General features: G+C 67.5%; 34 protein-coding genes and 1 pseudogene. 10 read left to right on the plus strand and 25 right to left on the minus strand.

Translation table 11 applies throughout. The annotated features are described in order from the left end of the window. A pseudogene (locus ABIB25_RS26790) lies at positions 1 to 221 on the plus strand (hypothetical protein); the annotation flags it as partial. A 320-nt stretch (positions 222 to 541) separates the two neighbouring features. Here the strand turns inward: ABIB25_RS26790 and ABIB25_RS26795 are convergent. Together ABIB25_RS26795 and ABIB25_RS26800 are read right to left on the minus strand one after the other, a co-directional pair. Beyond that, positions 542 to 1,297 (minus strand): isocitrate lyase/PEP mutase family protein, encoded by a 756-nt coding sequence (locus tag ABIB25_RS26795; RefSeq protein ID WP_354531579.1) that lies wholly within the window; start codon positions 1,295 to 1,297, stop codon positions 542 to 544. 321 nt (positions 1,298 to 1,618) lie between these two features. Further along, positions 1,619 to 2,818 (minus strand): acyl-CoA dehydrogenase family protein, encoded by a 1,200-nt coding sequence (locus ABIB25_RS26800; RefSeq protein WP_354531580.1) that lies wholly within the window; start codon positions 2,816 to 2,818, stop codon positions 1,619 to 1,621. A gap of 131 nt (positions 2,819 to 2,949) precedes the next feature. Between ABIB25_RS26800 and ABIB25_RS26805 the strand changes: the two genes are divergently transcribed. Next, positions 2,950 to 3,105 carry a hypothetical protein gene (locus tag ABIB25_RS26805; protein WP_354531581.1) on the plus strand — a complete coding sequence of 52 codons (156 nt, stop codon included), beginning with the start codon at positions 2,950 to 2,952 and terminating at the stop codon, positions 3,103 to 3,105. Positions 3,106 to 3,206: 101 nt separating this feature from the next. On the opposite strand, the gene ABIB25_RS26810 is transcribed toward ABIB25_RS26805, so the two are convergent. From ABIB25_RS26810 to ABIB25_RS26825, 4 genes are all read right to left on the minus strand, one after another. Beyond that, positions 3,207 to 3,497, minus strand: coding sequence for a hypothetical protein (locus tag ABIB25_RS26810; protein ID WP_354531582.1), 291 nt, complete (start codon positions 3,495 to 3,497; stop codon positions 3,207 to 3,209). 304 nt (positions 3,498 to 3,801) lie between these two features. Continuing rightward, the gene (locus ABIB25_RS26815; RefSeq protein ID WP_354531583.1) at positions 3,802 to 4,647 is read right to left on the minus strand and encodes a fumarylacetoacetate hydrolase family protein; all 846 of its coding nucleotides are present in this window, start codon (positions 4,645 to 4,647) and stop codon (positions 3,802 to 3,804) included. A 42-nt stretch (positions 4,648 to 4,689) separates the two neighbouring features. Then, a complete protein-coding gene (locus tag ABIB25_RS26820; RefSeq protein ID WP_354531584.1) occupies positions 4,690 to 5,355 on the minus strand; it encodes a TetR/AcrR family transcriptional regulator in 666 nt (221 codons plus the stop codon). 575 nt (positions 5,356 to 5,930) lie between these two features. Next, positions 5,931 to 8,393 (minus strand): amino acid permease, encoded by a 2,463-nt coding sequence (locus ABIB25_RS26825; RefSeq protein ID WP_502919910.1) that lies wholly within the window; start codon positions 8,391 to 8,393, stop codon positions 5,931 to 5,933. 504 nt (positions 8,394 to 8,897) lie between these two features. On the opposite strand from ABIB25_RS26825, the gene ABIB25_RS26830 reads away from it, so the two are divergent. Then, entirely contained in the window at positions 8,898 to 10,286 is a 1,389-nt protein-coding gene (locus tag ABIB25_RS26830) for a glycosyltransferase 87 family protein (protein WP_354531585.1), read from the plus strand. 11 nt (positions 10,287 to 10,297) lie between these two features. Then, positions 10,298 to 11,722 carry a DUF2079 domain-containing protein gene (locus tag ABIB25_RS26835; protein WP_354531586.1) on the plus strand — a complete coding sequence of 475 codons (1,425 nt, stop codon included), beginning with the start codon at positions 10,298 to 10,300 and terminating at the stop codon, positions 11,720 to 11,722. Between the two features lie 56 nt (positions 11,723 to 11,778). Here ABIB25_RS26835 and ABIB25_RS26840 read toward each other — a convergent pair whose 3' ends face one another. Continuing rightward, positions 11,779 to 12,324 (minus strand): hypothetical protein, encoded by a 546-nt coding sequence (locus ABIB25_RS26840; RefSeq protein WP_354531587.1) that lies wholly within the window; start codon positions 12,322 to 12,324, stop codon positions 11,779 to 11,781. A gap of 248 nt (positions 12,325 to 12,572) precedes the next feature. Between ABIB25_RS26840 and ABIB25_RS26845 the strand changes: the two genes are divergently transcribed. Then, positions 12,573 to 13,139, plus strand: a complete 567-nt coding sequence (locus ABIB25_RS26845; RefSeq protein ID WP_354531588.1) for a Dps family protein — start codon at positions 12,573 to 12,575, stop codon at positions 13,137 to 13,139. A 70-nt stretch (positions 13,140 to 13,209) separates the two neighbouring features. Here the strand turns inward: ABIB25_RS26845 and ABIB25_RS26850 are convergent, their stop codons facing one another. From ABIB25_RS26850 to ABIB25_RS26860, 3 genes are read right to left on the minus strand one after another with little or no spacing between them, the layout of a single operon-like run. Further along, entirely contained in the window at positions 13,210 to 14,253 is a 1,044-nt protein-coding gene (locus ABIB25_RS26850) for a zinc-dependent alcohol dehydrogenase family protein (RefSeq protein ID WP_354531589.1), read from the minus strand. Between the two features lie 50 nt (positions 14,254 to 14,303). After that, positions 14,304 to 17,375, minus strand: a complete 3,072-nt coding sequence (locus ABIB25_RS26855; protein WP_354531590.1) for an acyltransferase family protein — start codon at positions 17,373 to 17,375, stop codon at positions 14,304 to 14,306. A 51-nt stretch (positions 17,376 to 17,426) separates the two neighbouring features. After that, positions 17,427 to 20,447: a right-handed parallel beta-helix repeat-containing protein gene (locus tag ABIB25_RS26860; RefSeq protein ID WP_354531591.1), complete on the minus strand. Its 3,021-nt coding sequence runs from the start codon at positions 20,445 to 20,447 to the stop codon at positions 17,427 to 17,429. A 402-nt stretch (positions 20,448 to 20,849) separates the two neighbouring features. Here ABIB25_RS26860 and ABIB25_RS26865 point away from each other — a divergent pair, with 402 nt between their 5' ends. After that, complete coding sequence (locus ABIB25_RS26865) at positions 20,850 to 21,242, plus strand: acyltransferase (protein WP_354531592.1); 393 nt, start codon at positions 20,850 to 20,852, stop codon at positions 21,240 to 21,242. Between the two features lie 110 nt (positions 21,243 to 21,352). Here ABIB25_RS26865 and ABIB25_RS26870 read toward each other — a convergent pair whose 3' ends face one another. The 10 genes from ABIB25_RS26870 to ABIB25_RS26915 form a co-directional block, all read right to left on the minus strand. Next, entirely contained in the window at positions 21,353 to 22,417 is a 1,065-nt protein-coding gene (locus tag ABIB25_RS26870; RefSeq protein ID WP_354531593.1) for a glycosyltransferase, read from the minus strand. Further along, a complete protein-coding gene (locus tag ABIB25_RS26875) occupies positions 22,414 to 23,739 on the minus strand; it encodes an O-antigen ligase family protein (protein ID WP_354531594.1) in 1,326 nt (441 codons plus the stop codon). Before ABIB25_RS26875 ends, ABIB25_RS26870 begins: the two co-directional genes overlap by 4 nt. Further along, positions 23,736 to 25,232, minus strand: a complete 1,497-nt coding sequence (locus tag ABIB25_RS26880; protein ID WP_354531595.1) for a lipid II flippase MurJ — start codon at positions 25,230 to 25,232, stop codon at positions 23,736 to 23,738. The genes ABIB25_RS26875 and ABIB25_RS26880 overlap by 4 nt, the downstream gene beginning before the upstream one ends. Positions 25,233 to 25,290: 58 nt before the next feature. Next, positions 25,291 to 26,469: a glycosyltransferase family protein gene (locus ABIB25_RS26885; protein WP_354531596.1), complete on the minus strand. Its 1,179-nt coding sequence runs from the start codon at positions 26,467 to 26,469 to the stop codon at positions 25,291 to 25,293. Beyond that, positions 26,466 to 27,758 carry a glycosyltransferase gene (locus tag ABIB25_RS26890; protein WP_354531597.1) on the minus strand — a complete coding sequence of 431 codons (1,293 nt, stop codon included), beginning with the start codon at positions 27,756 to 27,758 and terminating at the stop codon, positions 26,466 to 26,468. The genes ABIB25_RS26885 and ABIB25_RS26890 overlap by 4 nt, the downstream gene beginning before the upstream one ends. Positions 27,759 to 27,806: 48 nt before the next feature. Next, positions 27,807 to 29,387, minus strand: coding sequence for a sugar transferase (locus ABIB25_RS26895; protein WP_354531598.1), 1,581 nt, complete (start codon positions 29,385 to 29,387; stop codon positions 27,807 to 27,809). A gap of 146 nt (positions 29,388 to 29,533) precedes the next feature. After that, on the minus strand, positions 29,534 to 31,039 hold the full coding sequence (locus ABIB25_RS26900; protein ID WP_354531599.1) for a tyrosine-protein kinase domain-containing protein: 1,506 nt from the start codon (positions 31,037 to 31,039) through the stop codon (positions 29,534 to 29,536). Continuing rightward, positions 31,036 to 32,358 (minus strand): UDP-glucose dehydrogenase family protein, encoded by a 1,323-nt coding sequence (locus tag ABIB25_RS26905; protein WP_354531600.1) that lies wholly within the window; start codon positions 32,356 to 32,358, stop codon positions 31,036 to 31,038. Before ABIB25_RS26905 ends, ABIB25_RS26900 begins: the two co-directional genes overlap by 4 nt. Positions 32,359 to 33,102: 744 nt before the next feature. After that, on the minus strand, positions 33,103 to 34,008 hold the full coding sequence (locus tag ABIB25_RS26910; protein WP_354531601.1) for a glycoside hydrolase family protein: 906 nt from the start codon (positions 34,006 to 34,008) through the stop codon (positions 33,103 to 33,105). A gap of 27 nt (positions 34,009 to 34,035) precedes the next feature. Continuing rightward, entirely contained in the window at positions 34,036 to 34,515 is a 480-nt protein-coding gene (locus ABIB25_RS26915; RefSeq protein ID WP_354531602.1) for a DnaJ family domain-containing protein, read from the minus strand. Positions 34,516 to 34,960: 445 nt separating this feature from the next. On the opposite strand from ABIB25_RS26915, the gene ABIB25_RS26920 reads away from it, so the two are divergent. Then, positions 34,961 to 36,109, plus strand: a complete 1,149-nt coding sequence (locus ABIB25_RS26920) for an NAD(P)/FAD-dependent oxidoreductase (protein WP_354531603.1) — start codon at positions 34,961 to 34,963, stop codon at positions 36,107 to 36,109. A gap of 352 nt (positions 36,110 to 36,461) precedes the next feature. Here ABIB25_RS26920 and ABIB25_RS26925 read toward each other — a convergent pair whose 3' ends face one another. Together ABIB25_RS26925 and ABIB25_RS26930 are read right to left on the minus strand one after the other, a co-directional pair. Further along, positions 36,462 to 37,196 (minus strand): vWA domain-containing protein, encoded by a 735-nt coding sequence (locus tag ABIB25_RS26925; RefSeq protein ID WP_354531604.1) that lies wholly within the window; start codon positions 37,194 to 37,196, stop codon positions 36,462 to 36,464. Next, positions 37,193 to 37,534 (minus strand): hypothetical protein, encoded by a 342-nt coding sequence (locus ABIB25_RS26930; RefSeq protein WP_354531605.1) that lies wholly within the window; start codon positions 37,532 to 37,534, stop codon positions 37,193 to 37,195. The genes ABIB25_RS26925 and ABIB25_RS26930 overlap by 4 nt, the downstream gene beginning before the upstream one ends. A 224-nt stretch (positions 37,535 to 37,758) precedes the next feature. On the opposite strand from ABIB25_RS26930, the gene ABIB25_RS26935 reads away from it, so the two are divergent. Next, positions 37,759 to 38,637, plus strand: a complete 879-nt coding sequence (locus ABIB25_RS26935; protein WP_354531606.1) for a hypothetical protein — start codon at positions 37,759 to 37,761, stop codon at positions 38,635 to 38,637. Between the two features lie 161 nt (positions 38,638 to 38,798). After that, on the plus strand, positions 38,799 to 39,455 hold the full coding sequence (locus ABIB25_RS26940) for a ferritin-like domain-containing protein (protein ID WP_354531607.1): 657 nt from the start codon (positions 38,799 to 38,801) through the stop codon (positions 39,453 to 39,455). 20 nt (positions 39,456 to 39,475) lie between these two features. On the opposite strand, the gene ABIB25_RS26945 is transcribed toward ABIB25_RS26940, so the two are convergent. Together ABIB25_RS26945 and ABIB25_RS26950 are read right to left on the minus strand one after the other, a co-directional pair. Beyond that, complete coding sequence (locus ABIB25_RS26945) at positions 39,476 to 40,642, minus strand: hypothetical protein (protein WP_354531608.1); 1,167 nt, start codon at positions 40,640 to 40,642, stop codon at positions 39,476 to 39,478. Between the two features lie 73 nt (positions 40,643 to 40,715). Next, positions 40,716 to 41,375 carry a hypothetical protein gene (locus ABIB25_RS26950; RefSeq protein WP_354531609.1) on the minus strand — a complete coding sequence of 220 codons (660 nt, stop codon included), beginning with the start codon at positions 41,373 to 41,375 and terminating at the stop codon, positions 40,716 to 40,718. A gap of 143 nt (positions 41,376 to 41,518) precedes the next feature. Between ABIB25_RS26950 and ABIB25_RS26955 the strand changes: the two genes are divergently transcribed. Further along, entirely contained in the window at positions 41,519 to 41,893 is a 375-nt protein-coding gene (locus tag ABIB25_RS26955) for a hypothetical protein (protein ID WP_354531610.1), read from the plus strand. Between the two features lie 82 nt (positions 41,894 to 41,975). Here ABIB25_RS26955 and ABIB25_RS26960 read toward each other — a convergent pair whose 3' ends face one another. Continuing rightward, entirely contained in the window at positions 41,976 to 42,392 is a 417-nt protein-coding gene (locus tag ABIB25_RS26960; RefSeq protein ID WP_354531611.1) for a hypothetical protein, read from the minus strand. Positions 42,393 to 42,634: the final 242 nt, after the last annotated feature.

Consider the following 42,634-nt stretch of genomic DNA (forward strand, 5'->3'; position numbering starts at 1 on the left):
ACATCCAACCCTGGGAAGACGGCGGACCCTCCAACTACAGCAACGGGTGCCTGCTGTGCCGACGACACCACACCCTGATCCACCACAGCGACTGGGAAATCCGCCCGGCCCCCGACGGCCAGCCCGAAATCATCCCGCCCGCCACCCACGACCCCACCCGAACACCGTTGCGCAACACCCTCAACCACCAACCACAATTCAGCTGGCCACAACGAGCCTGACCGACCCACCAGCCAGCCAGGGACAGGCGCACAGGACGACGCGACGCCTCCAGCACGGCACCAAACGGTCAGTCCAGCGCTAGCCGATTACTTCAGCGCTACCCGATTAGTTCAGCGCTACCCGATCAGTCCAGGGGCTACCCGTTGCTCGCGGCGAGTACGGCGCTAGGTCTCCGTCGGCTGCAGCCGACCCGAGTGGCCCGACAGATCACCCAGCCGACTGCAGCCAGGCCTAGTTCCCACCGGCCGCAGCGGGCCAGTTCCCAGCCGACTGCAGCCAGGCCCAGTGCCCAGCCCGCTGAGGCCGCAAGGCGAGTGGCTTACTTCCAGCTCTGCAGGATCCGGGTGATCTGCTCGCCGAGGACGTTCTGCAGGCGGGGGCCGAAGCTGATCCGGCCGACGCCGAGCGGGCTGAAGTCGGCAAGGGACTGCTTCTCCGGGAAAGCAATGGCGTTGACGGGCAGCGGTAACTCGGCCGCCAGCCGAGCCCAGGTCGGGCCGTCGTGGCCGCCCACCGGGTACAGCACGTCGGCACCGGCGTCGGCACACAGCTTGAGCCGGGCGATGGCGCGCTCGACCCGATCGGCTTCGTCGCCCACCTGCTTCACGAACAGGTCGGTACGGGCATTGATCACCAGGTGGACGCCGGCGGCCTCGGAGGCCGCGCGCAGCGCGCCGACGAGATCCGCATGCTCCTGCGCCGAACGCAAGCGGCCACCCTCGCTGTGCACGGTGTCCTCGATGTTGAAACCGACGGCGCCGACGGAGATCAGGCCCTCGACCAGACGCTCGGGGGTCTCTCCGTATCCGGATTCAATGTCCACCGATACCGGGATGTCGACCTTGGCGGTGATCTGGGCGACCCTGGTGAGCAGCTCGTCGAAGGTCAGACCCTCGTTGTCCGGCTTACCGATCGAGGTGGCCGCCGGGTGGCTGCCGACCGTCAGTCCGAGGAACCCTGCCTGCTCCGACAGTTCGGCGGACCACGCGTCCCAGACCGTCGGCAACACGGCGGGTTGACCCGGCCGGTGTAGCTCGAGGAACGCAGTAGCCCTGGCGGACAACAACTCTGACATCAACGGTCTCCCTGGAACTCGGTGGTCTCGAACGGCCCGGTCGGGCCGGACGATGTGGCAGCTACCGCAACCGACGCGGCTACGGTGGCCTGCTCTCTGACGGCAACAGCGTGGCCAAGAAACAACATCGCATTCGACTCAGCAACATCCTGGCCGACTCGACCACATCCTGGCCGACTCGACCCACAGTGCAGGCAGCTGGACCACAGTGCGGGCACCTCGCCGGGGTGGTGGAGCACAGCCAGCCACAGCGTGGTCAACTCTATCGCGTACGACCGAAACTCCCACAGCCGGTGAACCTCGGTCGCACGTGCACCGAACTCAGACGAAGGCGCTCTTGCCGGTGATCGACCGCCCGACGATGAGAGCGTTCATCTGGGCGGTGCCCTCGTAGGAGTAGAGCGCCTCCGCATCGGCGAAGAACCGGACGGCGTCACGGTCGAGCAGGATCCCGTTGCCGCCCATCAGCTCTCGCGCCCAGGCGGCCGTCTCCCGGAGCCGAGTGGTGGAGTACCACTTCGCCAGCGCGGCCTGCTCATCACGGAAGATGCCGTCCTGCTGCAGTTGAGCAACCCGGACGGCCATACCGAGGGAGGCGGTGATGTTGCCGAGCATCCGGGCGAGAAGGTCCTGGATCAGCTGGAAGTGGCCTATCGGCTTGCCGAACTGCACCCGCTCCTTCGCATAGGCGACAGCGGCCTCGTAGGCGCCGATCTGGCAGCCGACGGCCGACCAGGTGACGCCGCCGCGGGTGGTCCGCAGTACCCGGCTGGTGTCGCGGAAGGAATTGGCGTTGGCGAGTCGATGGTCGTCGTCGACCCGGCAGTCGGTCAGCAAGATGTCGGCGTTCTGCACCGTACGCAGCGAAAGTTTGCGCTCGATCTTGGTGGCGACGAAACCGGGGGTGTCCTTCTCAACCACAAAACCCTTGACCTGGTTGTCGCCTTCGTCCTTGGCCCAGATGATCGTCAGGTCCGCGAACGTGGCGTTGCCGATCCAGCGCTTCGCACCGTTGAGCACCCAGTGGTCGCCGTCGCGCCGGGCGGTGGTGCGCATCCCGCCGGCCACGTCGGATCCGCCGTCGGGTTCGGTCAGCCCGAAGGCCCCGATCAGCTCCATCCGCTGCATGGCCGGAAGCCAGCGATCCTGCTGCTCCTTCGAGCCGCACTGGAAGATGCTGCCCATCGCCAGTCCGTTGTGCACGCCGTAGAAGGTGGCGATCGACGGATCGACACGGGAGATCTCGAGCCCGAGCCAGCCCGTCAGCAACTGCCCGGCCGGCGGCTTGCCGTCGAGACCGTAGGGCAGCCCGATGATCCCGACCTTCGACATCGGCTCGATGATCTGGAACGGAAACTCGGCCTTCGCCCAGCAGTCCTCGGCCACCGGTGCGACGTGCTCGGCCAGGAAGGCCCGGGTCGCGCGGATCAGGTCCCACTCGCGCGCGTCGAGCATCGATTCGTAGCCGAACAGATCACCCGGCAGCAGCGGAAGTTCAAGAATGTCGTCCTTGGCAGTCATGGCTTATACGGTAGGCGCGGCCGTGGCCGGCCCGCATCCGCCCAGATCAGCGGGCCGAAGAGTAGCAACGGCGGCAGTCCCGCCGGTCGGCTGACGCCGGCTCCGTCCCCGCAATGCAACGGAAGGAAGAGGTGAGACTCGGATCCGACTTCCGCCGCATCTGGATCGGCAGCGCCGCGTCGAACCTCGCCGACGGAGTCATCTTCATCGCCTTGCCACTGCTGGCGTCGACGATCACCCCCGATCCTGCGGCGATCGCGGGGCTTGTGCCTTCGATCCGGCGGTAAGTTTCTCGCTGCTCAACAAGGCTGCTACTGTGACGTGCCTCACAATCAGCAGAAGGGTTCGCGCGGAGTTTCAGCAGCGAATCGTTGGCCGGACTGGAGGACTACAGACCACTGCGGTGGGTTGATCGGCCGCCGAGCAGGGTGGCGGCAGCGGGCAGCGTGCGCAGCAGCATCGCGTCCGCTGTGAACGGGTCCGCGTCCAGCACGACCGGCGCGTCCGACCCCAGGGCCAGCCGAGCCCGCCGGCCCCGCCGGCCCGCGGCCCGCATCCCGCAGCCCGCAGCCCGCAGCCCGCGGCCTGCATCCTGCGGCCCGCATCCCGCGGTAGGCGAAGGCGCGTCCGGTCCGGCCGATCCAGTGCCGCTTGTCCAGATCCCGGTCGTCCATTGCATGCTCGGGCTGGGTGCTCGCAGTTATACCGAGCTCCGCGAAACGGCCGAAATCCGCGAGGTCGAGAAGTTGCGCGCAACGCGAAAGTCGCTCTGTCCGGGCACAATCCGTACCGGAAGCCGAACCCGAGGAGCACCGCGCCGATCGGTGGTGGTGACGATTGCAACCGCTTTCCGACGAGCAGAGCGACCTGCTGCGCGGAACGCGCGCTTCAGAGGTCTAGGCGCAGCTCGGTCGCGGCCCGCAGAGATCATCAGGTCGCGTAGGGGGCCGCCGCTGGACAGGCGAGCCCTGCGCAGCAACAGGTCAGGCCTGGCCGAGCACCTGCCGCTGACGGCCAAGGCGCTCGATCGACAGTTCCATCACGTCGCCGGCCGACAGGAACGGGAACCGCCCAGACAATGCAACCCCTTGTGGTGTACCGGTATTGATCAGATCACCGGGGTCCAGCACCAGATACTGGCTGAGCTGGTAGATGATCTCGGCGACGTCGAAGATCATGTCGGCCGTGCTGGAATCCTGACGCGGTTCGGCGTTCACGAAGCTCTGCATGCGTAGCGCCTGCGGGTCGCCAACCTCGTCGGCGGTCACCAGGTACGGCCCGAGGGGGTTGAAGGTCTCGCAGCTCTTGCCCTTGGACCACTGCCCGCCACTCACCTCCAGCTGGAAGGCCCGCTCCGAGACGTCGTTGGAGAGCACGTATCCGGCGACGCACTCCAGAGCAGCCTCGCGCGACGGAAGGTAGCGGGCGGTGCGACCGATGACAACGCCCAGCTCGACCTCCCAGTCCGTCTTGGCCGAGCCGCGGGGGATGAGCACCTCGTCATCGGGACCGATCACCGTATTGGGCGACTTGTAGAACAGGATCGGGACGGTGGGCGGGGCGGAACCGGATTCGGCGGCGTGCGCCACGTAGTTCATGCCGATGCACAGCACGGCACCCGGCCGGGCGACGGGGGCGCCGATCCGGAGGCCCGCGATGTCGATCGCCGGGAGCAGGCCGGCGGACGAGGCGAGACTGGCCAGCCCACCACCGGCGAAGAAGGAACCGTCGAAATCAGCGGTCAGCCCGGAGGCGTCGAGGGTGTTCCCGTCGACGTCCATCACGACCGGCGTCTCGGATCCGACCGGGCCGACGCGCAGCAGTTTCATGCCGCAAACCGTACCAAGCCCGCACTGCCGGGAACCGGGGTGTCAGTTCCCCCGCGCGAGCAGCCCGGCCAGCGCCTCGACGTACAGCCCCAGGCTGAATCGGAGATCGACGGCGGGATCCGCAGCATCGAGGGCAGGCAGCAGCTCCCCGAGCGCCGGGAAGGATTCCCAGCTGCCGCTCCCTCGTCCGCGGTCCATGGCCGCGATCTTGGTCGGCGAGAGGGCAAGACCCTGCGTGCGCGCCAGCACGAACCCGTAGACCAGGTTGATCAGGGTGTTGTAGACGTGCACTCGCTGTTCGACGGCCAGGCCAGACTCCGACAGGATCGCCAGCACCGATTCGATCAGCGTGAGCGCAGAGAATTCGGATGCCTCGAGCTCGGTCGGATCGAGCTGCTGGGAGGCCAGCACGGAGATCATCGCCGGGTTCTCCACTCCGGCATGGAAGATGCCGTCGAGCAACTTCACCAGCCGGTCGGTCCACGGCAGGTTGGGATCGCTCGGCGGAAGGGTGGCCAGCGAACGGTCGGCCATCAGGATCAGCAACGCCCGCTTGTTGGGCACGTGGTGATAGAGCGACATCGCCTCGACGCCCAGCTCCTGCGCGAGCTTCCGCATGGAGACGCCAGCCAGACCTTCATTGCGAGCCAGCCCGAGCGCAGACTGCACGATCCGATCCCTGGTCAGTGGGACCCGTTCCGCGCTCATGTCAAGCCTCTCCCCTCGCGGCCGATCCGATCTGGCGGTTGGAGCCGCAGGGCGGATCCTCGGTGCGCGGGAATCCGTCGGTGCCTGCTGACACGGTACGACGGTGACCATTGCCTTACATCGCAAGTCATACGGAGTAAGTTGTGGACCTAAAGAGTGACGAGTGAGTTCGCATTCGAGTGCCCGCCACGAATGCGCAGTCGCACCGGGAGTAGGTGAGCGCCCAGCCCCGACGCTACAGCGTAGCTAAGGCCAAGAGTATGCCGTCTCTCGCCAACTGGCAACGGCCCACCAGCGATTACCCGTCTGCCGACCGGATGGGAGATCAGGCTCGGCAAACGGGCAAGGCGACCTCCGATGACGATTCGGGCGCTGAACCGGGTTGGCTACGCGCGGCCGGCCGAGCGCCGAGGGTACTTGCGGCGTGCGCCGGCGGCACTACCTGCTGTCAGGGTCGCGCTTCAACCTGTGGTGCCCCGGCCCACGTCTGCTTTCGCCGCCACGTCCTGCTCTCGCTGCCCCACGTCCTGCTTTCGCCGCCACGTCCTGCTTTCGCCGCCCCACATCGAGACGACTCAGTCGGCCGACAGAAGTTGGTAGTCGGGGTTCGCGATCACATACCCGCCCCCGCGGCGCAGCGACCGGCCCTGGACGCGGAGCAGCCGGCCCGGCGCGATCCCGGCGACGCTCTTGCGGCCGTAGAACTGCACCACCACGATGCCCGTCGAATCGACGATCTCGCAGTTGAACGTCGGGCTACCACCCAACGATCCGACCTGGACCGTGCGCACGCGCCCTTGGACGTCGCAGGCGTCCCCCGAGACCAGATCGCAGATCGGCAGCGCCGTCATCGGGGGTTCGGGTGCGGCGTACTTGAGAATGGCGTTGCGCGTCGAGCCGTTCGGCCGACCGGCGAGCACCTTGTTGCCGTTGCCGTCCGCGGGCACGGAAGGGTGCAGATCGGACGGCGCGCCGGACGCGTGCAGGTCGGTACCCGGTAGATCGCCCGGTACGGCACCCGAGCGGGGCTGCGACAGACCTCGGCGGCGGCGCTCGACGGCCGCGATCTTGGCGCCGGTGTCGAACGGGATGATGGTGGCCGTCGCATTCGGCACCCGGCTGATGATCCGGGCGATCCGGTCAGCGGTCCGGTCGTGGAGCAACCGACCCAGCACCGAGGAGTAGCTCCGGCGCGGCAGCAGCACGGTCACCTCGGTCCGCGGCAGGGCCTCCCGAGCGATGGTCTCCAGCGCCGCCCGACCCAGCCGCCGGTCCGGGCAGTCGACCAACTCCAGCGGGACGATCTCGGCGGTCGCCTCCCACCGTGCCTGCAACCGGGTGGCGTGCTCGGTGTCCAGCACGAAGTGCACCGCCCGCAGGCTGCTCGGCCGCAGGCTCTGTCCGTAGCGCAACGCCTCGATCGAGGCCAGATCCAGCACGTCGACGAAGACGAGCACGGTGTGGTGCGAGAACTTGGTCCCGGCACTGAGCTTGTCCGAGTCCAGGCTCCGCAGGATCTCGGCCTCCGTCCGGTACTCGCGGTTCAGCCTGATCAGCGCGAAAACCATGACGGGAAACAGGATCACCACCACCCAGGCGCCCTCGGTGAACTTCACGATCGCGAAGATCAGCACCACGATCAGCGAGGTCGTCCCGGCCACCAGGTTGACCCCCATCTTGCGGCGCCAACCCCGGCCGCCACCTCGCTTGAAGTGCTTGGCCATGCCGAAGCCGGCCATGGTGAACCCGGTGAAGACGCCGATCGCATAGAGCGGCACCAGGGCATCGAGCTTGCTGTCCGTGACGACGATCAGGACGAGGGCGATCGCTGCCAGCATGATGATCGCGTTGGAGAACACCAGCCGGTGCCCGCGTTTGCGCAGCTGGCGGGGTAGGAACGCATCCTCCGCGACGAAGCTGGCCAGGAACGGGAAGCCATTGAAGCTGGTGTTCGCCCCGGTGTAGAGGATGAGCGCGGTCGCCGCTTGCACAGCGTAGAAGAAGATGTTGCCGAAGACGCCGTACCCGAAGACCTGCCGGGTCTCCTGGCTGATGACCGAAGGGAACCCCTCCTTGTAGGGAGAGGCGTGGGTGAAATGGGCCATCAGGGATACGCCGGAGACCAGGAAGCCAAGGGTGCACGCCATGATCAGCATGGCCTTGCGGGCGTTGACGCCTTCCGGGGACTTGAAAGCGCCAACCCCGTTGCTGATCGCCTCGAGACCGGTCAGCGACGAGCCGCCGTTGGCGAAGGCCTTGAGCACTACGAACAGCGTCGCCCCCATGACGAAACCGTTGGAATGCCCGATGACCACGTCGGGGTTGTGGGTGGGGTCCAGCTGGGGCAGGTTGCCCATCAACTGGCGGATGATCCCGACGACGATCATCGTCCCGGCCACGAACGCGAAGAGATAGGTCGGGATTGCGAACGCCTTGCCGGCTTCCTTGATGCCGCGCAGGTTGCCCCAGCACAGCAGCAGGATCACCCCGACGCTGATCTGCAGGCTGTGCGGGCCGAGCGCCGGGATCGCCGACACCACGGCGACGGTGCCGGCGGCCGTCTGCACGGCGACGGTGACGACGTAGTCGATCATCAGGGCCACTGCGGCGATCTGCGCCACCCGCGGTCCGAAGTTCTCCCGCGCGACGACGTAGGACCCGCCGGCCTTGGTGTAGACGGAGACGACCTGACGGTAGGAGATGGTCAGCAGCACCAGGATCGCGATCACCACCCCGGTGATCGGCAGCACCAGGACGAACGCGCCGAGCGCGGCCGCCGGCAGTAGCGCGATCAGGATCTGCTCGGTGCCGTAGGCGGACGACGAGATGCAGTCCGGGGCCAGCACGCCCAGCGCGAGGAACTTCGAGAGCCGCTCGTGCTTGAGCTGGTTGTTGGTGAGCGGCGGCCAGAGGAGCCGCCGTTTCACCCGGTAGGAGAGTCGTTCGGGCAGGTCGAGGTCCGGACTGGTCCGGTGGATCGACTCCGGGGTGGTTGCGGGCACCACGCCGACGGTTGCCGCGTACGGAAGGTGCGTCAACGGTCACCCCTGGATCTTGACGTTTTCTTGACGGTGTCCGTTCGAGCGAGCCCAGAAGGTGGCCCAAAGTGACAAAGCCACCCATTTACCAACGGAATGGATTCCACGACTGCGCAGACGGTGGACGGTGGAGTGAATGCGATCGTGAAGCTCGTCACGTCAAAACTTCGGCGCCCACAATGACGGCAGCGCCCGGTCTGCAACCCGCACTGCCGGTACCGCCAACTAGTTCGGCGGGCAAAATGAGCAATTCGGACATTCGAATGCTCACGACGCCCCACTTCTCATCTCCCGGAGCGTCTGCAGCGCAATCGATGTGGACGGGCGCCTCCGGAGAACGCGCCCCGCGGATCAGGCCATCCCGGAATGCCGAAGACGGCAATGAGCGACACGAATGTGTGAGGACACTGTGAGGACAATTCTGTTCGGTTCTGTTCAGTGCTCGATCCTCGGATCCACTTCCCACTCCGAATCCCCCCTGCCGGACGACGCTGTACTGGCAGAATGCGAACTGTGATCGAGCTGGCTTCCATACGTTCGCTGCGCGCCTGGGCGAACCTGGATCTGCGCAGGCTGGCCGTTCGTGATCGGTTGGTCGTCATCGGGGCCGGTATCGCCTGTCTGTTCGTCGCCTTCTTCGCGGCCTACTCCGTGTACCGCCAGTTCGGCGCGCCGCGGAACGAGTACGACCTACGGATCTACTACAACGCCCTGACCAGCTGGCGAGGCGGCAGCGGTCTGTACGAGTGGACGCAGTACGACCCGATCAACGGGCTGCTCGGGTTCACCTACCCACCGGCCGCGGCGATCCTGCTGTCCCCGATCACCAGCCTGTCCGTCCAACCGATGATCGGGCTCTGGAGCTTCGCGATCCTGCTGTCCGTCATCGGCTTCGTGCTGCTGGCCCTCCGCGAGAGGGTGCACCTGCGCCAGCCGCAGATGGCGCTCGCCACCGGACTGGCCGTCGCCGCCGCGTTCTGCCTCCAGCCCATCAGCCAGACCGCAGCGTACGGGCAGGTCAACACCTTCCTGGGCCTGCTGGTGATGGTCGACGTCTTCGTGCTGTCCCGTCGGGGCAGCCGCTGGGCGGGGATCGGCATCGGGCTGGCCATGGCGATCAAGCTGACGCCGGCGATCTTCCTGCTCTACCTCGTCCTGTCCGGCCAATGGCGGATGCTGCGCATCGCGATCGCCACCGCGGTCTCGGCCACGCTGGTCGCCGCGGTGCTCGCACCGAGCGCCACCTGGCAGTACTTCACCTCACTGCTGTGGGATTCGAGCCGGATCGGCAAGGTGGACAACACCGCCAACCAGTCGATCAACGGCACGCTCGCCCGGATCACCGCGCCACTTCCCCCGGACAAGCTGGCCTGGATCCTCTGCGCCGTCCTCGTCGTACTGGTTGGCATCCGACGGATCCGCCGGGCCGTCGCCGCCGGCGACACACTGCTGGCCGTCACCGTCACCGGCCTGCTCGGCGTGCTGATCAGCCCGATCAGCTGGGTGCACCACGCGATCTGGATCTTCCCGGCGATGGTGCTGCTGATCGCCCGGCTGGTCACCACCTTCCCCGCGGCTGCGCTCGGGGTGGTCGCCCGTCGGCTCTCGTCGTTCTCCAGACTCTCCGCCGACGACCGGGCCGCCGTCCGGCGCTGGCTCGGGCTCACCACGCTTGCCGTCACGGGGCTGCTGGTCTTCGTGATGAACACCCGCAACCTCTTCGGACTGCCCGACACCGGCTACGGCGATCTCGCCTGGCCGGCGGTGATCGCCGGAAGTGTGCAGACGATCTGGATGCTCACCGCGGTCGCCGTCATGCCCGCTCACGGCGCGCACGTTCGCACCATCGCGCGGGACAGCAGCACAGCGGCTCACAGCACTCCCGGCCGGTAAAGTCCGGGCCGATGCCCGCTACCGACGTCCGCCCGACCACGCGGTCGCGGGTCTGGATCGTCAGCCTGTCGGCGTTGGTCGTCTACCTGCTCGATTCGCTGATCCGGCACGCCCGCTTCCACACCGGGTTCGACCTGACGATCTTCGACCAGGCCATCAACCAGTACGCCCACCTGCGCGCGCCCGACGTGCTGGTGAAGTCGCAGCAGCCGTTCAACATCCTCGGCGACCACTTCCACCCGATCCTGATGCTGCTGGCGCCGCTCTACCGGATCTGGCCGGACGCGCGGATGCTGCTCGTGGCGCAGGCGCTACTGATGGCTCTCGGAGTCCATCTCCTGACCGCACTTGCCGTCCGTCGACTGGGGCGGTTCGGCTACTTCGTCGGCGCTGGCTTCGCATCGAGCTGGGGGATCCTGCAGGCCGTCGACTTCGATTTCCACGAGATCGCTTTTGCAGTGCCACTGCTGGTACTGGCCCTCGAGGCTCTGCTCGACGGCCGGTTCACCCGGGTGCTGATGTTCAGCGGGCTGCTGATGCTGGTCAAGGAGGACTCACCGCTGCTGGTGATCGGACTGGCCCTGGCCCTCGCGGCGCAGCGGAAGTATCGACAGGCGTTGCTGCTGGGCGCTTTCGGCGTGGTGAGCTTCGTCCTGATCGTCTTCGTGGTGATCCCGTACTTCAGCTACTCCCACGCCTACCTGTACTTCGGGTACGCCGGCGGCGGTTCGGGCGGCGTCGGTGGTCTGCTGCGATCCGCGGTGGACTCGGTGTTCTCACTGCGGGCCGTGATCTTCGTCGGAGCGCTGGCGTTGACGGCGGGGCTCGGGCTGCGCTCACCCGTCATGCTGGTCATCCTGCCGACGCTCGGCGCACGGGCGGTGTCCAGCAACTACGCCTACACCGGCTTTCTCTACCACTACAACGCGACGCTGATGGTCATCTGCTTCGTCGCCCTGTGCGACGGTCTTGCCCGCCAGAGGCTGCTCGGCTCGGCCGGTTCCGGGCGTCTGCTACGGGCGCAGTCGTTGCTGCTCGCCGGAGTGGCGGTGGTCGGCCTCGTGCGCGCACCGACGGTGCCGTCCATCGCGGCGGTGTTCGCCAGCTGTGCGCGATGTGTGGCAGCGGATGCGGCGATCGCCCAGATCCCGGACGGTGCGCGGGTCGCGGCCGATGTCTTCCTCATGCCGCACCTCGTCGACCGCACTCAGGTGATGCAGGCCTACCCGGGGTTCGTCGACTCCACCGGGCTACCGCTGCGGGCGGACTGGGTGATCCTGGATCTCGACAGCACGTCCTACGCCCCCGGGCCGCTCGAGAAGCCCGCTGATCAGGCGGGGTGGAGCCGGACGCTGCTCGACTCGCTCGTCACGTCAGGGCACTTCACCGTCGTGGATCGCAACGCGCAGTACGTGGTGCTGCGGACCGTCGGCTGACGGTCCGCAGCACTTGTGACAGTTCAGTTCGAAAGCGTCAGAGCACCTGGACAGCGTCAGCGCATCGGGCGAGCAGCCTTGGAGGCGCTCATGTAGGCGTTGGATGCCGGCATGAACATCAGCACGATCGCGACGATCGCCAGGGCGGTGGCGGCCCAGCCGACGGCCTGGGTGCTACCGACCGCGTAGGTGGTGTCGTTGATGGTCACGGAGCTGGAGGCCGGGCGGGCGACATTCGCGACGGACAGCACCGACAGCACCGTCAGGACGATGCGGGCCCAGTTGCGGCCGGCCCTCATCTTGAATGCGAACAGCAGGTAGAGGCCCACGAAGATGACGACCGCGACGATGGCGAAGATCTTGACCGTCTGGATCAGCGAGGCCGCGGTGACACCGGCCGCGTCCGCCTGGTCGCCGTACGTTGCGATGACCTGGTTCCATGTGTCGCTGGTGACCAGCAGCACCACGCTGATCACGGACACGGCCGCGGAGAGCAGGTAGATCAGGAAGGCGCCCTTGACGGTGCCGGGCGCGACGGGCTGCGGGGCTGCGCCGCCGACGTACGTGTTCATCGGTGCTGCCGGGTACGAGGGAGTTGTCATGGAGGGAAGGCTAGGCAGGGCAGGAACTACGCAAAACAGGAATCTCGAACTTTCACCCTCCAGCTCGGAACTTCTCGAAGGAGTGCCCGGCCACCGGCACGAGGAGTGATGGAAATGTTCCCCCAGACCCTTTGGGGTGCAGGTTTCGCCGGCCCGCCCCTGGGTAACGGAGAGAGGGCCGTGGCACGAAGGCGACATTTCTCACCGGCCGCCTGACCTGGCCCATCCACTCTCAGGAGGAAACACCAATGGCACGCAAGACGGCAACACCTCGTTTCACCGTCCCGACGCTCGACGCCGAGGTCGGCGCCGAGGTTGCGGGCATCCTGCAGCTGCGCCTGCACGCCTTGAACGATCTGGCCCTGACGCTCAAGCACGTGCACTGGAACGTCGTCGGACCGCACTTCATCGGCGTCCACGAGATGATCGACCCCCAGGTCGACGTCGTCCGCGCGTTCGTCGACGAGATCGCCGAGCGTATCGCCACCCTGGGCAGCCCGGTCAAGGGCACCCCGGGGACCCTGGTGGCCGAGCGCACCTGGAGCGACTACTCGATCGGTCGGGCCGACACCATCGCCCACCTCGGTGCCCTTGACATGGTCTACCGAGGCGTCGTGTCCGGACACCGCGAGGCCGCTGACGCGACCGAGGAAAGCGATCCGGTCACCAACGACATGCTGATCGGCCACCTGCACCAGCTCGAGTTGTTCCACTGGTTCATCCGGGCCCACCTGGAGAACTCTTCCGGCGTCCTGGTGACCGCTGGAGACAAGACCGAAAAGGCCGCTGCCGCAGACGGCGCGTCGATCAGCTGATCTGGTCCGCCCCGGCAACGAAGGTCCTGGTCGTTCGACTACGAACGACCAGGACCTTCGTCGTTTGCTGTCAGCCCGTTCCCACCCGGATGACGGTCATTCCCGGCCCGGCCGAGTGGTCCATGGCCGCCAGGACACCGCCGGCGTCGGCCAGGTCCACCACCTGACCGACGAGGAGTTCAGGCTGCAGCCGCCCATCCGCGACTGCTTCGAGAAGTGCCGGATATTCGTGGGCGGGCATTCCGTGTGACCCGTGGATCTCCAGTTCTCGGCTGATCACCAGGTCCATCGGCAGGGCGGTCAGGGCGTCTTCGCCGAGCAGCAGACCGACCTGGACGTGCCGGCCCCGTCGCCGAAGCGACCGGACGGACGCGACGGCCGTCGCCGGTCGGCCGAGGGCGTCGACGCCGACATGGACGCCACCGCCGCAGATCCCGAGGACGGCGGCCGCGGTGTCCTGGGTCGTCGCGGCGTTCACCGTGGCGGTCGCGCCCAGCTCGAGAGCCCTGGCCAGTGCCGACTCCGAGACGTCGACGGCGATCACCCTGGCACCGAGCGCAACGGCGATCATCACCAGCGACAGCCCGACCCCGCCGCAGCCGTGCACGGCCACCCACTGCCCCGGCTGGACCATCCCGTGCGCGGTGAGGGCGCGGAACGCGGTGGCGAACCGGCAGCCGAGGGAGGCGGCTGCGACCAGATCGACACCGTCCGGGACCCGTACCAGGTTGGCGTCGGCCCGTGGGAGCGCAACCTGGTCGGCAAACGAGCCGGGCAGGGTGAACCCGGGCTGCTCCTGGTTCGGGCACACCTGAGCGTCGCCGGCGGCACACGTCTCGCAGGCCCCACAGGCCAGGACGAACGGCGCGGTCACCCGGTCACCGACCCGGAACTGGTGCACGCCGGGGCCGATCGTCGCCACCACACCGACGAACTCATGCCCCGGAACATGCGGCAGCGCAACGGGATCGTGCCCTTTCCAGGCGTGCCAGTCCGACCGGCACACGCCGGTGGCGACGACGTCCAGGACCACTCCGTCGGGCGGGCAGCCCGGCGCCGGGAGCTCGACGAGCTCGAGAAGCCCGCCGGTGGCAGCGAAACGCAGCGCTCTCATGCCTCGATCATGCCCCAGCCGTTGGAGCGTGCGCGTCTGCGGGCAGCCCGTCAGAGGTCGCCGGCGACGGCCTCCCTGAAGGCCGGGGCAAGCAGTGCGGCGTACTCGGCGGTGGTGTGATTGGGGTCGATCTTCGTCGGGGTGGTGCCGGAGAAGCTCGGGCAGTAGCCGTCCGCCGAGCAGTACCAGAGGTGCGTGTCGATCAGCTTCGCGCCGGTGGCCAGGGCGACCGCCTGCTCGGCACGGAAGCCGTCGGTCCAGGACGTACTGATCTTGGTCGTGCAGTCCGACGGGGTGCTCAGCTTCGTGTAGCAGGACTGCAGATCCGGCCCCTTGGGCGGCGAGGTCACGAGCAGGACCTTGGTTCCGCCGGCCAGCAGCGCCCCGACGGTGGTGGTCGCCCCACGTTGCCAGGCGCTGCTGTTGTCCTCGCCCCCGGTGTTGAGTGCGGTGGCGCCGTAGTTGTCGGTGATGATCACGACGTCGGGCTTCGCGCTGAGCGCCGCCGTCACCGCCCTGGCGCGGAAGGCCAGGCAGTGCGCCTTGTTGCCGTCGTCGGGAAAGCTCATCGGGAAGTCGATCAACGGGCAGCCCGCCATCACGATCCCCTTGATGCGATAGGTGTCGCCGAACGCGGCCCGGACCGTCGGGATCAGTTTCAGCGCAATGGAATCGCCGAACACCACGATCGTCTTCGCGGTCCTGCTGCCGAACGAGCAGGAGTCCGGGTTGGTCAGGTCGGTGGTCGTGCAGCCGGCGTTGTCCTCCGGGTAGGAGCGTGGTGTCATCTCCTGCTCCATGCTCGGGCTCAACGCGGGCCAGACGGTGGCGGACAGTGCCCTGACTACGTCGGCCTGCAGCGCCGCGGCCGCGCTGCCCACGGCGGCTGACGAACCGGAATGCGCTGCAGCGGTTGGCGTCGCCGCACCGCTTCCAGTTCTCGTGGTGGAGGTCCCGAGCAACAGCTCTCCCATCACCGGCGCGAGCATCTTCGAGTACTTGTCGGTCAGGTGCGCGCCGTCGGCGAAGACCGGGGTGGTGCCGACGAACGCCGGGCACACCAGATCCGCCGAGCAGAACCAGGGCGTCGTGTCGAAGTAGGCCACCTTGCCGCCGGGGATGCTGCCGACGGTGTTCTGCTCCATCGTGACGGTCTGGTCGCGGCGCGCGGCGGGCCCGGCGGTGCAGTCCGACGGCTTGCTGACCTTGGACGCGCACTTCTGCAGGTTCTGCCCGATCGGCGGCGGCGCCAGCAGCTCGATCCTGCTGGCGGACCTGGACAGTCGCAGCAGGGTCTTCTTCTCCCCAGCGGCCAGTTCGGCGTATCCGGCGCCCTGGGTGGCACCGCTGGCCAACCGGGACACGGTGTTCTCGGCACTGGCCGCGATCACCAGGTCGGGTTTGATCTGGTCGACCCGGTCCAACGCCCAGGCCCGGAAGGCGTCGCACTGCGGGAACTTCGACTGGTCGACCTGCAGCACCGGCACCGAGGCGATCGGGCATTGCTGGACCGTCATCACGTCGATCTTCCAACCGTGGCCGGCCAGCGCGGACCGGATGGCGGGCAGATAGCTGATGGCGATCGAATCTCCCAGCAGCACAGCCGTTTTCGTGGCCCCAGCATCGCCGTAGACGCACTTCTGCGCATTCTTGACAGGGTCGGCGACCGAGTTGATGTCCAGCCCGAGGCAACCGTCCTTCACCCATTCCGTGGCCTTCACGTCGTTGCTGAGCTCACCCAGGGTCGGTGACAGCGACGGCCACGTGGTCGCGGCCAGAGCCTGTCCGATCTGTGCCGTCAGCGCTACCTCGGGATCGGCACCGGCGGTGTCGATGGTCGACCGGGCGACCGTCGTCGGGGTGATGACCATGGCCTGGGCCGCCATCAGGCCGGCCACCATGGCCAGCAGCACGATCGCGGAAAGCTTGACCCCCAGTGGGGCTCGACGTGATCGCCGTGTCGGCGACGGCCTTCTTCCGCGGTGCGGATCCAGCCAGCGGGATCGTCGGACCGGGTCCTCGATCAGGTGGAACGACAACACCGACAACGCGAGCATCGCGATGAGCGCCACCGCGAAGTACACCTTGTCGCCCGCCGAGAAGAACGCCGCGAGCAGCACGATGATCGGGAAGTGCCACAGGTACAACGAATACGAGATCATGCCGAGGTAGCGAGACACGGGGTTGGTCAACGGCCACAGCGTCGGCCTGGTCGGACCCGTCCCCGAGATGATCACCGCCGCCGCGGCCAGCACCGGCACCGCCGCCCAGGGTGCGGGGAACGCAGAGTCGCTGGTGATCAGGAACATCGCGGCGGCGATTCCGGCCAAGCCGCACCATCCCACCACCGTCCTCACCACCAACGATATCTTCCCGATCAGTGGAACTCCCACGGCCAGTAGCGCTCCCACCGCAAGCTCCCAGGCGCGGGACGGTGTGGAGAAGTAGGCCCAGGTGCGCCTGGTGGTGGTTTCCCAGAGGGAGTCGGCGAACGAGACGGCCGCCAGCGCGAGCAGCAGCCCGGCGAGGGCGATGGCCGCCCGACTCGCACGCCAGCCCAACCGACTGCCGAGGCCGAGCACGATCACCAACACGATGGGCCACACGAAGTAGAACTGCTCCTCCACCGCCAGCGACCAGTAGTGCTGCAGCGGCGAGACCGGTCCGTCCGCCTGCCAGTAGTCCGTGCCGATCACCGCGAAATGCCAGTTGGCCGAGAAGAGGAACGCCCAGATGGCGTCCACACCCACCGTTCTTGCCCGGGCGGTCGTGAAGACGAAGTAGGTCGCGGCGACCGTGCAGAGCAGGACGACGGTCGACACCGGCATGATGCGCCGGATTCGCCGCCGGTAGAAATTCGTGAACGAGATGCGCCCGGTCTGCCGGTATTCCTCGAGGAGCAACCCGGTGATCAGGAACCCGGAGATGACGAAGAAGACGTCGACCCCGACGAAACCGCCGCTGGGCCACGAGAAGAGGTGATCCAGGATCACCGACACCACGGCTGCGGCCCGTAAACCCTCGATGTCGGGCCGGAAGCCGGACTTCCTCTTCCCCGGCGGTAGCGCGGGCAGCGGTGCCAGAGCGACCTCACCCGGTCGTTCGGTGACGACAACAGCCATCGGTTTTCCCTCGCTCGTCAGTCGCTGGTCGGTCGGCTCGTTGATCGGCGGTCAGTACTTGTTACCGGAGAACACGTTTCGCCAGGCGGCCCCGTCGGTCATCACGCGGCCGGTGCCGCAGGGCAGTGCCGCGTTGATGTTCAGCGCCTGGTCGCCCGGTGCCCTGGCCAACAGGGACACGTCGACCGGTAGGTCGGGATTGGTGCACCGCACCACCTGGGCGGCCTGACGCTGCAGACCGGCCCAGTCCGAGACCCGCTGGATGTTGCTGCCGCGCAACAGGAGTTGAGCGGTCCCGGAGACGTACACCGCAGCCTGCGCCGGGCTGTCCAAGGTCAGGCCGGCCAGCGTCAGCTCGGTCGACGTCCCGATGTTGGCCAGCCGTGCCGGCCGGGTGACGTTGGCGTCCCGGATGGTGATCGTCGCCACGGTGCCTCCGATCGACAGCAGGCACCTCCCGGAGGTCTGCTGGACATCGTCGATCAGCACGTGGGTCAGAGCGCTACCGGTGAGCACATCGAGCACGGCTCCTGCCATCGTCTCGCCGAACACGACCTTCAGTGCGCTGGCGCGCAACTCGCGCACGGCGCCGACGGTCCGGATCAGCACCACGGGGACGCCCGCCGGTGCGACTACCGACAGGTCCGACACCTCGACCCTGGCCCAGCTGCCGATCAGCAGCCCGAAACACAGTGCAGCGCCGTCGAAGACCACCCCCCTGACGACAGCCTTCGTCCCGCCCCCGGTCGACAGGTCCACCGCTGCTGCGCCGGTGGCGTTGGCCAGGTGGACCGAGACCGTCTCGACCCGCAGACCGTCCAGGATGGACCGACCCGTGCTCCCGATCTCGGCAACCCAGACACCTCGCTTCGCCGTCCCGCTCAGCCGGTTGACGGTGATCGCCGAGAGCGGGAACACCGCACTACCCGCCAGTTTCACCAACGTCCCGGTCGGCGTCGAGGCGTCGATGCCGTCGATCTTCACGTCGAGGACGACGCCCTGCACGTCGTTGAACGGAGCCGGATCGGCGGTGGCCAGCGACACCACGTCACCGCGCAGGGCGCCCGAGCAGTTCGAGATCCGCAGCGTGCTGGCCGGTCCGTGCACGTGGATGCCGTCGGAGGCCTGGTCGAAGGTGAGATCGGAGATCTGCGCGCCTCGGACGTCACCCAGATTGACCGCGTGCCGACCCGCCATCGACCGGAAGGCCACCCCTCCGACGTTCAGGCGGTCGCAGCGCCGGGTGACGACGGTGTGGGCGTCCCGGCCCGTTCCGACGTTGGCACCCCGATCCCACAGACCCCCGTAGATCGCGATGTTGGAATCCCGGTCGTAGATGTTGACGGTGCACCCGGTGAACTTTCCGGCGAGCACGTCGGAGACCCGGACGGTCGAGCCCGAGAGGACCTGCACGATGCGTGCGCTCAGCGAATTGCCAGCGGTATCGGCGTTCTGGACGACGACCGTCCGTCCGACGTCGGCGGCGGTGAAGGCGGCGGTGCCGCTGGACAGCACATCGGGACTCGTACTGACTCCGTCGGACACCGTCCGCTGCACCGTCGCGACGGCGCGGTTCTGCACCATGTTGCAGTTGGCGCCACTCCGCAGGGTGACGGTGCAGCCCGTCATGTCCAGCGTGGTGTTCGAATCCAGCACCAGCGGGGCCGAGATCAGGTAGGCGGAGCCGGTCCGGCCGACGATCACCTTGCCGGCCGCGGCGGTGAGAGCTGCGTTGAGCACGATGGTGTCGTCAAGGCCCGAGGCCGGCGGGAGCTGCGTCTCCGGCGGTCCGTCCGTCTTCGCCAGCGCGACCCAGGTGCCAGGAGTACCGGCCACGGTGCAGATCCAGCCCGTGGTGGTGCCGGCCGCCACCGCCGAGTTCACGACGACCTCGCCGACCGTCGCAGTGCCGGTGGTCGGCGGAGCCGTCAGGCCGAAGCGCCGGGCCTGGCTGTTGAGGTAGATGTTGTTGTACCGCAACGATCCGGCGAAGTCGCCGACCAGATTGTCGTGGCAGGTGCCCGTCGCGATGATCGACGAGGCGGTCCCGGCGATCTCCAGCCCGAGTCGCTGGGTCGCCTTGCCGGTGCGGTTCAGCGACTGGAACCCCAGGACGGACACCATGGTCGAGTTGAAGATCGAGAAGCCGCTGGTGTTGACGCCGTGCGAGCCGTTGGAGTCGGCGATGCAGGTGGCCATGGTGACGTCGACCACCCCCTGCAACCAGAAGCCGTGGCCGCCGTTGTCCTGGGCCTCGCAGTTCGCGAGATTCTGCCGCGACTGGCGGATCAGGAACCCGGAGTCGTTGGTGCTGTCGGACAGCCGGCCGTTGCCGAACCCCTTGCACGAGACGAACTTGTTGTTGGGCCCCAGCAGGTCCCAACCGGACAGACCGGCGCCGCCCACCGTGCACGTGGTGAAGGTGCAGTCCGTCGAGCCGATGCTGAACCCGCTGGCGTCCGGGCCGAGCACGTAGACGTTGGAGACCTTCGCCTCGCGGCAGGCCAGCGACAGCCGCAGCCCGTGGCCCTTGGTGTTGAGGATCAGCACGTTGTCGACGATGTGGTTCGAGTCGTAGAAGGAGAAGACCCCGCCGTCGTTGAGGTACCCGATGCCTGCGTTCGGCTGGCTCTGCTGTGCCTTGTTGCCGTTGAGCATCAACGAGCTCACCCGGGTGAACTCGACGTTGACGTCGTCCAGCACGATCAGCGCACCTGACACGTCGGGCATCTGCAGCAGGGTGGACCGCCAACCCTGGCCCTGCAGGACGATCCGTCGCTTCAGCCGGATCTGCTGGACGGCGTAGGTCCCGTTGGGGATCAGCACGCCGCCGCCGCCGGGCAGCGAGTCGATCGCCGCGGCGAAGGCCGCTGTGTCGTCGGTGTGACCGTCGCCGGTCGCACCGAAGTCGTTGACGTTCGCCTGGGTCCGGTCCTCGTACTGCGCCGGAACGTCGACGGCGGTGGAATCGGAGACCGGGCCGAGGATCGAGAACAATCCCGCCGCACTTCCGGCCTGCAGCAGTCTGCGTCTGCTGGTACCGGCGTTCGGGGAATGGGAATTTTCGACCATGGACCTAGGATAACTTTGTGTCGAGGAATATACAACCGGCCGTGACTACCGGCTCAGACTTGACGTAGGGTGAGAGCGCAGAGGCCGATCAGTTCCTGGACACCGTTCCATTTCCCGCCCAGCCGCATTGTCGGCCTGCACAGCAGTAGGCCTGTAAATCCACAGGAGGCAGTCATGTCCATTGGTTCCAGTCCACGCCCTGACCCTGCTCGCTCCGGTCCCAGCCAGCCTGAAAGCGTTGCACCGCAGGCTGTTGCAGATATATTGATACTGGCGGCGCAGGTGCTGGCCCGCGATCCGGGTGAGACGAGGAGCCACCTGTGGTCCTTCCTCGTCAATGGTGTCGCAGGGTCACATCTGGTTCCCGGACGGGTCAGAACAATCCTCTTCCGGGCGTCCGGAATGGATATCTCGCGACGTGCGCTCATTCGGCCGCAGGTGATCTTCCGAACGGGTAACGTCAGCCTGGGAAAGGGCACCACGGTCAACTACCGATGTGTTTTCGACAATCGGGCCCAGGTGACGATCGGGGAACGCGTCGGCATCGGCATCGGGGTCATTTTCATCACCTCAAGCCATTCTTCCGGGGATTGCAGGCAACGGGCCGGGGAAGGATTTCTCGCTACGATCACCGTCGGTGACGGCGCGTGGCTGGGTAGCGGCTGCACCATCCTGCCAGGCGTGACCATCGGAGCCGGAGTCGTGGTCGCCGCCGGGGCGATGGTGACGAAGGACTGTGCCCCGAACGGGTTGTACGCGGGGGTCCCGGCCCGCCGTCTCCGCGACCTCCCCTGATCTCGCGCTGATCAACTTCGACGGCGCTCATGATCGTGGCCGTTCTGGGACGGATGGGGCGCGAATCGACCCGATCATGAGCGCGTCGACCTGCGGGCCGGCCGCGTTCATCATCGGCACAGCAGCTCCGCATACTCGCGGGACCACTGCTCCACCGAATGATGTCGGGCCACATGGTCGCGGGCGGTCTGGGAAGGTTCGTCCGGGAAGGCCGCCGGGTCGAGACGCTCGTACTCGTCGACGATCCGGCCGCCGGCCGCCCGGATCAGGCTGTTCCCGACGTCGCCGCGGAACCCGACGAGGTGAAGTCCGGTTGCGGCGGCTTCCAGCACGGCAAGCGGTTGACCCTCACCACTCCGGGATCCGCTGAACAGATAGACGTCGGCCGCGCGCAGGATGTCCGCGATATCGTTGCGGTGACCGAGGAATTCGACCTCGGCCCCGGCCGCCAGCTTCTCGAGCCGGTCCCGGTCGGCGCCCGTGCCCACCACCAGGAGCGGGATCCCCGAGGTGGTGGCCAGATGGATCACCCGGTCCAGCCGTTTCGCCGGGTGCAACCGGCTCGCGACGACCGCCACCCGCCGGTGCAGCCACCGCGGCGGAAGGATCGCCGCGCGCAACATCGCCCGCCGGCCGGTGTCGGAAGTGGGCGAGAACTGTTGCTGATCAACCGGATTGTCGATGACCCGGACCGGGACCGCCGACCCCACGATGGCCGTCACCGCGTCGGCCACCTCCGTCGACACGCAGACGATGGTCTCCACCGATCTCGCGGCCCGGCGGTAGGCCGCGGCCAGACCGGCCGAACCCCGCCCGCCGTAGGGCATGCCGTGTTCGGTCCAGAGCACCGGGACGGTCTTCGACAGCCGGTGCGTCAGCAGGATCTGCTCACGCTTGTACTGCAGGTGGGCCCGGATCGGTGCCAGCGCGGTGGTAGCGCGCACCAGCTCGCGAGCCTCCTGCGGCGCATTGACCGCCGAACGCACGATGTGACGGCGGCTCCACTTCGGGCCGACCGGCACGCCGACCTCCGGGAGCCCGGCCTCGGACCAGCCGGGGAGTCGGCCGACGAGCGTGCCTTTCACCTCAGCGCCGATCTCCCGGTAGAGCCGCGTCAGGTACAGCTCGGCGCCGCCGAGGACTTCGGCGTTGACCACGACTGCGATGGCACTCATCTCGTTACTCCCTCTGGTGCAGTTGCTCTGGGGCCCTGGCCGAACGCGATCCGATGGACGTGGACCCGGGTGCCGTGTCGGATGTACGCGACCCGGGCGATGGCGATGCCGATCAGCAGCCAGGAGAAGGTGGGCGTGCCCCGGACCCAGTAGATGTCGACTGCCGAATGAACCAGCAGCGCGACACTGGCGGAGATGGCGGCGAGCACGAGCATGTCGGCCCGGTAGCGCCAGAGCAGCACCACCGGGAGAAGGGTCAGGACCAGGAACATCACGAACAGCGGGATCCCACCTTCGAACAGCTGGAGAACGTAGACGTTGTGCGGGTCCAGCGACACCACTCGATCCAGCGCCGGATTGACCGGACGGTACGTCCCGACCCCATGGCCGATCGCGAGATGTCCAGTGGTCTGGGCCAGCGCGTCGTCCAGGAAGACCCCGCGGATGTCGGCGTTGTACTGGCCGGACTCGTTCTGCGACAACAGTCTTTCGCGCGCGCCGGCGGGTGCGAGCAGCACCAGCAGCACCCCGACGGACGCCATGGCCATTGCCCTTCGCCAGGTCCAGCCGTGGGAGAAGCGGGCCAGCAGGATCACCATCAGGCCGGCGACCAGCCCGAGCAGCGAGCCGCGGCTCTCGCTGGCGAGAATGCCGCCCCCGAGGATGAGCAGGCCGAGCGCCTGCAGTGGGAGCAGTTTCGGCCGGACCAGTAGGAGCACCGCGGCATTGACCATCATCTGGCCGCCCGGGTTCTTGTTGACCCCCAGCGCGCTCGGCGCCCCGAAGCGGAGCATCCAGATCGCCGCCAGCGCGCAGGTGCCGACTTGGAAGACCATCAGCACGCGCCGGACGAGCGGGTGATCGCTCCCCCACATCAGCCCGACGGCAAAGGGAATGCCGATGATGGCCGTCCGGTACAGACCGGTGAACACGGCGAAGTGCGACCCGACGGCCAGACCCTGCAGCACGGACATCGCCCCGTAACCGACGATGCCGCAAGCGATCACCGGCGCCGGTCCCGATGCGGACCGCACGCCGACGCGCGTCGGTGCGTCCGCACGCCGGGACAGCAGCCAACCGACGAGCGCCAGAGCGAGTCCGATGTCGGTGACGGTGATCTTCTGGCCACCCGCCGAGACGCTGAAGATCAACGGCAGCGCGGCGATCGCACACAGGAACGCGGCCCTGGGTAGCACTACCAGTGCGACCGCGCCGAGCAGGGCGACAGCCAGTAGCCCGGCCTTCGGATTCATCGCCGTCAGACCGCCGACCGCACCGCCGACCACGAGCGCCAGCAACGGGAACGACGCAGTTCTCCTCATGCCGCCACCTTCGGTCGTCTGGACGCGATCAGGGCGCGGACCACGGCCAAGAGACGCAGCCGGAACCGCGGCACCGCCAGCAGGTAGCCGGCCCACAGACCGACCGCGGCGAGCAGCACCAGCAACTGCACGTCGGTCGAGGCCGAACGCGTCAGCAACGCCAGCCCGGCGACCACTCCGACTGCCGGAACCAGGAGCAGGAGGTCGATGACGAAGGTCGACAGGATGTGCCGGATGCTCAGCGCCACCAGGGATCCGGCAATTGCTCCGAGGGCGACGGCCAGGCCCAGACCGAACGGGCCGAGCGCGCCGACGAGCATCTGGCGGCTGCCGATGGTGACGACGGTGATCACCACGGTCACCATCACCGACAGCCAGATCTGCCCGAGCGAGTTCATCACCCGCAGGATCACGTAGTTGATCAGCAGGGCCCAGAGCCCGACCGCCATGCCGGCCAGGATCGACGCCGTGTACCGGGCCGAGTCGAGCCCGAATGCACCGCGCTGGAACAAGACCTGCACGATCGGCAGGGCGAAGCTCGCGGCCAGGGAGGAGAGCACCACGGCCATCAGGAAGAATGGCCGCAGCATGTGCAGCAGCTTGACCCTGACCTCACCCGGCGAGTAGAGCGGGAAGGCCGGCAGGCTGGCCAGTCCGATGGGCACTGCCAGTAGCAGCAGCCCGGTGTCGGTGATCAGTCGGGCGTAGTCGACGGACGCCACCGCGGTATCGCCCAGATGCGAGGCCAGCGCCTTCTCGGTGACGAGTTGGGTCTGGATCAGGACGGGCAGCAACACCAACCCGCGCAGCCGCCGCAGGAACGGCGCCAGGCAGGTGCGGATCTGCGGCCAGTCGACACTACCTGCGGCGGAGAGGTATCCACGGCGACGGACGTACCGCATCCCCCACAGCGACATCAACAGGTAGCTGACGGTGAAGCCCCAGGCGAGCAGAGCCGGCCGGTGCAGCAGGAAGCCGACCAGGGTACCCAGGATCAACCCGATGCTCTGTCCGCTGGACCGGATGCTGCTCAATCGGTAGCTGTGGTGGGCCATCTCGAGATAGCCCAGCATGCCGAAGTGCAGATAGCTGGGTACACCGAGGAGCAGCACCACTGTCATGGTGACCGCCAGATCGGTGGTACCGCCGGTCAGACCCGGCGCGATGACGTCGATCCATTCGTTCCGGGTGAACGCCAGGACAGCCACCAGCACCACGGCGAAGATGCCCAGCGTCAGCTGGACGCCCCGGTAGAGGGCGATGGCGATCTGCGGTTGATCCCGGAGCAGCTTGGCCTGCATCGGCAGGTAGGCGCTCGAGAGCGCATCCGTGCTGACGATGTTGAGCGGGGCGAGCACGGCCGTCTGCGCGATGCGGTTGGCCGCGACCACCTCCGACGTCCCGTAGAGGTAGGCCAGCAGGGCTTCGCGGACGACGCCGAGAAGTTTGCCGACCAGGCCACCGGTGAACAGGTGGAACGCACCCCTCAGCATCGGGCGCGTCTCGCTTCCGCAGCCTTGACGACGGCCGCGTTCGCAGTGGCAACCACACTCATCGAACTGCGACCTGCAGCACGCTCTCCGCCTGCCGGATCCGCTGCGCCCAGGAGTGCTCGAGGCTCCCTTCGCTCCGGCCGGCCGCCGCCTCCTCGGTGAACTGGATCAGCGCGAGAACCACGGCGGCCGGGAAAGCCTTCGGGCTGATCAGTCTCAGTCCGTTGTGGTGCGAACCGCTGAGGGAGGACAGCGGGGTGCTCAGCACGTCGAGTCCGGCCGCGAGATACTCGAAGACCTTCATCGGGAAGACCCCGGCGGTGTGAGCGTTCACCAGGTAGGGGATCAACCCTACCTGCGACCGGCCGACCTCACGAGCCAGCTCCTGCGGGCCGAGGTTGCCCAGGTACGTCACACCGGGATGCTCGAGCAGCGCGTTGACCCGACCGGCACCGCCGGCGCCGTCGATGGCCACCGGCCCCGCCAACGCCAGCGGCACGTCGGCATCGGCCACCGCCGTCAGCAGGTCGAAATCCACCTTGGCCGGGGTCAGGTTGCCGGCGAAGATGGCGCGGGGCAGACGGTCTCCACCGATGTTCTCGGATCCACCGTGGCCTCGATGTTCCCGGAACAACTCGACGTCGGCGACGTTCTCCCACAGCACCACATCCGACCGGCCCTGTGCGACCAGGTGGTCGCGCACGCCGGTACTGCTGGCGATCACCACGTCGGCGACCGCCAGGAGCCGGCGCTCGGCAGCCAGCAGCGCCGCGGCCGGTACCCCGGGGAAGGTATGCAGCAGGTCCACCGAGTGGTACACCACCGTGCCGGCGTGTTGCTCGAGACCGTACGTCAGGGGCGAGAACGTCCAGAGCACCGCATCCGGATCCATTCCCAGCTGCGGCAACAACATTGCCTCGACCAGACGGCGATTCACCCACCGGACTGCACGACTCCCGTGCACCGGGATCACCTTGGGCGAGACCACCGTGAGACACTCCGGTCTCGGCCGTCGCGGCCCGGGATCCCCAGCTGCGGAGTCGTCCTCGCGTGAGGGGACGAGCGCCCGGCCGATCCGCGTCAGGTCGGCGCGGTTGAGCCCGGGTCGCCGCAGGCCCATCGACTCCACGAACACGACGTCCATCCCGGCCGCCAGACCGACCGCCAGGTGCTGCTTGTTGGTCCACACCGCGCTGTCGAAGTCGGCGGTGGACAGGATCACCACGCGACGCGTCATCGCTCGCTCCCGGACAGCTTGCTCCCGGACAGCTTGCTCGCCGACATCCACCTGGTCAACTCGGAGGCGAAGACATCCGTCCCGAAACGCAGCGCCCTGGCTCGGGAGGCCGATCGGTGCAGACCGGCCACATACCCGACAGCAGAGAGCATCTCGGCCTCGGACCCGAAGTCGACAAGCGCTCCGGTCACCCCGTCGACGACACTCTCTGCGGCGCCGCCGATACGATTGGCGATCACCGGGGCGCCCGCGGCCATCGCCTCGACCGGCATGATCCCGAAGTCCTCGATCGGCGGGAACACGTAGGCGAGCGTGCGCTGGTAGAGGGCGTAGAGCATCGCGTCGCTCACCCGGCCCAGGAAGATCACCGGAACAGGGACGCTCGCTGCGATGGCCCTCAGCCGTGGCTCGTCCGGCCCGGATCCGGCCAGCACCGCCGGAAGTCCCGCAGCCTTGGCCACCCGGATCACCGTGTCCAGCTCTTTGTAGGGCACAAAACGTGAAGCACCGAGCAGGAAGTCGGCGGGTAGGGCGTCCAGGACCCGGCGCTCGCCCGGGTCGAGCCGGGAATGCCAGTCCGGCTCCGCCTGGATCCTGGCCACATCGACGGGCGGGTGCACGACCGTCGCGTCGCGGTCCCACGCCAGCCGGATGCGGTCCGCGACGAACTGGCTGTTCGCCGCGAACGACGTCGCCTCGGCGGCCCGCGAGCGGTCGATGGCCTTGAGTGGCCGGGCGGCCATCCGTTTCAGCAGACCACCGCCCCGGGCGTCCAGTTCCGGATTCCAGAGATAGCGGGCCGGGGTGTGCACGTAGACGAACTTCCGGAAGTCCCGGTCCTGGCGCGCGAACGTCACGTGGTGCGCGAACAGGTGCGAGCTCACCAGCGCCCAGTCGTAGCCGGGGTTGTGCAGTCCGCGCCAGGTGGCCGGCATCAGCGGCAGGGCGGCGGCTTTGGATCGGCGCAGAGGCGTTCTGGCGAGCCAGGTCTCGGTGATGGTCGCGTCGGGTAGCAGATCGGGTGCATCGTTCCAGAGGCAACGGACGTCGGTGTCGGGCAGCAGCCCGGACATCGCCTCGAGCACTTTTTCCGAACCGCCCATCGTGCTGATCCACTCGTGCACCAGCACTCCGCGACCAGCCGGCGGAGCAACTGGGGCCGGGGCGATCGAGAGGACCGGCGTGTGTTCGCTCCGCGGCTGCGGCACCCGGATGCGGCTGGGATTCGACACAGCCGACACAGCCGACACAGACCCGGCGAACTCGACCGAAGGCAGTGGTTGGGTCATGACAGTCTCCAAGGGGTGTGGGACGAATGGACCTGCTCTGGCCGTCGGTCAGTAGGCGCCGTCGCGCGCGACCACCGCCTTCACGGTTTTCACGAGAATTCCGATATCACCGGTGACGGACCAGTTCTCGACGTAGTAGAAGTCGAGTCGGATGCGTTCGTCGACGGAGATGTCGGACCGGCCGGACACCTGCCACAGTCCCGTCAGGCCGGGCCGGACGAGCATCCGGCGCTCCAGGAACCTGGCCACCTCGGCGCCCTCGCCGGGGACCAGCGGACGCGGTCCGATCAGCGACATCTGGCCGGCCAGCACATTGAACAGCTGCGGGAGTTCATCGATGCTGGTCTTGCGCATGAAGCGGCCGATCGGTGTGATGCGGGAGTCCTCCGCCGACTTGTAGAACACCGAGGCGGCCTGACCCGAGTTCGCCTTCTCGGCGGTGAACAGTTTGTCCGCACCGTGGGTCATGGACCGGAACTTCCAGATCCGGAACTCCTCGCCGTGTCGCCCGACCCGCACCTGACGGAAGAAGACCGGACCGGGACCGGATCTCTTGATCAGCACAGCCATCACCAGCAGCACAGGGCTGAGCAGGATCACCAGTGCCGCCGCGCCGGCGTAGTCCATCGCGGTCTTCACCGCCAGCTTGACCCCGCGGAACTGCGGCTCCTCCACCTGGAGCAGTGGCACTCCCGCAACGGGTTTCACGGTGATCCGCGCGCCGGCGATGTCTGTCACGCCCGGCGCGACGACGAGGCGGATGCCGGTGCCCTCGAGATCCCAGGACAGTCGACGCACGTCGGCCGGGACGAACCCGTCGGTCGCCGTCACCGCAACCATGTTCGCACCGGCCCGGTCGATGGCCTCCGGGATGTCGCGGATGCTGCCGAGCACCGGGAAGCGCCCGGCGGCAGCGTCATCGGAGGTCGTCTCGCTGGGCAGGACGCACAGGCCCGTCACCCGGTAGCCGGCACCGGGACTGTCGTGCAGGTGGTTCGCCAGCGCGGTGGCACTGGCCCGACTGCCGACCACCAGGACACTGGCCATCAGTTCGCCGTGCCGGCGATGGCGCCGGAGCCAGCGTCGCCACACCACGCGATTGGCGATCAGCAGGGCCAGCCCGAGCGGCACGGCGGTTGCCAGGTAGCTCCTGGCCACCTCGGCCCTGGCCAGGTACGACGCCAGCGCCACCGCCCCGAACAGCAGGAACGACGCGTTGACCACGCGGCGGTACTCGGTGGTCCCCGACCCGAGGATGCGCCGGTCCCAGGCGCCGGAGATCCAGAGCATGAAGACCCAGGCCAGCCCGAGCAGCACCGCGAACCCGGCGTAGGTCAGGGCGTCGACTCCGCCGACCCGCTCCGAGACGCCTCGTTGGCCCAGCCGCAACCACAGACTGATCGCCACCGTGGCGGCCACGACGACGACGTCCACGAAGACCAGCCGATGCAGGTAGCGCAGACTCCACGCCGGCCGCCGGTGAGCCACCGTTCGGGGTCGGACGGGTGCCACCGGCAAGAGACACGCGTCTGGCAGACTCGTCTCGGCCTCGGAGGGCCGCTGTCGTGGAATGGACTCGACCTCGGTGGTCGTCGTCGACCCTTTCGGATCGGAGTTGATGGTGGTCATGCATGCCTCGTTCCATTCGTCAACAAGTTGCGGTGCAACGTGGTTCGGCGTCGGAGCGGCGGGCTCCCGCCCCGGCGCGTCGCCGGGACCGTGTTCGATGTGTGGTGTGGATCGATGTGTGGTGTCGATCGGTGTGGTGTGTCGGCTCAGTCGGGTGGTGGACGGTCCGGGAGATCGCGTCCGGCGTCATCGGCTGCAGCGGCTCGGTCCGCACGAGCCGAGGCAGAGGCCCTTGCCACCAGAGGATCAGCCGAGGGATCGGCGACACGGGCGGCATGGCGCGGATCGTCGAAGTAGGCCCGGTTGCCATGGCCGACACCGTGATCGCGACGGACGGAGTCGGCCCCCCTGGTCGGGACCATGTTCATCACGGTGCCGAGCAGTCTGGCCTCGACCGTGTCCATCGCACCGATGGCGTTGACGATCTGATTCCTGGTCGTCGAGCCGTGCCGGACCACCAGGATCACCCCGTCAGCGTCCCGGGCGACCACAGCGCCGTCGGTCACCGGCAGCAGCGGGGCGGCGTCGATCAGCACCACGTCGAACTGCTGACGGCACCGCTCGATCAGGCCGACCATGGTCCGGCTCTCCAGCAGTTCGGAGGGATTGGGCGCGGTACTGCCGGCGACCAGCACGGTGAGATCCGAGTCTCCCCAACGCTGCATGGCTTCCGGCAGGGCGACATCACCGACCAGCACGTCGGTCAGACCGACGGAGGTGCCCAGACCCAGGTAGTGGGAGATCATCGGCTTGCGGAGGTCGGCCTCGATCAGCAGGACCCGGCGGCCGGCATTGACGAAGCTCAGCGCGAGATTGACGGTGGTGGCTGTCTTTCCCTCACCCGAGACGGCCGACGTCACCGCGATGACCTTGACCGAGACATCGACCTCGACGAACTTGATGTTGGTCCGGACCTGACGGTAGGCCTCGGCACGCAGGGAACGGGAGAACCCGTCGAGGATCACCGGGTTGTCGTCGACGTCGGTGTCGATCGGCACGAGCCCGAGGACCGGCCCTCCGGTCAGCGATCGAACGGTTGCGGTGGACCGGACCGTGGTGTCCAGCCCCTCCTTGGCCAGGGCCAGGCCGAGACCGAGGACCAGGCCGGCCAGCAGTCCGATGCCCAGGTTCCTAGCCGGCACAGGCGAAACGGCCCTGGCGCCCGGAGTCGGACCCGACACCACCTCGACCTGCACCGGGGCGGTCAGTGCTCCCTTGGGTGTCTCGATGCCCTTGACCAGCACCGGGAACTGGGTCGCGAGCGATGCTCCGATCCTGTTGGCCTCGTCCTGCGAGGTGTCGGTGACGGTGATGTTGATCAGCACGGTGTTGACGTCCGCCGACGCCCTGATCTTCGAGATCACCTGGGCTGGAGTGAGTGTGAGGCCGGAGTCGGTGATCACCAGTCTGGCGAGCTTCTCGGTGCCGAACAGTTCGACGTAGCTGTCCACCCGGCTGCGCCCGAACTGATCACCCTGCACCGCGGCGAGCACACCGTCGGACGGCGTGTTGGCGTAGAAGCGAACGGTGGTCTGGTACTCGGGTTGGGCATTCATCGTGACGAACGCGCCGGCGGCCAGCGCGGCCAACCCGCTGGCCACCACCAGCCACCAGTACTTGCGGATCGCGATGGCCGCGGAGAGAAGGTTCATGCCGCCGGCCTTCCGACGCTGCGGACGATCCAACCGGCGGATCGCCAGCGCCCGATGTCCAGCACGTTCCGAGCGTCGAGGACGACGGCGGATCGCACCACCCCCGCCAGTGCAGTCGGATCGGCGTCCCGGTAGTGGTCCCACTCGGTGGCGACGACCACGAGATCTGCTGACCAGCAGGCGGATTCGATGCTGTCGGCGTACTGCAGCGTCGGGAAGACCCGGCGCGCGTTCGCCATCGCCTCGGGATCGTGGACGACAACCCGTGCCCCGCGGAGATGCATGGAGGCCGCCACGTTCAACGCAGGGGAATCCCGCACATCGTCGCTGTTGGGCTTGAACGCCGCGCCCAGGACGGTCACGTTCTTGCCGAGAAAGGTTCCACCGAGAAGGTTCCGGGCCAGTGCGGCCGTGCGCTCGCGCGCCTGCATGTTGATCTCGTCGACCTCCCGGAGCAAGCCGAGCACAGACTGGGCACCGATCTCACCGGCGCGGGCACGGAAGGCGCGGATGTCCTTGGGCAGGCAACCACCGCCGAATCCCAGACCTGCCGAGAGGAACTTCGGTCCGATGCGCGAGTCGTGTCCGAGCGCGGTGCTCAGCATGCGGACGTCCGCACCACTCGCCTCGCACACCTCGGCCATCGAGTTGATGAAGGAGATCTTGGTCGCCAGGAAGGCGTTGGCGGCCACCTTGACCAGCTCCGCCGTTGCGAAATCAGTTTCCAGGCAGGGCATTCCCTGCTGGAGAATCTCCGCGTAGACCTCGTCGAGGACGGCCCGGACGTGGTCGCTCTGCACACCGAACACCAGGCGGTCCGGGTGCAGGGTGTCCTTGATGGCCAACCCCTCGCGGAGGAACTCCGGATTCCATGCCAACTCGACCCTTCCAGCGTCGATCGGGCTCGTCTTGGACAGCCGATCGCTCAGCTCGGAGGCGGTACCGACGGGGACGGTTGACTTCCCGACGATGACACACGCCCGGGTCAGGTGGGCGACCAGAGCGTCGAAGGCCTCGTGCAGGTAGGTGAGGTCGGCGCTGTACGAGCCGGGCCGCTGCGGGGTGCCGACGCAGAGGAAGTGCACGTCCGCAAATTCAGCGGCGTCCTCGATCCGATCGGAGAAGCGCAACCGGCCGGAGGCGAGGGTCCGCTCGAGCAACTCGGGCAGTCCGGGTTCGAAGAACGGCGCCCGACCCGACGCGAGCAGTGCGATCCTCGCCGGGTCGATGTCAACACCGATGACGTCGTGACCGATCTCCGCCATGCAGGCGGCATGCACTGCGCCCAGGTATCCCGTTCCGATGACGCTGACCTTCATTCGGGTTGCTCCGTCCACGTTGCACTGCACCATGTCTGGACTCATCCAGGACGGACTGGCAGCAACGTTGCTGGTGCGTCCGATCGCCCTCTGGACGTCGTTCCACCACACCGGTGTGCGGGTGGGTGGCACGTCGTCGATTTCTCGAGAGGGTCGATACACACTGCGAGGCAGTTCAACTCGCCTCACTGGGGCGTTCGGCACGGTTCCGGCCGATCACTTGAACCAAACAGTAGACGGACACACAAGGGGGGTCCGTCGAGCAGTCCTCGCTCCGACCGTTCGTACAGGGACACGGCGTGCCTGTCGGATCAGCCGATCAGTGGGCACCCACCGACTGCCACACCGCGGGACTACCGGGAGTGACCATTTCACCCTCCTGTGCACCGGACGACGGCTGGTTCATCCAAAATTCACAAAGCAACCGCCGCTGCGCATTTCCACAGGTCATCCACACGTCACGGTTCGAGAACAGGGATGCAGACGGGGCCGGGGATGCCACCAGGGGGTTCTCGGAGGGGCGAATTCGGCCACGACCCCAAAGAGCGCGGGTGACTTGAACCTCATCCTCTCGATTCGGTCACTTCGCTGGTTGACCCGGACCTCCTGCTCGGTAGGAGATCTCGCGGCCGGGTTCGCTGCAATGCAGTGCATGCGATAGACCCTGACGACTCGATGGCCAAGCCCCGCCCCCCGTCAATTGGCTCGAGTCCTCGGCGCAGACGTCGGTGATCAGCGTTCGAATTACGAGTCGGGTGGCAGAAGTTGGGTCCTCAACTCGTGGGAACCGTCAGGTCGTGCACCCTCGTAGTGGATCCGCGTTCCGCCGCCCGGATCGGCGACCGCGGAGAAGTAGCGCAGGCCACCAGAACCGAAGGGGGACGAAAAGACCGGGGCGTCGGCTGCGATCCACGGCCCTGCCGTCGAGTCGGCCAGCGCAGCCCCGGTCCGTTCCTCCCAGTTCTCCGCCTCGGACGCCCGCCCGTCGTAGAGCGCCAGCACGCCGTCGGACAATGGAAGTACTGCGGAGAACCTGACGCCGCGGGCATCCCAGGTACCTGGCCGCCCGGCCAGTGCTGTGCCATGCCAGGTCCAGTCGATGCCGTCCCCGCTGATCGCATATTCGGTCGTCATCCGATCCGTGGCGTCCGAATCGTCCAGCGGATGACAGGAAGCCCAGAGTTGCCAACCGTTCTCGCCGCGGAGGATCACCGGATCCTTGACGGCCGTGCGGGCATCGCCCGGGAGGACGGTCACGGGAACCGCATCGGGAAGCTCCTCGACGGACTCCGCCTCGAGCAGATCCACCCGCCAGTGCTTGCTGCCCGGCGTCGCGCAACTCAGGTAGAGGCGCCAGGTGTGGTCGGTCCGGACCAGGCACGGCCGCTCCAGCGAGTCGGCGTGGTGGCGCTCCCGGTCGATGACGGCCAGGGTTTCCAGGTGCACACCGTCGACCGACCGCGCGATGACGTTGGCGAACCCCCGTCCCTCGCCCACCGGTCGACGCAGCCGATACGCGAGGTAGAGGACGCCGTCATGGTTGACCGCGCTGGGCCCGCCCACCCAGGAACCGGGCCCACCGACCTCCGGCGCGAGCACCGTCTCCCCCGCGTTCCAGTCGAGCGCGCCCAGGAAGTCGGATCGGGTCATCTGCAGGTCCGGAGAATCTGCCACCGGTCAGCGCCGCCCGAACCACCGGCGCCGCCCCACGGGCGGCTCAGGAACGTTTGCCACCGGCGTCGCCGTCGCCGCTCGCGCCCGCCGCCAGGCGATCACCACGTCGTCCGCGTCAACCGGCATCAACGTCATCGACGGTCCCTCCGCCGGTTTCCTCAGTACGTCGACGATCCGCTGGTTGAGCTTGGCCACCACCTCGCGTACCTGCGCCTCGGTGCGGAGTTTCGCCACCGTCGCCGGGAGATCCTGGGCCTCCTTGCGGAGGGCGAGGGCCGGCGGCAGGAACGGGACCCCGGAGATGCCCTCGCGCAACATGTATTGCCGTAGCCACCAGTTCTCGTCCCGCGGCCCGCCGATGTCACCCAGCGGCTTGCCCGCGCCGGGGAGATCGTCGAACACTCCGCGCTCCTCCGCTTCGCGGATCTGCCGTTCGACGATGCGCTCGATCCGGCCGCCGGCTCCCTGCCCTGGCTGGCTCATTCCGCTCCCCTTTCCGGTGGCTACGTCCTTCATCGACGGTAACCCGCCACCGACGGACCTACGTCACCCACCACGTTGACGGACATCTGGACCTTTCTGACGGCCCGATCGAGTCGCCTACCTTCTGATGACCAGCTGGCCTCGGAGCCAACGCGGCCTCGGCCAACCCCGTCGCCCACTACGTCACAGCGTCCTCGGCTGCGCCGCTGTCGACCGGTGGAGTCGTCACGGTGAGCATTGCCAACCTCCCGGTGGACGCCACCCAACACGTTCACCGGCTACGCCAGTGCGAGCCTGTCCGCCGCCTGATCAGTGAAGTGACACCAGAGGACGCCTCCATAAGACGTACCGAATGAAGTCCCGAGGGCCGCGGTCGTATTCCGACCGTGGCCCTCGCCATACCCCGAATCGGTCGCAGCCGGTCCACGGTGAGAGAGTCGCAACCATGACACGGGTGGTGGTGATCGGCGCCGGAATCGTCGGAACGGCGGCCGCGCATCGACTCGCCGCCGGCGGGGCGCAGGTGACGGTCTTCGACAACGGCGCCATCGGCGGGGCGACCGCAGCCGGAGCCGGCATCATTGCCACCATCAGCTCCCGGGTCACCGACCTGGATGTCGCGTCCTTCCGCTTCGCCGCCGCCCGCCACTACCTCGAACTTGTCGAGACCTGCACCGCAGCAGGTATTTCCGGACATTCCTACGCACCGGTCGGTCAGCTGTCGATTGCCTTCGACGACGCCGAACAGGCCGCGCTGGAGGTCGACTTCGATCGGGCCACCGAGCTCGTCGGGAGATTCGGCCCTTCCTCGGTCGGAACCCCGGAACTACTGACCGCCGCGGAGGTCTCACGGCGCTACCCGATGATCGCCCCCACCCGGGGCGGACTACTGCTGCCCGAGGTGGCCAGGGTCGACGGCGACGTCATGCGCCGCAGCCTGCTGCAATTGGCGGTCGCACACCGCGCCACTGTCGTCACCGGAACAGCCCACCCGGAGATCCACGACGGGCGTGTCACCGCCGTCAGCTCCGAGCACGGCCGCTTCGAGGCCGACGTGGTCGTCGTCGCGGCCGGGGCGTGGTCCGGAACGCTGATCCCATCCCTCGCCGGAATTGTCGAGCCGCAACGCGGGCAGATCGTGCACCTGCACCTGCCGGGCGCCTCGGCCCTGCCCACCCTCGACACCGCCGCCGGTCACTACCTCTTGACCTTCCCCGGCGACCACGTGGTGATCGGCGCAACCAGGGAGACCGGCAGCGGATTCGACGCCGAGCTGACCGCCGGCGGTGTGGCACAGGTGCTGGCGCAGGGGATGTCGCTGGTGCCTTCCCTCGCCCAGGCACGGTGGATCGAGGCCAGGGTCGGGCTGCGGCCGGCCAGCCGGGACGGTTTTCCGATCCTCGGCCAGGCCCCCGGCGTCGACGGTCTGTGGCTGGCCACCGGCATGGGCCCGAGCGGCCTGACGCTCGGCCCCTACTGCGGATCCGTGGTGGCCCAGCATGTTCTTGCCGACCACAGTGTGCCGACCCAGGCGACGGACGCCGAAGTCCGCGCTCCGGCCATTCCTCGGGCATACCAACCCGCCCGGAGCTGAGCCGGTCGTGGGTGGATACCGCCCTCAAGCGGTAGTGGCGTGACGCCGGTGCCTGCGGGTCACTGCGACCTGGCCGATGGCATCGACTCTGCTCGAACTCCTTGCTCCGATCACTCGATGGAGTGCACTGATGAGCAACCCGGCCAGCCCTCGAGGAATTCTCTTGCAATCGCTGGGCCCAAGTACTGTGCATTCGATCCAAATGATTCACGCGGAGAAGCCAAGATGGCTGGACTATTCCTTCCGTCGAATTCGTGTTCTTGTGCTCTCCTTCGTTCTCCTCACACCGCTTGTGACGGTACTGAGGTGCACTCACCACCTCGGTTTCGGCCGAAACGATCCGACAGCGTCGTCACCTGCGCCGGATGGTGCCTCTCGATCGACCTGGGGGTCGGTCACCGACCACCACGTCAGGGGCATCGTCAGCCACCGGCGCAGCAGCAGCGCGTTGTTCAGGCGAGTAGAGAATGGCCTGACGAGCCGCGGCCGGAGCCATCCCGCCGGCGACGGCGTCACGGAGGGAAGCCGAGGCCGCACTGTAGGCCGTCATGGCCGCTTCGACGTTGCCGGTGCCGGTCCCGTAGGTCAGGGACCGGCCGGCCGGAATGCCCATGCTGCCGCCGACCTCGATCGCGTCCTGGTTGGCACCCATGTAGGAGAACGTCCAGTCGTACTTGTTCTCCTGGTCCTCGATCAGCGCCTTGATCGCCGGCCGCGTCCATTCCTGCGACGCGTTCTCCATCCCGTCCGTCATGATCCCGAAGATCACCGAGGCCGGCCGCTCCTCTTCCTTCATCCCGGCAAGGTAGGCACCGGTCGACCGGACGAGGGCGGCGATCGAGTCGTTCAACGCCGTGGATCCGCGCGGCTGCAGATCGAGCTTCGGCACGGTCTGCAGGTCCCGTCCGGCGTAGACCTCTTCGTACTGGTCGTCGAACTGCGCGAGCGTGACGGTGCAGCGCCCCGGCTGCTTGCGCTGCGACTCGATGTAGGCGTCGAAGCCGCCTTCGGTGTCGGACTTGATGCTCATCATCGAGCCGGACCGGTCGAGCAGAAACGCGATGTGCGTGTAGTTCGTATCCGTCATGTTGTCCTCCTGCGTGGGGTGAACGTGAACTTCTTCTGATCGGCCCTGGCCACTGCGATCGCCTCGGCCGTCACCTTCCCGCCCTCGGCATAGGGGGCGAGCGCCGCCGACCGGGCCAACCGCGGCGGGACGCTGTTCGGCGCCACCTGGGCGGACAACGCAATGGTCCGCATCGAGGCACCGCCCAACGCGGCCCTTGCCATCGTCTCGTCGAGCGCAGCGGTGATGTGCTCCTGCGCCCTGGTCAACAGTTCGGTCAGCTCGACCTCGGATTCGGGCACCGGCAGCTCCAGCAAAGCCCTTGCTGCGTCGATGTTCTCGATCAGTGGGTCGGTCATGGCCGAACTCTACACGCAGGATCTGCACATGCGCAACTATTGCGCATGTGCGCTTTCTGCATGGCCACTACCATCACACCGTGATGGCACGCGACGGCCTCTCGATTCCGGATAGCCGACCGCCAGGGCCCGGCTTCGGCAAGCCATCGGTGCTCGCACAACGAATGCAAGCTGCACACCTCGCTCGAGAAGGCACCTGTGCGCATCTTTCCGGGAGGCCAGCAATGCATCGCTCGACGCCGTGGTGGTTGGTCAGCGGTGTGATCGTCGCCGTCATCGCATCCGCCTGTACCAGCACCTCGGGCGTGGCGAAGTCGAGTGCCCAGGTTTCGGGTGGCGCGATCACGAGCAGTTCGGCGGCCGGGTCCGGATCGGCAGTGTCGTCCGCCGCGCCAGCCGCGAACGTCTTCTCCTGCCCGACTGCCGCCAACATCAACGCCCTGACGGCCATGCAGTTCGCCGCCGCGGTCGGCAACGGCTCCGGCCACTGCGAGTACGTCGTCACGACGGGATCCACCCAGGCCGCGCGCGTCACGATCGACCATCCTCCCGCCTCTGCCACCACGGCGAACGAGACGCTTCCGCAGTTCCAGGCGGCAGTGGCCGCGGCCGGCAACGTGGTGCTGACCACGGCGCCCCAGTACTCGTCCCAGGCGTTCATCGCCCAGTTCGGCAACCTGTCGTGTTCGGTGTTCGCTCTGGCCGTCGACGGTCAGGTGATGCAGGTACAGGCGTCGCACCGATCGCCTGCGACGGTGGACGATTGCTCGCTGGCGCAGTCGGCGACCGCCCTGACCGGTACGGCCACGATTGCAGTCGCGCCGAAATCCGCAACAACACCAGACTCCGGCTCGGTGCCGTCGAGCCAGGTCCCGGCATCGCAGAGCCCGGTGGTCGGCACGCCGACTCCGGTCACGACGGCCCCGGCTGCCTCGCTGCCCACCCCCACCCCGTCGACCGGGCGCGTTGCCACAACGGCACCGCCCACCACATCGAAGCCGGCCGGTACCCCGACCTCACCCAGCGAAGTGCTGATCTTCTCGACGGGACCGGCGGTCAGCCTGACCCTGCCGACTCCTCGCACCACGGCCACCTCACGCTGAACGCCCGTCCGGTCGGTCACCCCGCCGACAAATCACTGCAGCAGACGAAATTACTGCACCAGACGGGTGACGAAGGCGATGTTCGCCCATCCGATTCGCGCCCGCGGCCGAATCGAGCACAAGGTCAAGACCGCGAACGAGGTTGATGGGTGGATCGAACGATGGTTCAAGAGGCATTCCTGCACGGACGTCCTGTACTCGAGTTCCAAACCGGGCACGACCGTCGATCATTCTTGAAGTGGGCGGGCCTGGTCGGCGTCGGTGCGTCGCTGGTGGCCGGCGGCCTGCTGGAGGCTCCCACCGCGGCTGACGCCGGCGAGATCCTGTCTTCTGCGAAGGCCGGCGGCGACATCGACATCCTCAACTACGCGTTGGTGCTGGAGTACCTCGAGCTGGACTTCTACGTGACCGGGCTGTCCCGGAACCTGCTGAAGGGACGCGACCTGGAGCTGGTGAGTGCGATCTCCGATCACGAGACCCAGCACGTCGCCGCCTTCACCGCGGCGATCAAGACCCTCGGTGGGACGCCGATCACGCGCCCGAAGTTCAACTACCCGGCCAACAGCTGGCTCAGCCGCGACGGCATGTTGAAGAACGCCTCCACGTTGGAAGAGCTGGGCGTGTCGGCCTACCAGGGCCAGGTGCCACTGATCCAGAACGCCGACGTCCTCGAGGCCGGCGCGGCGGTCGCCGGCGTCGAGTCCCGTCATGCCTCGGTGCTGGCCACCCTGATCGGCCGGAAGCCGTTCCCCTCCCCGATCGAGGAACACCGCCCCATGGCCGAGGTACTCGCGGCGGTCAAACCCCTCCGGGCTTGAGCTGATCTCGACGAACAGGGCTACTTCTGCAGCGCTGCGATTTCGCCGAGCAGTTGCAGCTTGTCCTTCTTGGCCTTCAGCTGGGCCAGTTCGGCTGCCGCCGGGTCGACTTTCGGCCCGGTGACCCCGGTGATCGCGCCCTGCAGGTCGTTGATGCCACCGGCGAAGGCCTTGGGTACACCCGCCAGCGCCGCCAGCGCGTCACCCGCCCCGCTGGACCGCGCGTTGCCGATGACGATCGGCGTGCCTGCGTCGCCCATGGTCACGCTGGCCGAACTGTGCGAGAACAGACCGCCCTTGGCCAGCGGCAGACCGGCGTGATCACAACGCTTGTCGAGGATGTCGGTGTCGGTCCGGCGTACCACCGAGGGGTTCGAGCGGTCCTTGTCGCACGTCCACACCGTCAGTTGGCTGCGCCGCGGTCGGCGGTACCAGATCTGCTCCTCGGCACCCTGTTGAAAGGGATCGTCGGAAGTCTGGCTGTCCGGCGCGTGAGGGATGGTGGCCATCAGGTGCAGCGTGTCCCACACCTCCCAGGCCCTCGGGTACGTCTGGGCGTCGAACGCGTTCTCGAAGTGTTCCGCGGTCGGCAGCTCGGCGATGTCCAGCACGACCGTGTGGGTCTCGACGACGCTCTCGCCGTCGGAGAGCCACTGGGCACGCTCGGCCCTCAGGCGCGTCAGCTGGCCGCTCACCAGGGTCAGGGCCTTCTGGATCGCGTCGAGACCGGCGGCCGGCGGCAGGCGATCGGCGGCCACGTCCGTCAACAGACCCGAAAGTGTCTGGGCCAGAGCATCTTCCTGAGCGGTCAGGCCGTCGAGCAGTGCCTGCTGCGGGAAGGCCCCGTCGTCGACGGACTTGAAGATGCTGAGGATCGGTACCAGCTCGCCGACCAGGGCAGCGACTGCGCCGAGCAGCTTGGGGCCCTGCCCGGTGAACTCGGTCGACGAACCGGTCAGCCGTCCGTCCTCGGAGAAGTGCAGGGTGAACTCGCTGTCGGCGAAGAACTCCTCCTCGACGGCCAGCACCAGCGGATTCCCCATCAGGTCGGCACGCACGAGTTGCGTCGCCTCGGCGGACCACGTGGTGCTCCCCGACCCATGTGCGGGCTTCGTCACGGTCCTCGTGCCGGTGAACTGCACGGCGGTGGTGGGAAGTCGATAGTGGAAGTTCTCGGTCGCGGACATGGGTCGGGCCCCTTCGATCGACGGCTGTCGGAAGGCGAGCATAAGGGACAAATCGCCCATGCGCCTGGTAGCTTCAGCCGTGGGCCATCCAGCTCCACAGACCGTTGGCGGCTTGAGGTGCCTTCACCCCTGTCAGAGTCTGCAGGTCAAGGGCGGCTCTGAACTGCCACAGCAGCCCGGACCGCCCGTCCTGCATCACTTCTCGTAGTTCCCGCACCGCCAGGTCATGACCACCCGTGCGCGCATGCACCAGAGCGAGATACCGGCGTACCGGGCCCAGGTCGATCACACCGAGACCGAGCACCACATGATCGTCGGCCTGCCGGGCCAACACGTCGGAAGCAGCCACGAGCACGTCCTGCTGCTCGAGGATGAAGGCCGCCTCCACCGCGATGGCCACCCCCAGGAAGTGGAGCGAGTCGGTGCGGCCCAGGGCGATGTCGTCCGTCAGGGTGGCCAGAAGGTCCCGCCCGGCCTCGTGGTAGCCGGCGATCGCCAACGCGAGTGCCCGGGCAGCAGTCCAGACGAACGGAGGACCGGGGAGGCCGTCGGTATTGTGCCCGAAGCCGCTGAAATCGCCGATGACCCAGCCCAGGCAGAAGAGATGGCCGGAGTGGGCGACGATCGCCCCCGGGATGCCGGTTTCCATTCCGCGGCCCAGGGCGGTCGCAGCTGCCTGCGAGGCCTGTGGGAGGTCGCCCCGGAGGAACGGCAGCGTGAAGCGCGCCGCCAACCCGATCCACTCCGAGTAGGGTCGAACAGACCGGCGACGGTGCCCGCGTGTCCGGCCGACACCGCTTCGTAGATTGCCTCCTCGAACAGCATCAGTTGCATCAGTGCGGCCTCGGCCGGCAGCCTCGAAGCCAGGGACACCAAGTGGGCGACGTCAGCCTCCGTGGCCCGGAATCGATATCCGAACAGCGATTCGACCTGCACGATCTCCGCCAGCAGATCCACCCGATCCAGCTCTGCCGCCATCGGTCTGGCCGCATCGAGGTAGCCCCGGGCATCATCTTGTCGACCGGTCGCTGCCGCACACCGCGCGGCAAGCACCGACAGCTCTGCGACATCGTGGAGCCGGCCCGATACTGCTGGGACACGAAATACCTGGCGTATTTGCCGAGAGGCACCTTCCAGGCCCGACTTCCGTTGCTGGTGCCGGCCAGCGTGCTCACGGTCTGCCCTGCACTCCCGGCCCAATACTGCTCGGAGGTGTTTCCGCTCCATGCAGTGTGGTTGCTCGCGTTGTAGAAGCAGGCCGTCACCCACGCGTAGTTGACAACCGCAGCCTTGGTCACGTGAGCGGGTGCGGCGGAGGCCTGCGCGGTCGAGGTCAGACCGACATGAACGTCAGTGCGACGACAAGGGCTCCTACCCCGGCCATGAGGGTGCGCAGATGCCCTCGTCCGGCGGGGTTCTCGTGCCGGGGGGACGGAGTTTCTGACGTCTGCACCTCCTGGCGGCCAACGGACGGGGCGATGATGTCAGTGGTGCTGGGAGATGCAGTGAAACGGATGATGCCGGTCATGTGGAGCTCCTTGGTGACAGAGGTGAAGGGCTTGTTCCCGGGCTCGGGCTGCTGGCGCGGGGGTGAAGCAGTGGTGGTCGTCCCTCCATCGGAGGTGTCGATGCCTCCGGCAGTGATGCCGGCGGCGCACGAATCGACGCCGAGGGCGCTGTTGTCGATGAATCCGTTGCGACGTAGGCGCTTTGCGCCTCGAGCGCAGAAATCGCTGTGGACAGTGGTCATGTGATCCCTCCTCCGACCGGACTTGAACCTGAGAACTCGGTCAGTCTCGGAGGAGGGTGCAAAACCGTTGCAAAGCCGGCGGGCAGCGCTGGGCAACGCGCCGCCGATGGCGAACAGCGGCAGGATGGCCACGCTTAACATTTGTTTTAACTGGTCAGGTCTGAGGCCTCGGATCGGCTCCGACCTACCTCGTGATCGACATTTGTTTCTGAAGTTCCACGGAGTGTCGGCGCGCCACGAAA

It is taken from the genome of Nakamurella sp. UYEF19, assembly GCF_040546275.1.
Classification (GTDB): Bacteria; Actinomycetota; Actinomycetes; order Mycobacteriales; family Nakamurellaceae; genus Nakamurella.

Coding starts and splice junctions, on each gene's coding strand:
- ABIB25_RS26940 (WP_354531607.1), top strand. CDS start 38,799: ATGGTTCAAGAGGCATTCCTGCACGGACGTCCTGTACTCGAGTTCCAA.
- ABIB25_RS26870 (WP_354531593.1), bottom strand. CDS start 22,417: ATGAGTGCCATCGCAGTCGTGGTCAACGCCGAAGTCCTCGGCGGCGCC.
- ABIB25_RS26795 (WP_354531579.1), bottom strand. CDS start 1,297: ATGTCAGAGTTGTTGTCCGCCAGGGCTACTGCGTTCCTCGAGCTACAC.
- ABIB25_RS26830 (WP_354531585.1), top strand. CDS start 8,898: ATGCGAACTGTGATCGAGCTGGCTTCCATACGTTCGCTGCGCGCCTGG.
- ABIB25_RS26920 (WP_354531603.1), top strand. CDS start 34,961: ATGACACGGGTGGTGGTGATCGGCGCCGGAATCGTCGGAACGGCGGCC.
- ABIB25_RS26925 (WP_354531604.1), bottom strand. CDS start 37,196: ATGACGGATACGAACTACACGCACATCGCGTTTCTGCTCGACCGGTCC.
- ABIB25_RS26910 (WP_354531601.1), bottom strand. CDS start 34,008: ATGACCCGATCCGACTTCCTGGGCGCGCTCGACTGGAACGCGGGGGAG.
- ABIB25_RS26880 (WP_354531595.1), bottom strand. CDS start 25,232: ATGCTGAGGGGTGCGTTCCACCTGTTCACCGGTGGCCTGGTCGGCAAA.
- ABIB25_RS26850 (WP_354531589.1), bottom strand. CDS start 14,253: ATGAGAGCGCTGCGTTTCGCTGCCACCGGCGGGCTTCTCGAGCTCGTC.
- ABIB25_RS26915 (WP_354531602.1), bottom strand. CDS start 34,515: ATGAGCCAGCCAGGGCAGGGAGCCGGCGGCCGGATCGAGCGCATCGTC.
- ABIB25_RS26800 (WP_354531580.1), bottom strand. CDS start 2,818: ATGACTGCCAAGGACGACATTCTTGAACTTCCGCTGCTGCCGGGTGAT.
- ABIB25_RS26960 (WP_354531611.1), bottom strand. CDS start 42,392: ATGACCACTGTCCACAGCGATTTCTGCGCTCGAGGCGCAAAGCGCCTA.
- ABIB25_RS26820 (WP_354531584.1), bottom strand. CDS start 5,355: ATGAGCGCGGAACGGGTCCCACTGACCAGGGATCGGATCGTGCAGTCT.
- ABIB25_RS26885 (WP_354531596.1), bottom strand. CDS start 26,469: ATGACGCGTCGCGTGGTGATCCTGTCCACCGCCGACTTCGACAGCGCG.
- ABIB25_RS26875 (WP_354531594.1), bottom strand. CDS start 23,739: ATGAGGAGAACTGCGTCGTTCCCGTTGCTGGCGCTCGTGGTCGGCGGT.
- ABIB25_RS26845 (WP_354531588.1), top strand. CDS start 12,573: ATGGCACGCAAGACGGCAACACCTCGTTTCACCGTCCCGACGCTCGAC.
- ABIB25_RS26840 (WP_354531587.1), bottom strand. CDS start 12,324: ATGACAACTCCCTCGTACCCGGCAGCACCGATGAACACGTACGTCGGC.
- ABIB25_RS26945 (WP_354531608.1), bottom strand. CDS start 40,642: ATGTCCGCGACCGAGAACTTCCACTATCGACTTCCCACCACCGCCGTG.
- ABIB25_RS26815 (WP_354531583.1), bottom strand. CDS start 4,647: ATGAAACTGCTGCGCGTCGGCCCGGTCGGATCCGAGACGCCGGTCGTG.
- ABIB25_RS26835 (WP_354531586.1), top strand. CDS start 10,298: ATGCCCGCTACCGACGTCCGCCCGACCACGCGGTCGCGGGTCTGGATC.
- ABIB25_RS26895 (WP_354531598.1), bottom strand. CDS start 29,387: ATGACCACCATCAACTCCGATCCGAAAGGGTCGACGACGACCACCGAG.
- ABIB25_RS26855 (WP_354531590.1), bottom strand. CDS start 17,375: ATGGCTGTTGTCGTCACCGAACGACCGGGTGAGGTCGCTCTGGCACCG.
- ABIB25_RS26905 (WP_354531600.1), bottom strand. CDS start 32,358: ATGAAGGTCAGCGTCATCGGAACGGGATACCTGGGCGCAGTGCATGCC.
- ABIB25_RS26860 (WP_354531591.1), bottom strand. CDS start 20,447: ATGGTCGAAAATTCCCATTCCCCGAACGCCGGTACCAGCAGACGCAGA.
- ABIB25_RS26935 (WP_354531606.1), top strand. CDS start 37,759: ATGCATCGCTCGACGCCGTGGTGGTTGGTCAGCGGTGTGATCGTCGCC.
- ABIB25_RS26865 (WP_354531592.1), top strand. CDS start 20,850: ATGGATATCTCGCGACGTGCGCTCATTCGGCCGCAGGTGATCTTCCGA.
- ABIB25_RS26900 (WP_354531599.1), bottom strand. CDS start 31,039: ATGAACCTTCTCTCCGCGGCCATCGCGATCCGCAAGTACTGGTGGCTG.
- ABIB25_RS26930 (WP_354531605.1), bottom strand. CDS start 37,534: ATGACCGACCCACTGATCGAGAACATCGACGCAGCAAGGGCTTTGCTG.
- ABIB25_RS26810 (WP_354531582.1), bottom strand. CDS start 3,497: ATGCAATGGACGACCGGGATCTGGACAAGCGGCACTGGATCGGCCGGA.
- ABIB25_RS26890 (WP_354531597.1), bottom strand. CDS start 27,758: ATGACCCAACCACTGCCTTCGGTCGAGTTCGCCGGGTCTGTGTCGGCT.